Source organism: Bradyrhizobium sp. AUGA SZCCT0177, assembly GCF_018130125.1.
Taxonomy (GTDB): Bacteria; Pseudomonadota; Alphaproteobacteria; order Rhizobiales; family Xanthobacteraceae; genus Bradyrhizobium.
Genome location: NZ_JAFCMA010000017.1, coordinates 109,709 through 167,379, shown reverse-complemented (window position 1 = coordinate 167,379; position 57,671 = coordinate 109,709). Strand labels below are relative to the sequence as shown.

The following is a 57,671-nucleotide window of genomic DNA, read 5'->3' as shown; positions in this document are numbered from 1 at the left end:
ATCGACGCCTTTGCCGTGATCCGCGACGCCATGAAGGACCAGGACCGCGTCGCGCTGGCGCGCATCGTGCTCACCAACCGCGAGCACGTCATCGCGATCGAACCGCTCGGCAAGGGCCTGCTCGGCACCACGCTGCGCTACCCCTACGAACTGCGCGACGAGGACAGCTATTTCGACGACATCAAGAGCCCCAAAATATCGAAAGACATGATCGAACTGGCCAGCCACATCCTGGATACCAAGGCGGCGCATTTCGATCCGTCGAAATTCAAGGACGAATACGAAAACGCGTTGAAGGCGCTGGTCCGCCGCAAGGCCTCCGGCAAGCCCGTGAAGGCCGCCCCGCGTGAGGAGAAGGTGGATAACGTCATCAACCTGATGGACGCGCTGAAGCAGAGCCTGAAAGGCAAGGCAGCCACCAAGCGCCGAGCCGGCGCCCCGGCATCGCGCCGGGCCCCACAACGACGCGCGGCCAAGAAGGCGCACCGCTCGGCGGCGCGAGCCCGCAAGGCGGGGTGATTTCGAGAACGCAGCCCACTCATCCGTCATGCCCGGGCTTGACCCGGGCATCCACGACTTCCTTTGGCTTGCAGCAAAGACGTGGATGGCCGGGTCAAGCCCGGCCATGACGAGAATGGGAACGCGACAATTACTTCTTCGCCTTCCGCTTCTTCGAAGTTTTCCGCTTCTTTGCTGTCTTCCTGGCCTTCTTCGGCACCTTCTTGCCCTTGGCGCGCGCCTCGGAAAGTCCGATCGCGATCGCCTGCTTCTTGCTCTTCACCGTCCTGCCGGAGCGGCCACTCTTCAAGGTGCCAGCCTTGCGTTTCTTCATTGCGCGCTTGACGTCGGCCGAAGCCTTCCTGGAATATTTTCGTGCCATGGATTACCTCCCGGTGTTCGGGAAAATAATCGTCGCATTGCACGAAGGTTCCAGCCCGCAACCCTCAGGCCACCGCGGCATGGAGTTCGGCTGAGGTCTTCGCGGCCCGCAGTCGCGCGAGCGTATCCGGCGATCTCAACGTCCGGGCTACCAGCGCCAAAGCGGTGAGCGCTTCGCTCTCCACTGCCGCAGGCAACAGCAGGACGAACACCACGTCCACCGCCCGTCCGTCGATGGCATCAAATTCGATGCCCTGCTTCAGCTTTGCAAGCAGCCCATAGGGCCGCTTCAAGCCCGTCAGCCGGGCATGAGGAATGGCGATGCCATTGCCGGTCCCCGTCGATCCCAGTTCTTCCCGCTTCAGGAGATGCGACGTGACCTGATCAACTGCCAAGCCGAGATTGGCGGCGGCCATGGCCGCCAATTCCTGCAACAGCGGCCCCTTCTGCGAGGCCCGAACGTCGATCATGACGTCGGTTGGCGATAGCAGATCGGAAATCTTCATCGTAACTCCGGGCGGATCGCCGCGTTAGAGCGGGATGACTTCTCTTCGTTTCGTCATCCCTCTCTAACTCTTTGTTTGAGCATGATCTCATCGGAAAACCGGTACCCACTTTTCCGGATCATGCTCTAATCCGGCGCGCGCAGCCGATAGCCTATTCCGGTTTCAGTCAGAACGAATTGCGGGCGCTCCGGATCCGTCTCGATCTTCTGTCGGAGCTGCCGCACATAGACGCGGAGATATTGCGCGTCGGTCAACTCATCCCACAGCTCCTTCAGCAGGAACCGGTGGGTCAGCACCTTGCCGGCATGCTGCACCAGCACGCGCAGCAATTCATACTCCTTGGGCGACAATTTGACATCCTTGTCACCCACCTTGACGATCCGGCGCACAAGATCGACCGAAAGATCGCCCGATCGGAATACCGGTCGTTCGCCATGGACCTGCAACTGGTGCCGAAGTGCTGCGCGCATGCGGGCGAGCAGTTCGTCCATCCCGAACGGTTTGGTGAGATAATCGTCGGCCCCGAGATCGAGCGCCTGGACCTTTCCGGCCTCGTCGCCGCGGCTCGACAGCACAACGACCGGAACGCTGTCGTTACGCCCGCGGATCATGCGCAGCAATTCATGGCCCTGGATATCCGGCAATCCGAGATCGAGAATGATCAATGCGGGATCCTGCGCAAGCAATTCGAGCCCGATCTTGCCGTTGGAGGCTTCCAGGATCTCGTAGCCCTGCGTGCTCAGTCCCATCCGCAGCAGCTTGCGGATCGGCGGCTCATCGTCGATCACCAGGACCTTGATCGGCGCGGCACTCATGCGGCGGTGTCCAGTGCATCTGATACTGCCGGGACCGGCAAGCGGATAGTCAGCACGGCGCCGCTCCGGTCAAGCCGGTTGGCGGCCGAGATCGTGCCATGCATCGCCTCGACAAAGCCGCGCGAAATCGCCAGGCCAAGGCCGGTGCCCGGGCGGACGTGATCGCCCTTTTGCGCGCGATGGAACTTGTCGAATATCATATCCAGCTCCTCGGGCGGTATACCATCGCCTTCGTCAATGATTTGCAGGGATACCCAATCCCTTTCCCGCGAACTCCTGATCGAAATCGTGGTGTTGGCCGGCGAATATTTCGCCGCGTTGTCCAGCAGATTAAAGAGCACCTGTTCGAACAGTACCGCGTCAAGCTGCAGCATCGGCAAGTCCGCGGCAAGCTCAAGCGAAACCTTGTGGCCTCCAAGAATCTTGCTGGCGCGCCGCAGCACGCTGCCGACGATCTCGCCGATATCATGCAGCGCCGTGTTCGGCACCACGGCGCCGGATTCCAGCTTTGTCATGTCGAGAAGATTGGCGATGAAGCGGTTGAGCCGTTCGGACTCGTCGATCACGGTTGCCAGCAGGTCGCGTTTTTCGGTGTCGCTCAGGCCGCTGTCAAGGTCCCGTATCGCGCTTGCGGCGCCGAGCACCGAGGCCAGCGGCGTCTTGAGATCGTGCGAGATCGAGGTCAACAGCGCCGAGCGTAGACGATCCGACTCCACCGTGCGTTTGACGCGGTCCATATCCTCCACCAGCAACACGCGCTCGATCGCCAGCGCGCCCTGATCCATCAAGGCATCCAGCAAGCGGCGCTGATCCGGGGTGAGCAGCGGCCCGGTCTTGTCATCATCGATGCCGATGACGCCGATCGGTCCGCGTCCGGTTCGCATCGGCAGGAACAGGCGCTTGGCGCCCGGCAGGGTATCGGCGCCTCGCCCCGCGGCGCGGTCGTTGCCCCATGCCCAGTTCGCAGCGGCGAGATCAGCCTTGTCCAGTTGATCTTCGGGCGGATAGCCGGCCTTGACGGTAATGATGCCGTCCTCCGGCAACAGCAGCACCACCCGCACCTTCAACATCAACGCCGCCTGGTAGGCGGTCGCCCACAACACGTCGTCGAGTGTCGCGGTGCCCGCGAGCTTGCGGCTGAAAGCGTAGAGCGATTCCGTGGTGCGGACCCGGCCCATCGCGGTCACGGCCTGCGTTCGTACCCGCGCAGCGACATTGGAAACCAGGATCGCAATCAGCATAAAGAAGAAGAAGGCGGCGACATTGGTCGGCTCGGTGATCGTGAAGTTATAGAGCGGCGGCAGGAAGAAGAAATTGTAGCAAAGCGAGCCCACCACGCTTGCAAATATCGAAGGCAACAGCCCGTAACGGACGGCGGCCCCGACCACGGCCGTCAGGAACACGAGGTCGACGTTTTCGATGCCCAGCCGTGGATGAACCAGCAGGCCGGCACCGAGCGCAATGGCGACGAACAGCAGGGATACCGCATAGGGCAGCGGATCGAACGGCTCCTGCCGTTCGGCCGTGTGCACCGTCTTCTTCGGAACGGGCTCGGCCGCGAGTTCCTCGCCGGCGATGACGTTGACGGTGATATTGCCGGCGCGGCGCACCAGATCGTGCACGACCGAGCCGCGCGTGAGTTCAAACCACAGGGAACGCGTCGACTTGCCGATGATGATCTGGGTCACATTGTTGGCTTGCGCGAATTGGACCACGTCATCGGCAATGCGCCGCCCGACGCCGGGAATGGTGATAGCCTCGCCACCGAGCGCTTCGGCGAGCCGCATCGTATCGGCGAGCCGGTCGCGCTGCTCGTCGGTCAGTTGCAGGCTGCGCCGCGTCTCGATGCTGATCGCCGTCCATTGCGCGTGCAGCCGGTCGGCCAGCCGCTTGGTGTAGCGCACCAGCCCCGCCGATCGCGGATCCTCACTGATGCAAACCAGAACACGCTCGCCTGCGGCCCAGGGCCCGGCGATCGCGTTGGCCTGCATGTGGGTCAGGAGTTGCTCATCGACACGTTCGGCGGTGCGTCGCAGGGCCAGTTCGCGCAGCGCAGTCAAATTGCCCGGTGAGAAATAGTGTTCGAGCGCGCGTTCGGCCTGCTTGGGGACGTAGACTTTTCCCTCCTTCAGCCGCTGGATCAGGTCGTCAGGCGTGAGGTCGATCAGTTCGATGGCGTCGGCGCGGTCGAACACCTTGTCCGGCACGGTCTCGCGCACCCGCACATGCGTGATCTGCGCGACCACGTCGTTGAGGCTTTCGATGTGCTGGATATTGACGGCTGTATAGACATCGATGCCGTGAGACACCAGTTCCTCGACGTCGAGGTAGCGCTTGGGATGGCGGCTGCCCGGCGCGTTGGTATGAGCGAGTTCGTCGACCAGGGCGATCTGAGGGCGCCGCGCAATCAGGGCGTCGAGGTCCATCTCCTCGAGGATCTGGTCCTTATACTCCAGCTTCTTGCGCGGAATGACTTCAAGGCCGTGCAGCAGCGCTTCGGTCTCTGCCCGCCCATGGGTCTCGACCACGCCGACCACAACATCGACGCCGGCCTTGCTCCTGGCGTGCGCGCTCTGCAGCATTTCGTAGGTCTTGCCGACACCGGGGGCGGCGCCGACGAATATCTTGAGCTTTCCGGCCTGATCGCTCTCGCGCCGGGCGGCCTCCAGCAGCGCGTCCGGCGACCGTCTTTTTTCATGATCTTGGCGCTGATTAGCCATGCGGCAATATAGTCATCTCATCCGGCGCGGCCTAGCTCCCGTCATTTGGTTGCGGCGGCATCCAGCGCCAGATTCAGCGCCAGAACGTTAACTCTGATCTCGCCGAGCAATCCAGCCATGCGGCCCTGGCTGTGCTCCGTGACCAGCTGGCGAACACGCTCTTCCGGCATCTTCCGCGCCTTGGCCACCCGCGGCACCTGAAACAGCGCCGCGTCCGGCGAAATATCGGGATCGAGGCCGCTGGCAGAGGTCGTGACGAGATCGACGGGGACGGGAGCGTTGGGGTTTTCGGCCTTCAGCTTGTCGACATCCTCCTTGATCCGATCGTTCAGCGCCTTGCTGGTCGGGCCGAGGTTGGAGCCACCGGAATTGGCGGCGTTGTAGGGGGCCGATACCGTCTTGCTGGAATCGGCCGGGTCCGGCGCCGACGTCGCCGAGGGCCGGCCGTGGAAATATTTGTCTTCCCTGAACTCCTGCCCGATCAGGGCCGAGCCGATCACCTTGCCGTCCTTCTCGATCAGGCTGCCTTGCGCCTGCTTCGGAAAGATCACGCCGGCAATCGCGGTCATCGCGAGCGGATAGGCGAGGCCTGTGATGGCGGTCAGCAAGAGCAGCAGGATGATGGCGGGGCGAATTTCGCGAAGCATGATGTGTCTCCTATTTTTCCGTCATTGCGAGCGAAGCGAAGCAATCCATAGTGAGGGACGGGAGAGATGGATTGCTTCGTCGCTTCGCTCCTCGCAATGACGGTTGGGGGTTAAGCCAGGTTCAAGGCCGCGACCACGAGGTCGATGGCCTTGATGCCGATAAAGGGAATGATGATGCCGCCGAGGCCATAGATCAGCAGGTTACGGCGCAGCAGTGCCCCTGCCCCGACGGCGCGATAGGCCACGCCTTTCAGCGCCAGGGGAATCAGCGCGATGATAACAAGCGCATTGAAGATGATCGCCGACAGGATCGCGCTTTGCGGGCTCGCCAGGTGCATGACGTTGAGCACCTCGAGCTGCGGATAGAACGCGAGGAACATTGCCGGGATGATGGCGAAATACTTCGCGACGTCATTCGCAATCGAGAACGTCGTCAGCGCGCCGCGCGTCATCAGCAGCTGCTTGCCGATCTCGACCACCTCGATCAGTTTTGTCGGGTTGGAATCGAGGTCGACCATGTTGCCGGCCTCGCGCGCGGCCTGGGTGCCGGTGTTCATGGCGACGCCGACGTCGGCTTGCGCCAGTGCGGGCGCGTCGTTGGTGCCGTCGCCGCACATCGCCACCAGCTTGCCCTTGGCCTGCTCGTCGCGGATCAGCTTCAGCTTGTCCTCAGGCGTTGCCTGCGCCAGGAAATCATCGACGCCGGCTTCGGCCGCGATTGCCGCTGCGGTCATCGGGTTGTCGCCGGTGATCATCACGGTGCGGATGCCCATGCGGCGGAGTTCAGCAAAGCGCTCGCGGATGCCGCCCTTGACGATGTCCTTGAGGTGGATGACGCCGAGCAGGCGGCCGTTCCTGGCGACGGCGAGCGGCGTGCCGCCGGCCTTGGCGATTTCGTCTGCGATGACCTGGAGTTCGCGGGCCGCTTCGGTACCGACCGAAGGCTGAATCGCACGAACCGCGTTGCCGCTGGCCATGGTCTGCACCGTGCCGCCGCCGATGTAATTGAGGATCGCATCCACTGCACCTTTGCGGACCGATGACGACCCTGCATCGATGCCGCTCATCCGGGTTTGCGCGGTAAAGGGCACGAATGTCGCGGCGAGCTCCTTCATGTCGCGGCTTCGAATGCTGTATTTTTCCTTGGCCAGCACCACGATCGAGCGGCCCTCCGGCGTTTCGTCGGCCAGCGAAGCCAGTTGCGCCGCATCCGCCAGCTCCTGCTCGGTCACGCCGCGGACCGGGCGAAAAGCCGTTGCCTGGCGGTTGCCGAGGGTAATGGTGCCGGTCTTGTCGAGCAGCAGCGTGTCGACGTCGCCGGCGGCCTCGACCGCGCGGCCGGACATCGCCAGCACATTGAAGCGCACCAGCCGGTCCATGCCGGCGATACCGATCGCCGACAGCAACGCGCCGATCGTGGTCGGGATCAGCGTCACGAACAGCGCCACCAGCACCACCACCGAAATCGAGCCGCCGGCATAGGCGGCATAGCTCGGGATCGTCACGGTAGCAAATACGAAGATGATGGTGAGGCCCGCAAGCAGGATGTTGAGCGCGATCTCGTTCGGCGTCTTCTGCCGCTCGGCGCCTTCCACCAGCCTGATCATGCGGTCGATGAAGGTCGAGCCTTGCGCCGCGGTGATACGGACCCGGATCCAGTCGGACAGCACCTGGGTGCCGCCGGTCACCGCCGAACGGTCGCCGCCGGATTCGCGGATCACGGGCGCGGATTCGCCTGTTATCGCGGCCTCGTTGACCGAAGCGACGCCCTCGATCACTTCGCCATCGGACGGGATGTTGTCGCCGGCTTCGACCAGAACGATATCGCCGACTTTCAGCGCAGTGCCGGGCACCAGGCGAAAAGTCTTGTCCGAACCCGTCAGCAGCTTGGCCTGGCTTTCGGTGCGGGTCTTCTTCAGCGATTCGGCCTGCGCCTTGCCGCGGCCTTCCGCGACCGCTTCCGCAAAATTGGCGAACAGCACCGTGAACCACAGCCAGAGAATGATCTGGAACGTGAAGCCGAGGTTTGCACTGCCGGTGACGAGGTCACGCACAAATATGATTGACGTCAACGCCGCGACAATCTCGACCACGAACATCACCGGGCTCTTGATCATCAGCCGCGGGTCGAGCTTGACGAACGACGACCTGATCGCCGGGAGCAGGATCTTCGGGTCTGATATCGCCGAGGCCGTCGCTTTTTTCTGCAGTCTTGTGGTTTCCATGGACGTAACTCCGACGAGAGATTGATCAGAACAGATTGTTGGCATTCATGGCGAGGTGCTCGACGATCGGCCCGAGCGCCAGCGCCGGGAAGAAGGTGAGACCGCCGATGATCAGGATCACGCCGACGACGAGGCCGACGAACAGGCCACCGGTGGTCGGCAGCGTGCCGGCCGATGGCGGGATCGACTTCTTGGCCGCCAGCGAGCCCGCAATCGCCATCGCCGGCACGATCATGAAGAAGCGGCCGACGAACATCGAACTTGCCAGCGTCAGATTGTAGAAGAAGGTGTTGCCGGTCAGGCCGCCGAACGCCGAACCGTTGTTGCCGGTCGCCGAGGTGAAGGCATAGAGCACCTCCGTAAAGCCATGCGGCCCGGCATTGGCCATTGACGCCGCCGCCGGCGGAAACACCACGGCGACCGCAGTCCAGCCGAGATACATCAACGGCAGCACCAGGATCGCAAGCATCGCCATCTTGACCTCGCGCGCCTCGATCTTCTTGCCGACATATTCCGGCGTGCGGCCGACCATCAGGCCGGCGACAAAGATCGCCAGCACGACGAACAGCAGCATGCCATAGAGGCCGGCACCGACGCCGCCGACGATGATCTCGCCGAGCTGCATGTTGATCAGCGGGATCATGCCGCCGAGCGCGGTGAACGAGTCATGCATGGCGTTGACCGCGCCGCAGGAGGCCGCCGTGGTGATCACCGCGAACAGGCTGGAGGCCACGATGCCGAAACGGACTTCCTTGCCTTCCATGTTGCCGCCGGACAGCCCGAGCGCACTGAGCGTCGACGTGCCGTTGGCCTCGGCCCAATAGGTGATGGCGACGCCCGCGAGGAACAGCACGCCCATGACGCCGAGGATCGCCCAGCCCTGGCGCTGGTCGCCGACCATGCGGCCGAACACGTTGGTAAGCGCCGCGCCGAGCGCGAAGATGGAAATCATCTGCACGAAGTTCGACAGCGCGGTGGGGTTCTCGAACGGATGCGCGGCGTTGGCATTGAAGAAGCCGCCGCCATTGGTGCCCAGCATCTTGATCGCGACCTGCGAGGCGACCGGGCCGACCGCAATGGTCTGCCTGGCGCCTTCCAGCGTGGTGGCGTCGATATAGGCCCCTAACGTCTGCGGCATGCCCTGCCAGACCAGGAACAGCGTGTAGACCACGCAGATCGGCAGCAGCACATAAAGGGTACAGCGCGTGACGTCGACCCAGAAATTGCCGATGGTGCGCATCGAGGAACGCGAGAAGCCGCGGATCAGCGCCACCGCGAGCGCGATACCGGTCGCAGACGACAGGAAATTCTGGTGCGTCAGTCCCAGCATCTGGACCAGATAGGACAGCGTGCTTTCGCCGCCGTAGTTCTGCCAGTTGGTGTTGGTGATGAAGGAGATCGCGGTGTTGAACGACAGATCCGGGGCGACCGCGGATTGATCCTGCGGATTGAACGGCAACAGCGCCTGCAGCCGCATCAGCCCATAAATGATAAGGAAGCCGCCGACGTGGAACAGCAGCATCGCGACCGTATAGGTCAGCCAATGCTGCTCGCGCTTCTCGTCGACGCCGCCGATCCAGTAAAGCCCGCGCTCGACCGGCCGCAGCACGGGCGACAGAAAGGTGGACTCGCCGTTGAAGACGCGGGTCATGTACCAGCCGAGCAGTTTGACCAGCGCGACCACGATGGCGCAGTACAGGAAAATTTGAATCCAGCCGATGACGGTCATGGTCGGGAATCCTTCAGAATCTCTTTGCAGGCAGCAGCAGGTGAATGAGCGCAATCAGCAGCGCCGAGGTAACGACAAACGCCAGAACGACTTGGACCAGCGTGATCATGGCGTCCTCAGAAGCGTTCGGGCCGCAGCAGCGCGTAGGTCAGGTAGAACAGCAGAGCCAGCGACACGAGCCCGGCGAGCGAGTAATCGAAAATCATGGCCTTACCCTCACAACCGTTCGCAGGCATAGGCGTAGCCGATGCCCGCCAGGAAGAAGCCTGCGCCTAGCGCCAGCATGACAATGTCCAGCATGGGATGTTCCTGAGCGAAATGAGCCGCGGGCCGAATGGACGGCCTCGCTTTGGATGGCTGAAGTGCCACCTTGCGCATAGGTTTTCGAGATGGGGGCAATGGCGACGTTATAGGAATCTCATAAGTGCCGGTCGTCTCGGCCACTTTACTCTGGCGTCGTCCCGGCGAACGCCGGGACCCATACCGCGTTGTCCCATCGAAAGGGCAGAACGGCAGAGACCTGTCGCAAAATTCTGACGGTGGCTATGGGTCCCGGCCTTCGCCGGGACGACGTGGGGAGGGAGCGCGCCAACATCCCACCTACCACTTATGAAATCTCTATTTCTCTGCTCCTCACCTCATCTCGTTTTCAAATGGCGTTTTGACCACCTTGGGGGGCACGGCTGCCGTATCAGCCGCCCCACAAGTGAGATCACGCCATGTCACTACTTGTAGAATCCCAGAACCCCACAGAACCCGGCGACCGGCTGCGCAATGCCTATGCCGTGACCGCTGAATTCATCTCCGACATCGTCGACCAGACCTGCCGGCGCTTTCCGTCCGTGAGCCAGAGCGGCAAGACCGCCCGCATTGAGCGGTTGATTCAATCCGGCGCCTGGACCGATGCCGCCCTGGCGCTGATCGATCTGGAATTGCCGCAATGGCAGCTGCGCCGTATCGCCTATGACGAAGGCGAGTGGCATTGCGCATTGTCGCGCGAACGCGAATTGCCGGACTGGCTCGATCAATCGGCCGAGGGCCGGCACGCCGATCTGGCGCTGGCGATCCTGAGCGCGTTCGTCGAGGCGCAGCGCCTCAGCGTGCCGTTGCGCCGGCCCAGCGTCCCTGCCGTGCGCAGCGATGCCGGCGCGCTCTATGAGCCGGTCCTGAGCGACAATTTCGGCTGAACGAGCCGGGAATACACAGCTCGCCAAAATGAAAGAATACCAACGTGAAATTCGTCGAACCTCCATCGTGCCGCGCGCCCTCCGCAATCGTCTTCATCGGCAGAAACCGCCGCGGCCATTGGGTTGCCCAGGAACAAAACGGCCTCTATGGCGGCCTGTTCGTCAATCGCGCACAGGCCATCAAATACGCGTTGTTCGAGAACGGCCACCATCCCGAAACGATCGTCGAACTGGCCTGCGAAATCGAGCTCGACATGGGTAGCCGCCCAGGCGCACGGTGCATGTCGCCGCGACAGATTCGCCCGCACATCCGATCTTCAGAAGGAGTGATGACATGACCATGCTGACGCATCCCGGCAACCGGTTCAAACCGGCTTCCCATCGGTCGGGACGCCGTGCCCCAACCACCACCGCGAACCTTGCGATGCTCAAGCTGATCTGCCTTCGCGCGATTGGTCCCCTGCTGATAGCTGTCGCGATCGCCGGCGTCATCGTCCTCAAGGCTGCGGTCTTCCTTTCGCGCGTCAGCCATTGAGAACGGCCGAACGACCCGTGCGCAAGAATCTGCTACCGGCATCTGCGTTTGGTCTGACCGGCATCAACGATAACGACATGTGAGGCCGAACATACATTTGACGACAAATTCCCCGGTAGCTAGCCTTGCCGAGAACACGGCGTCGGCGCAGGTTTCAGCTGCGATCATTGAGGGATGGAAACCATGAACATAGCGCCGCAAGCGGACATGCCGAGCGATCCCGTTGCTTCCGAAGGTGTGGTCGCGGCCGGGGCCTATGTCGACGGCCGGCGGGTCGCCAATATCGCCATCGAGGAATCCTCGAGCTGGCGCAGCAAGCCGGGCCATGTGGTCTGGATCGGGCTGCACGAACCAGACATGACGATCCTGACCAGCGTGCAGCAGCAGTTCCAGTTGCATGATCTTGCCATTGAAGACGCGAACAACGCCCATCAGCGCCCCAAGATCGAACAATATGGCGACGGCCTTTTCATCGTGGCGCGCACCGCGCAACTCGTGGGCGACAGCATCGCGTTCGGCGAAACCCATCTGTTCGTCGGTGAAGGATATCTCGTCTCCGTTCGCCACGGCGCCTCGACGTCCTATGCGCCGGTGCGTGCGCGCTGCGAAAGCTGCCCGCGGGCGCTGGCCCGCGGCGAGGATTATATCCTCTACGCCATCCTCGATTTTATCGTCGACAATTACTCGCCGGTGCTCGAGACCATCCAGGAAGAAGTCGAAGCGATGGAGGAGCAGGTGCTCGCCAGCGCGATGACGCGGGCGCAGATCGAGCGGCTGTATCTGTTGCGGCGCGATCTGTTGCGCCTGCGGAACGCGGTGGGGCCCCTGGTGGAGGTCTGCCGCCGGCTCGAACATGACAATCTGCCGATGATCCGGCCCACCATGCAGCCGCTGTTCCGGGACGTCACCGACCACGTCCGCACCGTTCAGGAACAGATCGACTCGCTCCGCGAAGTCCTCGCTTTTGCCTTCGAGGCGAGCCTTTTGGTCGGCCAGGCCCAGGAGACCGCGGTCTCCAAGAAACTCGCCTCGTGGCTTGCCATCATCGCGGTCCCGACCGCGATCGCCGGCATCTACGGCATGAACTTCAAGCACATGCCGGAACTCGAGTGGGAGTATGGCTACTTCGCCATTATTGGCACGATCCTGACCGTTTGCGCGGGCCTGTTCTGGCGCTTCCGGCGTGCCGGGTGGCTTTAAGCTGGCCGGCCTACCCCTTTTTCTCAACGCAAACGAGTACCAACTTTGCCCGAGACGCTATAGAATGCCGTCGAGCCAGTGATTTGGCTGATGGATGAGCATCATGATTGCGACATCGATGAGTCGAATAGTCGTACCGTCCATGGTTGCGGCATGTAGCGTGGCGGCTATCTTCGCCGTCTATTACGTCCGCCAAGAACCGCGGGCCGATACCAAGGCCGTAACCGCCGCGCCGGCGGTCTCAAAGCCGGCATTGGGTGCCCCAAAGCAGGGTGCGCTCGCAGCGGCGCAAGCAGAAGCAAACGCCGTGACGGCCACGCTGGGCGGACCACCCCCACCGCCGGACAGCGTGCCGTCGTTCGACATTGCCCGCATCGAGCCGACGGGCGAAGCTGTCATCGCGGGCCGGGCCACGCCGGGCGCAGCGGTGGAACTGCTGCGCAACGGCGAGATACACGATCGCGTGGTGGCGGATCAATCCGGACAATTCGTCATGGTTCCGCCCCGGCTTCCCTCAGGGACGTATGACCTGACGCTGCGGGCCAAGGAGCCGGACGGCAAGCAGACCTCATCCAAGCAGAGCGTGACGGTGGCGCTTGAGCCGAAATCAACCGATCGGCCGGTCGTAGCGTTGATGGCGCCGGACAAACCCACCGTCGTGCTGTCGCAGCCGGCTGTGCCAAAGCCGATGGCCGGCGCAGTGGTTGCGGAGACGGTTGAGATCGAACCCGGCGGCAAGCTCCATGTCAGCGGCCGCGCTCGCCCCGGCGCCGCGGTGAAGCTTTATCTCAACGACAGCTTTATTGCGTCGGCAACGGCTGGCGCGGACGGACGTTTTGCGGTCACGATCAATGAGGGGGTCGCCTCGGGCAGCTACCGCGTGAGGCTGGACGAGGTGGAGCAGAATTCCGGCGCGGTGCGCGCACGCGCCGAGGTGCCTTTCAACGTTCCCGACACGATGGTCACGGCCTCCGTGCCGGCACAGGCCACCGCGGCCAAGCGGCTGGACGTTACCGCTGCACAGCCGCCGGAGCTGGCGGCCGCCATGGCCGCCGTTCTGCCAGACAACAAAGGCTCGCCCTCCACCGTGGTCGTGCCGAAGATCACCACCACCACCGTCTCGCGCGGCGACAGCCTCTGGCGCATCAGCCAACTCTCCTACGGAGCGGGCACGCGCTACGCCGTTATCTACAAGGCGAACCGGGAACAGATCCGCAATCCCAACCTGATTTATCCCGGCCAGGTTTTTGTCGTTCCGGTGCAGGAAGCGCGGCCATAGCGTCTGAGCGAGAGATTGCGCGGCTTTTTAGCTCGCGCTCGATTATGTGCGGCGGTTCTGCTGGACGCGCACGACGACCGTCACGTCGCGGTTGAACGATTATCTCGCTTCACTCCGCCGCGGTCCCAGCTCGGCCTTTTCGGCCCGCACGGCGCGTCGCAGACCTTTCGTGCTTTTAATCATTTGTGACAAGGCGCCTGCGCCTTGGCACGCTTCCCTGCGGGGCTTTGAGGCGGTACAACCCGCCTGTATTCTTGTGTGTAGCGGCTAGAACGAAGTGTAGCGGTGCAGACCAGTGACAATATTTGATCGAATTCTCGACGCGGCCGCGGATAATCTCAGGATAGCGAAAATCCTGGTCCAGCTGGGCCTCGACCCCAACAACATCACCTACGACGCGCTGTTCAATCGCCTGCTGGAGATTTTTCTCCACAATATCACGCTGGCCAACATGTTTGCCCTGGTCGGCGCCATCTTCTTCGTCGCCACCTTGCTGACGCAGACCATGGTGCCGCTGCGCGTCGCCAACATGATCGGTTGCGCATTCTTCGCCCTGTTTGGCGCGCTCACGGCATCCGTCACGACCTTCCTGTTGTATCTCCTGATGGTCCCCATCAATGCGTATCGCCTCCGACAGATGCTCGTTCTGGTGAAGAAGGCCCGCAGCGCAACGAAAGGCGATACGTCGCTGGAATGGCTCAAGCCGTTCATGACCGAACGCAAATATCGCAAGGGCGATATTCTGTTCAAGAAAGACGATGCCGCCCATGAGATGCTGCTGACCGTCACCGGAAAATTCCTGGTGAAGGAAATCAGCGTCGAGCTTCCGCCGGGACGTTTAATGGGCGAATTTGGTTTCCTCACGCCGGATAACCGGCGCACGGCGACGATCGAATGCATCGAGGATGGTCATGTGCTGACCATCACTTATGACAAGCTGCTCGAGATCTACTTTCAGAACCCGCAGTTCGGCTATTACTTCCTGGTCCTGACCAGCCAGCGCCTGTTGGAAAACATTGCGCGACTCGAAGGGATTGTCGCGCAACACAAGTCCTTGCAGCAGGCCGCGGCTGCGAACGGCCCCAACTGAGCAGCGGGACACGCGCGCCGGGGGGGCTTTCTAGAGCGGCATGGCTTTTGGTTGAATCCATCGAGCCACGAGTCCCCTCAACCTCTCCCGCTTGCGGGAGAGGGAGTACACCGTCTTCGTGGCAACCAACCCAGCCTAACCTCATCAGGCTTTAGGTCTATTCCGCCGCGGTTCGCAGCTCGGCCCTTTCGGCGCGCACCGCGCAGAACTTGAACTCGGGGATCTTGCCGAACGGATCGAGCGCCGGGTTGGTCAAGAGGTTCGCCGCCGCCTCGGCGTAGCAGAACGGCATGAACACCATGTTCTCCGGCACGTCGCGGTCCGAGCGAACCTTGACCTCGACCGCGCCGCGGCGGGTTTCCAGCTTGATGAAATCGCCGGGCCATACGCTCAGGCGCCGCATGTCCTTGGGCGACATGAACGCCACCGCCTCCGGCTCGATCTGGTCGAGCACGCTGGAGCGGCGGGTCATCGAACCGGTGTGCCAGTGTTCGAGCACGCGGCCGGTCGACAGCACCATCGGATACTCACCGTCGGGCACCTCGTCGGGCGCGATCACGTGCGCCGGCACGATCTTGCCGCGGCCGCTTGCGGTCGGGAAACCCGTGGTGAAGATGATCTCGTTGCCGGGCTTGTTCGGATCGTCCGCCGGATAGGTGACGGCGCCTTCACGGACCAGCCGCTCCCAGCTGATGTTCTTGAGCGACGGCATCAGCTGCGCCATCTCGGTGTAGACGTCGCCGGGGCCCGAATAATTCCACGGGAGCCCCATACGCTTGCCGATCTCCTGGATGATCCAGAGATCCTGTCGCGCCTCGCCCGGCGGCTTGATCACCTGGCGCGCAAGCTGCACGCGGCGGTCGGTGTTGGTGAAGGAGCCGTCCTTTTCCGCAAAGGCCGAGGCCGGCAGGATGACGTCGGCGTGGAATGCGGTCTCGGTGACGAAAAGGTCCTGCACCACGAGATGATCGAGCATGGCGAGCGCTCCGCGCGCATGCTGAAGATCGGGATCGGACATCGCGGGGTTTTCACCCTCGATATACATGCCCTTGATCTCACCGGCGTGGATCGCGTTCATGATCTCCACCACGGTCAGGCCGCGTACCGGATCGAGCTCCTGATTCCACAGCTTCTCGAAATTGCCGCGCATGTCGTCGCGGCTAACCGGCTGGTAGTCCGGCAGGAACATCGGGATCAGGCCGGCGTCGGACGCGCCCTGCACGTTGTTCTGGCCGCGCAGCGGATGCAGGCCGGTGCCGGGACGGCCGACCTGTCCGGTGATCAGCGCCAACGCGATCAGGCAGCGTGCATTGTCGGTGCCGTGGACATGCTGGCTGATGCCCATGCCCCAGAAGATGATCGACGATTTGGCGCGCGCGTAGGTCCGCGCCACCTCGCGCAAGGTTTCTGCCGGGATGCCGCAGATCGGCTCCATCTTCTCCGGCGTGAACTCCTTGATCTTCTCCTCCAGATCCTGAAAGCCCTCGGTGTAGCCCGCGATGTACTGATCGTCGGTCAGGCCTTCGGTGATGATCGTGTTGATCATCGCATTCAGCATGGCGACGTCGGAGCCGGGCTTGAACTGCAGATGCATGGTCGCGTGGCGCGACAGCGTCTGCCGACGCGGATCCAGGACGAAGAGCTTTGCGCCCTTCTTCGCCGCGTTCTTGATATAGGTTGCAGCGACCGGGTGATTGACGGTCGGATTTGCGCCGATCACGATGATGACTTCGGCGTCCATCGCCGCCGCGAACGGGGCCGACACCGCGCCAGAGCTCAGGCCTTCAAACAGCGCCGCCACCGACGAGGCGTGACACAGCCGCGTGCAGTGATCGACATTGTTGGAGCCGAAGCCGGTGCGCACCAGCTTCTGGAACAGATAGGCCTCTTCGTTCGAGCCTTTGGCGGAGCCGAAACCGGCCAGCGCCTTGACGCCCTTCTCGTCGCGGATCTTCACGAGGCCGTTGGCCGCGATATCCAGCGCCTCTTCCCAGGAGGCTTCGCGGAAATGGGTGAACGGATTGGCCGGGTCGACCTGGTCGTTGGCATCTTTCTTCGCGTTCGGCAGCCGCACCAGCGGCTTGGTCAGACGATGCGGATGATGGATGTAGTCAAATCCAAAACGGCCCTTGACGCAGAGCCGGTTGTGGTTGGCCGGGCCGTCACGGCCCTCGGCGTAGATGATCTTCTCGTCCTTGACCTGATAGGTGACCTGGCAGCCGACGCCGCAGAACGGGCACAGCGAGTCGACTTCCTTGTCCGGATAGGTCACGCGGGTCTGATTCTCGTCCAGCATCACCGACGGCATCAATGCGCCGGTCGGGCACGCCTGCACGCATTCGCCGCAGGCCACGCAGGTCGATTCACCCATGGGATCATCGAAGTCGAACACGATTTTCGACCCGTGACTGCGATAGGCCATGCCGATGACATCGTTGACCTGAACTTCGCGGCAGGCGCGCACGCAGAGGCCGCACTGGATGCAGGCGTCGAGATTGACGCTCATCGCGGGATGGCTGACGTCGCTTTCCCAGCGCTCGGCCGCGGGAAAACGGCTTTCGGTGACCTCGACCTTCTCGGCCCAATGCCAGAATTTTGAGTCAGGATCGTGCGAAGTCTCGCGCGCCGGCTGGTCGGCGACCAGCAGCTCCATCACCATCTTCTGGGCTGCGACCGCGCGCGCGCTTTCGGATTTCACCTTCATGCCGACGGTGGGCGTGCGCTTGCAGGACGCCGCCAGTACGCGCTCGCCCTCGATCTCCACCATGCAGGCGCGGCAATTGCCATCGGGCCGATAGTCCGGCGCGGGCGAATAGCACAGATGCGGGATTTCCTGGCCCTGGCGCTTTGCCACCTGCCAGATGGTTTCGCCTGCGTTGGCCTCAACCTGCTTGCCGTCGAGTTCGAACTTGATCCTGGTCATTCCGCGGCTTCTTTCGGCACGAATTCTTCCGGAAAATACTTAATCACTGACGTCAGCGGATTCGAGGCCGCCTGCCCGAGCCCACAGATCGAGGCATCGCGCATCGCCTGGCTCAACTGGTCGAGCAGTTCGCGGTTCCAGACCGGACGCTCCATCAGGATCGCCGCCTTCTGGGTGCCGACCCGGCACGGCGTGCACTGGCCGCAGCTCTCATCCTCGAAGAAGCGCATCAGGTTCAGCGCCGCGCCCCGCACGCTGTCGTGTTCGGACAGGATCACGACCGCCGCCGAGCCGATGAAGCAGCCGTATTTTTCCAGCGTGCCGAAATCGAGCGGGATGTTGTCCATCGACGCCGGCAGGATACCGCCGGACGCACCGCCCGGCAGATAGGCGTGGAACGTATGTCCGTCGGCCATGCCGCCGCAGAACTCGTCGATCAGTTCGCGCACGGTGACGCCTGATGGCGCCAACTTCATGCCGGGGTTCTTGACGCGGCCCGACACCGAATAGCTGCGCAGGCCGTGACGGTCGTTGCGGCCGTTGCCCTTCCACCAGTCGGCGCCCTTCTCGACGATGTCGCGCACCCACCACAGCGTCTCGATGTTGTTGATCAGCGTCGGCAGGCCGAACAGGCCGACCTGGAACGGATATGGCGGCTTGTGGCGGGGCAGACCGCGCTTGCCTTCAATGCTTTCGAGCAGCGAGGATTCCTCGCCGCAGATATAGGCGCCCGCGCCTCGGCGCATATGCAGCACGGGACCACCCGGCGGCAGTTTTGCGATCTCGCGTTCGAGAATTTCGCGCGAGGCCGGATATTCGTCGCGCAGGTAGATGTAGACGTCGGTCGCCTCGACCACATGCGCGCCGATCAGCATGCCCTCGAGGAAGCGATGCGGGTCGGTCTCGAGATAAAAGCGATCCTTGAACGTGCCGGGCTCGCCCTCGTCGCCGTTGATCGCCATCAGCCGCGGCCCGGGCTCGCCGAGCACCGCACGCCATTTGCGTCCCGTCGGGAAGCCGGCGCCGCCGAGGCCCCGCAGCGAGGCGTCGTCGAGCGCCTTCAGCAAATCTTCCTTTGAAAGCGCACCGGAGCGCAAACGATTGAGCAGCGCGTAACCGCCGCCGGCGACATAGGCGTCGTAACCAACATAGTCAGGCAGATGCGCATGGGTCTCGCCGGCTTTCGCGGCGGCCAGCACGCTTGCGGTAGTGGCGTGGTCGACAAAGTGATGGCCGACTTCAGCAGCGGGCGCGGTATCGCAGCGACCGACGCAGGGCGCACGCACCACGCGAATGCCGGGGCCGGCGCCGTCCTGCAATTCATGCAGCAGTTTTTCCGCGCCCAGCATCGCGCAGGTCAGCGAATCGCAGACGCGAATTGTCAGCGGCGCAATAACCGGCTCGCCTTCCTTCACGATATCGAAATGCGCGTAGAAGGTTGCGGTCTCGAACACTTCGGCAAACGACAGCTTCATCTCGTCCGCGAGGGCGGCGAGATGGGCTGCGGAAATCTGGTGATACGTGTCCTGGATCAGATGCAAATGTTCGATCAAGAGATCGCGCTGCCGCGACCGGTCGCCGAGCAGCTGTTCAATCTCGTGCGCGGCGGTCGGATCAACCTGGCGGCCCTTCGGCGTCGCCTTGGCCCGCTTCCGCCCGGCGCCGGGGTGATCGAACGAGCGGACTTTCTGCACGTCTTGAACCATGGAAAACGTCTCGTTCCTGCCTGCATGTTTCCGCGATCATAAATCGTGGCATGCCAGATGCCAAGAGAATTGTCGCGTTTTGATAAGCATTTAAGGCGACACGTCCGGCGCGGTCATGCCGCTCGCCGCCCGGACGAGGCTTCGCGTCGAAGCCATCGTTTCGATCTGCGAATGAGAACTGGAATCGATCTAAAGATCAATAAAGCTGTCTCATGATGCGATAGGGAATGCGCATCGATTTGGTTTTGCAATCAGTCGATACAGATTCGAAATGAACTGTCTCAACTGACGCCACCGTCCGCCTTCTCGATCAGGAATACGATTCGGGCCTCCGCCCGTTCCGTGATCTCGACCTTGTCACCGGTTTCGCGGATCAGATTCGGGATATCGATCACCGACAGCGGATCGGTGCAGTGGACTTCAAGCCGCTCGCCAGGTTTGACCGACTTCAGCGCCTTGCGCGTCTTCAGCGCCGGCAATGGGCATTTGAGGCCGGTGAGATCGAGCTTTGTCGTGGTCATCGGCGGAACATGGCGAAGCGGATGCGCATCGTCAATGAGCCTTCAGATCAAGCTTGCATAGGACAGGAAGCCGACGGTCTGGCCAGGCTCGACAAGCGTGATCTCTTCGCCGAGTTCGACAAGGCCGTCGGTGTCGACCAGCGAGGACAACAACCCCGCACCCTCGCGCGGAAACTTCACCGCTTCGAGCGCACCATCCCCGGCCTTGCGCAGGGTGACGCGGACATATTCGCGGCGGGCGATTTTCTTCTTGTAGGCGAAGGCGGCGCGAACCGGCATCGGCACCAGCTTCTGCTGCCGCGCGCCCGACAGGGCAAGAATCGTCGGCCGCACCACGTGAGCGAAGGTAACAAAACTCGCCACTGGATTGCCCGGCAGGCCGATGAACGGTGTGCCGCCGATGATCCCCATCGCCACGGGACGTCCCGGCTTGATCGCCATCCGCCACAGCACGAGCGAGCCCACGCTTTCGACGCTGGCCTTGACGTGATCTTCTTCGCCGGTCGATACGCCGCCGGTGGTGAGGATCAGATCATGGGCGCTGGCGACTTTCCTTAGTGCGGCAGCGAGCGCGGTGGGCTCGTCCCTGATAATGCCGAGGTCGCTGACCTCGCAGCCGAGCCGCGCCAGCATCGCCATGAGCATGAAACGGTTTGAATCGAACAGCTGCGCCGCCGCGCGTGGCTCGCCCGGCGAAACCAGCTCATTGCCGGTGGAGAACACCGCGACGCGGATGCGCCTGTTGACGCCAAGTTCCGTCAGACCGAATGCGGCTGCCAGCGCCACATCCTGCGGCCGCAGTCTTTGTCCGGCCTTCAATGCCGCGTGACCCAACGGGATATCCTCGCCCGCGGGACGCACATTGGCGCCGGGTTTCAGCCCCGCTGGAAGCACCACCTTGCCGTCGTCGAGACGAACATCTTCCTGCATGAACACGGTGTCGGCGCCGTCGGGCATCGGCGCACCCGTGAAGATGCGGACCGCCTCGCCCGGCGTGATCGGCGCGCCTGCGGAAGCGCCGGCCTGAACGCGGCCGGACACCGCAAACGCCTGCTCCTTGTCATCAGGCAGATCGCGGCTCGACACCGCGTAGCCGTCGACGGCGGAATTGGTGAAGGGCGGCAGCGGCAACGGCGCCGAAACATCCTGCGCGAGCACGCGTCCGTCGGCATTGGCGAGCGGGACGGTCTCCACCTCCTGCACAGCCGTGACCCGCGCTGCAATGATGCCGACGGCCTCATCGACCGACATCATCGGACCGCCGAAGGCAAAGCAATCGTCGGACAATTGCGCCATCGCCAGTTAGCTCTCCGCTTCGCTCTTTGCCAGCACCTCTTCGACCGAAATCGCCGAGCGCAGCATCATCGCGGCAATCGCCTCGATATCATCGAGATGGGCGGTGGGAAGCCTGGTTTCAACCGCGGTGTCGGTGGCAATACCGACCACGCCGGGATCCTCGGGGAACAGAAACGGCTTGCCGTTGGCGGCGCGGAAAACCTCGATCTTGCGGTGCGGCTCGCGCTTGAAACCCTCGATGACGACCAGATCGACCCGCGACATTTTGGTCAATAGCTCCGGCAGACGCGGCTCTTCGGCGCCGCGCAATTCATGCATCAGCGCCCACCGCCGCGCGGATGACACCAGCACCTCGGTGGCGCCGGCCTCGCGATGCCGCCAGGAATCCTTGCCGGGAATATCGACGTCGAAGGCGTGATGGGCGTGCTTGATCACGGAAACCCGCAGGCCGTCTTTCAGCAAATGCGGGATCACCCGCGCCAGCAAGGTGGTCTTGCCGGCGCCGCTCCATCCCGCGAGGCCAATCACTTTCATTGCAATCTCCGCACCCCAGCCGGAACCAGGCTGGGCTTTCTCCTGAGGTGCTTTATATCGGCTGCGAGCCAATGTCATGCTAACCTGCGGAAATGATGAAGATCGACAAAGCCCCCGTCCCCCTGATCGTGCCCAATCCTGATGATCCCAGGTTGACCGAGCGCGTCACCGGGACCGACCAGACCGGCGCCACGGTCGAAATCAGGGTGCCGGTGGAGCGGCCGCTGACGCTGTATTTGAACGCGCAGGAGATCGTCACCATGATGACGATCGGCGACTATCCGGAATATCTCGCGCTCGGCTATCTGTTGAACCAGAACATGCTGAAATATGACGACGTCGTCACCGAGGTCGAATATGACGACGATCTGCAGGTGGTGGTGGTGCGCACCGAGCACCACACCAATTTCGAGGCCAAGCTGAAGAAGCGCACGCAGACCTCGGGCTGCGCGCAGGGCACCGCGTTCGGCGACCTGCTGGAGGCCGTGGAAAGCGTCGCACTGCCGAAGGCGGAACTGCGCACCTCCTGGCTCTACGAGATGACGCATGCGATCAACACCATGCCTTCACTGTATCTCGAGGCCGGCGCGATCCATGGCTGCGTGCTGTGCAAGCAAGGCACCCCGGTCTGCTACACCGAGGATGTCGGCCGTCACAACGCCGTCGACAAGATCGCTGGCTGGATCTATCGCCACGGCGTCGATCCCGGCGACAAGATTCTCTACACCACGGGCCGGCTGACCTCCGAAATGGTGATCAAGACGGTGCGGATGGGAATTCCCATCCTGGTGTCGCGCTCGGGTTTTACGGCATGGGGCGTCGAGCTGGCGCGGCAGGTCGGGCTAACGCTGGTCGGACGCACGCGGGGAAAGCGGTTCATCGCGCTGTCAGGCCAGGAGCGCATCGTGTTCGACCAGAATCTCGCCTTTGTCGAAGAGGAATCGGCGCGGCACAAACGCAAGGGCGAAGACCGTGACTGATAACGCGACGGCAAGAGCCGCGCAGGCGACGCCAGGAGGCGCGCTGGAGATTCCCGGCGTGCTGCTCGCCGGCGGCCTGGCGCGGAGGATGGGCGGCGGCGACAAGCCGATGCGCACAATCGGCGGCCGCACCATCCTCGACCGCGTCATCGCGCGGCTGCAGCCGCAATGCAACGGGCTCATTCTCAACGCCAATGGCGATCCCGCGCGCTTTGCAGCGTTCGGGCTGCCGGTCATCCCCGACGGGGTCGCCGATTTTCCCGGACCGCTGGCCGGCATCCTGGCGGCGCTGGATTGGGCCGCGGCCAACCGGCCGGAGGTCAAGTGGGTGTTGAGTGCCGCGGCAGACTGCCCGTTCCTGCCGCGCGATCTCGTGGCGCGTCTCGGTGCGGCGCTACGCAATGAGAACGCGGAGCTCGCGGTCGCCGCTTCCGACGGCCAGTCGCATCCGGTGATCGGGCTGTGGAGCGTGGCTTTGCGCGAACAACTCCGCCACGCGCTGGTTGTCGAGGACGTCAGGAAGATCGACCGCTGGACCGCGCGCTACCGCCTCGCCACGGTGACCTGGCCGGTCGAACCGATCGACCCGTTTTTCAATGCCAACACCATGGATGACATCGCCGAGGCGGACCGGCTGGCCGCGCTGGATGGCGGTTAGACTGCAGCTCTCTCCACGTCGTCCCTACGCCGCCAGCGGCACGGTCCAGGCATCGTAGCCATAGACCCAATCGGTATCGGTCTTTCCGCTGAGCCATGTATTGGTGCGCGAGGTTTGCTGGATCCGCGCGGTTCGCTCCTTGCGGGTTGCCTCAAATCTTCGAAACGCATTTGGCACGCCATCCCGCTCGACGCCGTCGAGGCAGCGCGACAGCACGGCGGCGTCCTCGATCGCCATCGCCGCGCCCTGCGCCATATAGGGCGTCATCGGATGGCAGGCGTCGCCGAGCAGCGTCACGTTGCCCTCGCCCCAGCGTTCCAGCGCATTGCGATCGACGATCGCCCATTTGTGCACGTCCGGGCAGGCGCCCAACACCTGCTCGACCTGGCGATCGAAGCCCGCAAAAGCCTTGCGCAATTCCCTGACGTCGCCCTTGGCCGACCACGACTCGATCCGGAACTCCGGTTCCGGCTGGCTGGTGACGAGATAGATTTCGCTGCGGTCCGGCTTGACGTAGTAGATGACGATGTGCCGGTCCTCGCCCCACCATTTGGTGCAGTCGTCGATTTTTTCGCCGCCGAGCAACGCAGCCGGATAAGTGGTTCGGTAAGCGATGCGCCCGGTAAAGTGCACCGGCGAAGTGTCGAACAGGATGTCTCGGACGACGGAGTGGATGCCATCGGCGCCGATGACGGCGTCGGCGATCGCGGTTTCACCATTCGCGAAAGAGAGTCGGACGCCGTCGCTGGTCTCGTCCAGCCCAACCAGCTTGTGGGTCAGCTTGATGTGTTCGCCCGGAACGGCGCTCGCCAGCGCCGCATGCAAATCGCCGCGATGCGCCAGCAGATAGGGCGCGCCGAATTTCTGTTCGGCGCTCTCGCCAAAAATCATGTCGAACTTGACTTCGCCGGTGCGCCAGTCGCGGTTGTTCCAGGAGCGCGGGTAAAACGACTGACTGCGCAATCTTTCCTCGAGCCCCAGCCCGCGCAGCACCTTCATGGCGTTGCAGCCGATCTGGATGCCGGCGCCCAATCGCGCGAATTGCGAGGCCTGCTCATAGACGGAGACGTCGATGCCGACCCGGCGCAGCGCCGCTGATGACGCGAGGCCGCCCATGCCAGCGCCTATGATTGCAATCGAAAGACGCCGCGTCATCGCCTCCCCGCCATTCAGGCCGGTCGAAACCCGGCTCTTTCCAGCGCCGCGCGGCCTTCTTCCGACGCCAGCGCGTCGAGGAAAGCCTGTACCGCCGCCCGCTGCTTGCGCGCCGTCACCAGCGCGAAATCATAATGCTCTTCGGCAAAGGGAATGAAACCCAGGTCGGACGCATGGGCCACCGGCGCGATGGTCATGCCCCAGTCGGCGCGATGCTGCGCCACGGCGGCGGCGACCGCGTTGTGCGAGCGCGGCTGATTCCAGTAACCGTCGGGCCTGGCACCCGCCAGCAGCCGGTCGATCAGGATGCGCGTGCCGGCGCCCTGGTTGCGGTTGACCATGATGCAGGCGGGATCGGCGAGCGCCGCACGCACCGCGGCCTCGGCGCCCAGGCCCTCGAAGCGCGCATCGCCCTTGCGGAACACGATGCCCTGCATCCGCCGCCAGCCCGGCACCAGTTCAAGTCCGTCGGTGAGATAAGGCGTGTTGTAGGTTTCGGTCTTGTCATCGAACAGATGGATCGGCGCAAAATCGCATTCGCCGCGCTTGGCCGCCGCCAGTCCGCCGAGGCTGCCGACCGCGATCGATCGCACCGAAAGCCCGGTGCGCGCCAGCGGCGCGGTGACGAGATCGAGCCCGGTGCAGTGGCTGCCGACGATCACGAGATCCGGCACCCGCACATGCGGCGTGAACAGCGTCACTTCGGCATCAGTGCCTGCCGGCATCTGGTCGGCCAGCGCCTCGATGCGCAGAAAACCATCGGCCTGCGCGAATGAGGTGATCGCGCCCGAGCCCTTGCCGGTGGGATAGGCGATCAGACCGTCCGTTCCCTCGACCAGCGAGACCATGACGAATTCGGTGCGCCCCAGTTCGGAGGCGATCCGCACCGGAATTCTGGCGCTGACCTTGGCGTCCAAACGCGGCGGCAGGCCCGCCATGCGCCGCAGCACCGGCACGATCATGTCGTGGAAGGTGAACATCGCCGAGGTCGGAAATCCCGGCAGGATCACCACCGGCTTGCCGTCGCAAACCGCGAGGCAGAGCGGCTTGCCCGGCTTCAGCGCGACGCCATGCGCAATAATGCCGGGCTTGCCGAGCCGCGCGATGATGCGGTGGGTCACATCTCCCGCACCTTTCGAGGTGCCGCCCGAGAGCACCAGCATGTCGCTGATTTGCAGCGCACTGCGCATCGCAGATTCAAGCTGCGCCTCGTCGTCGGGAATGGCGCCGAGAAATATCGCCTCGCCGCCATTCTCCGACATCGCCGCGGTGACGATCGCGCCATTGGTGTCGTAGATCGCGGCCGGGCGCAGCGGCGAACCCGGCTGCACCAATTCGTCGCCGGTCGAGATAATGGCGACACGCAGCCGGCGCGCGACGGCAACTTGCGCGATACCGCAGGCTGCCAGCATCCCGATCTCGCGCGAGCCAATCATAGTGCCGGCGCGCAGCAGCGCCTCGCCGCGCGCGATGTCGGAACCGGCATAGGACACGAACTGACCGGGCGAAGCGGCGCGGCGAATTTCGATCACGCGGGTTCCCGCCGGCTGCGTGTGCTCGACCATTACGATGGCGTCGGCGCCGCGTGGCACCGGACCGCCGGTCGCAATCGACGTGGCGGTGCCCGACAGCACCGGCCGCGTCGGCGCGGTGCCGCAGGCGATCACCTCGTCGTTCAGCATCATCCGCACCGGCGTTGCTTCACCGGCGGAAGCGAGATCGGCGGAACGCACCGCAAAACCATCGACGTTGGAACGATCGAACGGCGGCACATCGATCGGTGCCACGATATCTTCCGCCAACGCGCAGCCGAGTGCATCCGCGAGCGCCCACCGCTCGATGGGCACCGCGCGCGGAAACAACGCGGCTTCAAACCGCGCCAACGCTTCCTCGCGCGACAGGATGATCAAGAACTGGTCCTGATCGACGGGTTCACGGTCTTTCGGCGAGGGTGTACGGGTCATGCCGGCATCCATATCATTCCCGCAGCATATAGCCATCGACGCCGCTCCCTGCAGCAAATCCTTCCGCGCCGCCCGGTACGGTTAACCAGGCCTCGGCGCGGGCGATCGCATCGAGCGACAGTTCGCCGACCGCCAGCGTCACCCAGGCGTCCGCTTTTCGCTCCAGCAGCACGACTTCCGCAATGCCAACCCCGGAGGCGATTTTGCGCGCCAGCGGCAGGTTGAGCGTCTTGCGCGGCCGCCGCCCCGACAGCCGGTCGAGTGCGGGCAACGCCAGCGTCCACCACGCCCCGAACGCCTGATCAGGCGCGCCCGGCAGCACGACCACGGGCGTGTTGCCGATGCGGCCCACCGCCGAGGTGCGGCCGGGCTGCACGGCGATGCCATGGGCGAGAACCTCGCCACACCCGGCCAATGCCGACACCGTCGCGTCGGTGCGGCCGACGCCGCTGCCGCCGACAATCAACAGCAGGTCGCATGCGCCGACGTCGATCGCCGCGACAATCGATGCGGCATCGCGGCCAACAGCGGTAACGGACACCACATCGGCGCCGGCGGTGCGCGCGCTCTCCGCGATCAGGTCCGACGTCACCGAGCCGCCGAGAATATTAACGAGGCGCAGGCGAGGCTGGCGCACCTTCAGCCGCTCTATTCCCGCCGCCCGCGCGATCATGAGGTCACGTGCCAGCACGCGCCGCCCAGCCTCGACCACACTGCTGCCAGCGGCAATGTCACCACCGGCCCGGCGCACGCCCTGCCCAGGGATCGCTTCCGCCAGCACCTGCGGCATCGGGCCTGATAGCTCGACGGAATCGGCATCGAGCACGCAGTCGCAGCCGTCGGGCATCGCATCACCCACTTCGACCCAGACCGGCAACGCCGCCAATGGCAATGGCGAATAGGACGACGCGCCGACGAGATCGCCGGCGCGCAACGCAAAGCCGTCGCTGGCGGCGATGTCGTGCGGCGGCAACGCGTCCGATGGCGGCATGTCGGCGGCAATACAACGCAGCGCCTCCGCTAGCGGCAGTTCCGCAGGCGTTACCGGCTCGACCCCGTGCAACAGGGCAGCGAGCGCCACATCGAGCGGCGTAAGCGAAGTCGGCAGGCGCTGGTTCGGGGTCATGGCCCGCTATGCCCTGAATCGGCCCGAAAATAAACAGAACCCGATACCGCTGGCGGTCGGCCCCTCCTTTCGACCAAGTTGACGCCTGCTCAAATTAGTTGCAATCGGGACCAATTGGCTTTAGTTGCAGATGGGACTAATTGGCGGAAAGCAACCGCCTGAAGACACACACGGCCAACGTGCCGATGCACAGGGAGAAGAGGGGATGTTCGTCAAAAACCTATCCATGCTGGGCGCGCTTGCCGCTTCGATGCTGGTATCTTCAGCGGCGCTCGCACAAGTGTCCGATGAGATCGTCAAGATCGGCGTTCTCACCGATATGAACGGCCCGGCGGCGACGCCGACCGGTCAGGGCTCGGTCACGGCCGCGCAGATGGCGATCGACGATTTCGGCGGCAAGGTGCTGGGCAAGCCGATCAGCCTGATCGTCGGCGACCATCAACTGAAGCCGGATATCGGCGGCGGCATCGCACGGCGATGGTACGATGTCGACCAGGTCGACCTGATCGTCGACGTGCCGGTCTCGGCGGTCGGGCTGGCGGTGCAGAACGTCGCCAACGAGAAGAAGAAGCTGTTCATCACGCATTCGACCCTGGCCGCGGATTTCCACGGCAAATTCTGCTCACCTTACGCGATGCAGTGGGTGATCGACACCCGCTCGCTCGCGGCCGGCACCGCGCAGGCGGTGGTGAAGCGCGGCGGCGATAGCTGGTTCTTCATCACCGACGATTATGCATTCGGCCACGCGCTCGAACGCGATGCCGCTGCGGTGGTCACCGCCAATGGCGGCAAGGTGCTGGGTTCGGTGAGGCCGCCGCTCGCTACTTCAGACCTGTCGTCCTTCGTGCTGCAGGCGCAGGCGTCCAAGGCCAAGATCATCGGCATCGCCGCCGGCCCGCCGAACAACATGAACGAGATCAAGACCGCCTCGGAGTTTGGTGTCTTGAAGGGTGGCCAGCAGATGGCAGCGTTGCTGGCGCTGATCACCGACATTCATTCGCTCGGATTGCCGGCGGCGCAGGGCCTGCTGCTGACGACCTCATTCTACTGGGACATGGACGACAAGACCCGCGAATGGTCGAAGCGCTATTTCGCCAAGATGAACCGGATGCCGACGATGTGGCAGGCCGGCGTCTATTCCTCGGTGATGTATTATCTCAACGCCATCAAGGAGTCGGGTACCGACGAGCCGTTGAAAGTGGCGGCAAAGATGCGCGAAAAGCCGATCGAGGACTTTTTCTCGCGCAACGGCAAGCTGCGCGAGGACAATCTGATGGTGCATGACCTCTGGCTGGTCGAGGTCAAGAAGCCGGAAGAATCAAAATATCCGTGGGACTATTACAAGATCCTGGCCAAGATCCCCGGCGACCAGGCGTTCGGGCCCATTGATCCGGCATGCTCGATGGCGAAGAAGTGACTGCGCAGCAGTCATTCCGGGATGGTCCGAAGGACCAGACCCGGAATCTCGAGATTCCCCGGTGCGCAATTGCGCACCTGAGGTTCACGCTTCGCGTGCCCCGGAATGACTCGTCGCCCTTAGGCGACGGTCACTTCACCACCCCAACTTCGCGGAAATATTTCAGCACGCCCGGATGGATCAGCTGCACATTAGGCGCGGCCGCGGCCGTGTTCACGGCCGTCGTCTCGCAGGCCTGCGGCAGCTTCTTGCACAACGACCCCTCGGCCCCGTGCAGCGTCTTCGCCAGCCGATAGGCAACGTCATCCGGCAGGCTTTCGCGCGCGAGGACAAAACTCCATGAGCCGATCGAATCGATCGCCGCCGGCTGGTTCGGGTAGCTGTTGGCGGGCACCGTCAACGGCTTGAGGAAAGTGTGCTTGGCGCGAACCTTGGCGATCTCGCCGGCGTCGGGCGCGATGAAGCGGGCGCCGCCGGGGCTTTCCGCCATGCTCTTGAAGCCAGGCCAGCCGATGCCCGCGCCCCATAGCGCCGCGGCACGGCCGTCCTGCACCATGGCCGGACCGTCGCCGGCGCGGTCGAGATAGATCGACTTGAAATCCTCGTCCTGCTTCAGCCCGATGCCGTCGAGCATGTAGCGCGACAGGATCGGCAGACCCGAGCCTTTGGCGCCGAACGCCACCGGCTGGCCGACGAGATCGCGAATGGTCTTGTAGGGGCTGTCGGCGCGCACCACGAACATGCCCGGGCTGGAATACATCGCGGTCAGGATCTTCAGCCTGGTCGGCGCCCGCCCGATGCCCATGAAGGCCTCGTAGGAAGGCTCCCCGGCTACCAGCGCGATATCGAGCCCATCGGTCTCGAGCAGCGGAATGTTCTCGCTGCTGCCCTTGGTGTTGCGTGGCTCGATCGACAGCGTCGGATCGGCGGCGTTCATGACTTCCGCAAACGCATTGCCATACACCGGGAAGCCGCCGCCCGGTGTCGCGGTTCCAAGACTAATCGGGGTACCGATTGTTGTTCTTGTAATGGCCTTGCCTCCGTCTTGCGCCGCAGCGCCGCCCGCCAGCAGAACAACGCCGGCGCAGACAATATGAGCGAGTTTCATGTTTGGCCTCAAGCGTGTTTTCAAGAGCAAGTCTGCTCCCGGGAGGAATGACCAATCAACGCGCATTGGAGGTTGTAGGCAAGCTCGGGCTTTTATGAAAGCATGGCCGCAACGGTAACAAGAAAATGACGGGAAGCATAATGATCCGATTTTCGCGAAAAGCATTGTTTGGTCTGGTTTGCCTTTTCAGCTTTGTGGCCAACACCTCCCCTTCCGCCGCCGCCGATTACCCCACCCGTCCGGTGAAATGGGTGATCGGCTTTGCCGCCGGAGGCCCGGTCGATATCGTCGCGCGTATCATGAGCCAGTGGTTGTCGGACCATTTCAACCAGCAATTCGTGGTCGAAAACCGCACCGGCTCCGGTGGCAATATCGCCGCGGCTGCGGCGATCAGCTCGCCGCCGGACGGCTACACACTGCTGTTCGTCGCGCCCAACAACGCGATCTCGACCTCGCTCTACAAGAAACTGCCGTTTGACTTCCTGCGCGATACCGCGCCGGTCGCCAGCATCATGCAACTCACCAATATGTTCGTGGTGTCGAACGCGACGCCGGCGAAAACCGTTCAGGAGTTCATCGACTACTGCAAGGCGAACCCCGGCAAGATCTCCTATGCGTCATCGGGCAATGGCACGTCGGTGCACATGTCGGCAGAACTGTTCAAGGCGATGACCAAATGCGACATGCTGCACGTGCCCTATCGCGGCTCGGCGCTGGCATTTCCGGACATCATTTCCGACAAGGTGCAGTTGATCTTCGACAATCTGCCGTCGGCGCTCGAACAGGTTCGGGGCGGCACCGTTCGCGCGCTCGGGGTCACCTCCCCGCAGCGCTGGCCGACGGTGCCGGACGTGCCCGCGATCGCCGAAACCGTGCCGGGCTTCGAGTCCGTCGGCTTTTACGGCATCTCGGTGCCGAAGGGCACGCCGCAGGAGGTCATCGATATCCTCAACAAGGCGGTCGGCGAAGCGCTGAAAGACCCCAAGCTGGTGGCGCGGCTCGCCGAGGTCGGCGGCATTCCGAAGCCGATGACACCAGCCGAATTCGGCAAGCTCGTCGCCGGCGAGACCGAGAAATGGCGCAAAGTTGTGGAATTTGCCGGCGTTTCGGTGGATTAACCCCGGCATTGCGGGATCGAGATCATCCCTGTAAACGATGCCCGCACCGTTGCCGGCCGCCTCAAAACGGCCGTCGCGGCGGGGCCTGTAGCTCAATGGTTAGAGCCGGCCGCTCATAACGGTCTGGTTGCAGGTTCGAGTCCTGCCGGGCCCACCATAAAATCAGGGACTTATCGATTTTGCTTTTTTCTACGCCGCCAGAAATTCCGACAGAATTTCGGAGACGCGCGTGATCTCATCGATAATATCCAAGTCCTTTCAACGGCGGGTTTGTGAGCCGACCGTGCAGACGGCCTTGCTTGCATGTAATTGTGACAACAGAACAACAGGGCGGCGCAGGATCGGGCATCGTTAGCGATGTCCGCAGTTCCGAACTGCGCCAACAAACGGAAGTCGCCTACCACTGATAGCGAACGACGCCCTTGCCGGCGTAGGATCGGCTCACGTCGGAGAACTCACCCTCGAACGTCGCGGCGGCGGACCAGCCGTTGATCCATTTCACTTCGGCGGACGCTGTGGTGAGCGCCTTGTTGTGCGACTGCGCCGCGCCGTTGACGACAAAGGATGCGCCGGGCAGCGTCTGGAAGGTCGCGCCGATCGAGGGGTTGGTGTTGTAGTCATAGGCCCACGCCAGCCGGCCGCGCAGCGTGAGGATCGCGTTCTGCATCGCCCAGGACTTGTCGGTGCGCACACCAATCTCGCTGCGCGGGGCCGTGACGCTCTTCGCGCCGTACGCGAGTGCAAACGTATTGGCGCCGGACAGAACCTGTTCGGCATAGGCGGGCAGCTCGAAGGTGGTGAATTGTCCGGCGGCATAGGGCGTGATGCCGATGCCGCCGATCCATGGGCCGACAAAACGATAGCCGCCCTCGGCGCGGCCAGAGAAGGCATTGGCCTTGAACTCGGCGCGCAACCGGTCGATGCCGGCGATGGTCACGGTACGGTCGGTCGTGACGACCTGCCAGCCATAGGCCAGCGCTGCCGTCAGATACGCCGGGCCAACATTGTGCCGCACGAACGCTCCGGCCTGGAACAGATCAGAGCGGCCGCTTCCCATTCCGTTGACGGCAAAACTGGTGCCGCCGCCGGCCAGCGCAAAGCCGGCGATCGTGAACGGCGAGAAGCGATAGTCGGCGCCCACCGCCGTGCCGGCAAGGCGCGAAGTCGCGGTGTTGGAGCCGGGCGCAGCATTGCCGTCTGATGTCTGCGAGCCGCCATAGCCCGCCGCCCACACGCTCCAGCGCTGCTCGAACGACACGGCGGGCGCCGCCTTGGTGAACATCGCATAGGCGTCGCGGGCAGCAGGCTTTTGCGTCGAAGCGTAACCGTTGGCGGTACTGGTGCCGCCCGCGCCTGGACCATCGCCGCGGCCATCGATAAAGGGATCGGTCAGCAGACCCATGAACTGGTTCATGGCATTAAACGTGGTCGCCTGCGAACCGGTCGCGGACTCGCCCGACGCCTGGGACAGGCTCCCCGCCGACAGCGTCGCAAATACCAGCGGAATGCCGCCTGTCGTGTTGAAGTAAGTAATCAGCGCGTTGGCGACGTTGTTCTGATTGCCGTTGATGGTGCCGGCGGCCGGCGTCGTGAAGGTCAGATCGAGGTTCAGGTAAGCGTGGGTGGTGTCGTAGCTCAGCGAGTCATGGAAGTTCGACGGCAGATTGGTGTTGGCGAGCGTGCCAAAGGTGCCGCTGATGCTGCCGGCCGTCAGGATCGTGTATTGCTTCGAGATGTAGCTGCCCGGCGCAAAGCTGGCGTTGACCGTTGCGCCGCCGAGGGTGACTACGCCCGAAACATTGGCGAACGACGCCGTCGTTGGGTTGACGTTGACCAGATAGGTCGAAGCTGCGTTCAGCCCGAGCGTGCCGCCCACCGTCATCGATGAGCCGGGCGTGCCGGAGCCCGGCGCGAAGGTGCCGCCGGAAATTGAAGTGTTGCCAATCGTGCCGGTACCGCCGAGCGTGCCGCCGCTCACGGTGAAAGCGCTGCTCAGGCTGCCGTTGACAAGAAGCGTGCCGCCGCCGACCGAGAACGCGGTGATGGCGGTGTTGGCGCCGGTGAGCGTCCAGGTGCCGCTGCCGGTCTTTTCGCCGGCCTCGAACGAGGAGAGCTGGCCGACATTGAAGCTGCCCGAACCGGTGCCGCTCAGCCCCAGCGTGTCGGTGCCGGTGCCGCCGAGCACGTTGCCGTTGATGACGGCGCCGGTCACCAATTCGAGGCGGTTGGCGAAGGCGCTCGCCTGGTCGAACCGGATGGCGCCGCCGGCGCCACCGTTCACCGTGCCGGCCACCGTGACGGTCGCAGGGCGGCCAAGAGCCTGGATGCCATAGCCACTGGTGCCGCTCACGGTACCGGTGGCGGTGACGGTGAGCGCGCCGCTGCCGCTGTTGCGCGCAAAAATGCCATCGCTGCTGCCGCTGACCGTGCTGCCGGCGGCGGTGGTCACGGCGAGATCGGTGCCGAAGTTCTGCGCGTAGATGCCGCGACCATTGGTGCCGGTGACATTGCCGTTGGCGGTGATGCTGACCGCGCCCGTGCCGGAGTTTCGCGCGCGAATGCCGTTGGTGCCGCTGACCGTCGTGCCCGCGCCGGTGGTCACGCTCAGATTGGTGCTCGCGGCGTAATTGCGTGCGTAAATGCCGGAGTTGCCAGGGCCGGTGACATTGCCGTTGGCAGTGATGGTGAGCGCGCCCGTGCCGAGGTTTTTCGCACTAATGCCGTAGCTGGCGCCGCTGACCGTGGTGCCGGCGCCGGTGGTTACGCTGACCGTGGTACCCGCGGCCGAATTCTGTGCGTAAATGCCGCGACCACCGCCGCCGGTGGCGGTGACATCGCCGTTGGCGGTGACGGTCAGCGCGCCGGTGCCGAGGTTGCGCGCGTTAATGCCCCTGTTAGAGCCGCTGACCGTGGTGCCGGCTGCGGTGGTTACGCTGACACCGGTGCCGGGGGCGAAACTGAGTGCGTAAATGCCGCGACCACCGGTGCCGGTAACATCGCCGTTGGCGGTGACGGTCAGCGCGCCCGTGCCGTAGTTGTACGCGGAAACGCCGTTGCTGCCGCCGCTCACCGTCGTGCCGGCGCCGGTGGTCACGGTGAGATCGGTGCCGTTGACGCTGTTCCGCGCGAACATGCCGGGACCATTGGTACCGGTGACATTGCCGTTGGCGGTGATGGTGAGCGCGCCGATGCCCTCGTTGCGCGTATAAATGCCGATGCGGCCGCTGACCGTGGTGCTGGCGGCGGTGGTCACGGTGAGATCGGTGCCGAAATCCTTCCGCGCGAAGATGCCGTAACCGGTGGTGCTGGTGACATTGCCGTTGGCGGTGACGGTCAGCGCGCCCGTGCCGAAGTTGCGCGCGTAAATGCCGCCGCGGTCGCCGCTGACCGTCGTGCCGGCGCCGGTGGTCACGCTGAGAGCGGTGCCGCTGTTGAGGTTTCGCGCGAAGATGCCGTAATCAAAGGTGCCGGTGACACTGCCGTTGGCGGTGATGGTCACCGCGCCCGCGCCGTAGTTGCGCGCATCAATGCCGCGGTAGCCGCTGAGCGCGCCATTGGTGGCGATGGTGACGCTGCCGGGCGTGGCGCCATAATCGGTGATGGAACGGACATGAAGAGCGGTGCCCGCCGCAGCGGTGAGCGGCGAGGCGTCGGTGTCGGTATAGGACAGGGCGCCGTCGCCGGTAATCGTGATCGCATTGCCGGCGGCGGTATTGACGCTGAACCCGGCGACGGTGGAGACGCTGGCGTTGTTGGCGTTGATCGACTGCCCGGTGACATTGGCGCCCGAACACTGGTAGTTCGGTGCAACGGTAGGCACACACTGGCCATAGGCGCGGCGGCCATAGCCGACGGTCGCCGCCGCCAGCATGGTGCCCGACAGCAGAACCCGCCGACGCAACGCGCCTGCATGACCAGAACTCAAGACCCCCACTCCCGCCGCCTGGGCCGTACTCTTATGCTTTGCAGCACAAGCGGCCGTACGCCCCACCCGGCGGCGGTTCCTCGCCAGACTACCGGACCGGCATCGCCCCATCAATGCGAACCCGGACTTTAACGGCGATTACGTTCTGAAATTTTTCTGATATTTGGGTTTCCGCGCCGATTCACCACGCGTATCTAACGCTGCCCTTGGCGGCGTAGCCGGCGGTGGTGTGGGAGAACTCGCCGTCGAAACGGCCTGCGACCGTCCAGCCATTGTGCCATTTCATTTCGGCGCCGAGCGACGCCAGCGCGGCGTCGGCCGAAGGCAGCGCGCCGTTTACACTGAAGGTGGCGCCCGGCAGCGTCTGGAAGGTCGCCGTCGCGGAGCGGTCGGTATTCCAGTCATGCGCCCAGGCCGCCCTGGCCTTGAGGGTGAAGACGCCGCCCTGCACCGGCGTCGCCTTGTCGAATTTCGCGCCGAGCTCGCTGCGCGTCGCGGTGACGGACTTCGAGGCGTAGTTCAGCGCGAAGGTGTTGCTGCCGGAGGTCGCGGTCTCGCCGTAAGACGGCAGATAGAACGTCGTGGTCTGCAACGCCGCATAGGGCGTGATGCCGGCCATCGGCGTGGCATAACGCCAGCCGCCTTCGAGACGCGTGGCCAGCGCCTGCGCCTGGAACGAGGCGTGCAGTCTATCGATGCCCGCGATCGTCACGGTGCGATCTGTGGTCGTGTCCTGCCAGGAATAGCCGAGCAAGCCCGCCACGTAAGCCGCACCCCAAATATGCTTGGCATAGGCCGCCGCGTTGAAGGCGTCGGCGCGGCCGCCGCCAAATCCGTTGGCGATATCGAAGCTCGAGCCGGCGCCGCCGAGCGAAAACCCTGCCTGGGTGTCCGGCGTGAAATGATAGCTCGCCCCGGCAACGGCACCGAAGACCCGGTTGGTCGTGCTGTTGGTGCCCGCGGCCGTGTCGCCGTTGACGCGGCTGTTGCCGCCATAGGCCGAGGCCCACACGGCCCAGCGCTGCTCGAACGATGGCGCACGCCGGTCGCGCGGCGTCACGGCGGCGTAGGCCTCTTTCGCCTCGCGCGAGAGCTTGCGCCTGGCCGAATAGGCGTTCGCGTTATCCTCTTCCTGTGCGAAACCTGTCGCACCGCCCTGACCGGGACCGTCACCGAAGGCGCCGTCGAACACGCCATTGATGAACTGCCCTACCCCGGTAATGCCCGCCTGCGACGTTGACGCACCCGGCTGGCCGGAAGCTTGCGACAAAGCGGGCGCCGACAGCGTCGCGAACGTCAACGGAATGCCGCCGTTGCTGTTGAAGGAATTGATCAGCGCGTTGGCGACGTTGTTCTGGTTGCCGTTGAGGGTGCCGGACGCGGGCGTCGTGAAACTCAGGATCAGGTTGAGGTAAGCGTGGGTGGCATCGTAGCTCAGCGTATCGTGAAAGTTCGCCGGCAGATTGGTGTTGGCGACGGTCGGATTAAACGTTCCGCTCACGCTGCCGGCGGTCAGGATGGTGTACTGCTTGGCGATATAGCTGCCGGTCGCAAAGTTGGCATTCACGGTCGCGCCGCCGAGCGTGGCCACGCCCGAGACGTTGGCGAACGACGATGTCGTTGGATTGATGTTGATGGCATAGGCCGCCGCCGCATTGAAGCCGAGCGTGCCGCTGACCGTCATCGATGACCCGGGCGTGCCCGAACCCGGCGCGAAGGTGCCGCCGGAAACCAACGTGTTGCCAACCGTGCCGGTGCCGCTGAGCGTGCCGCCGCTCACGGTGAAAGCCGCGTTGCTCAGGCTGCCATTCACCGCCAGCGTGCCGCCGCTGACGGCGAATGTGCCGATGCCTGCGTTTGCGCCGGTGAGCGTCCAGCTGCCGCTGCCGGTCTTTTCGCCGGCCTCGAACGAGGAGAGCTGGGCGACATTGAAGCTGCCCGAACCCGTGCCGCTCAGCCCCAGCGTGTCGGTGCCGATGCCGCCGAGCACATTGCCGTTGATGACGGCGCCCGTCACCAATTCGAGGCGGTTGGCGAAGGCGCCCGCCTGGTCGAACTGGATGGCGGTGCCACCGCCGCCGGTTACAGTCCCGGCCACCGTCACGGTCGCAGGGCGGCTGCGAGCCTGGATGCCAAAGCCACTGGTGCCGCTCACGGTGCTGGTGGCGGCGACGGTGACGGCGAGCGCGCCCGTGCCGTAGTTCTGCGCAAAAATGCCGTTGGTGCTGCCGCTCACCGTTGCGCCGGCTGCGGTGGTCACGCTGAGATTGGTGCCCGCGCCGGAATTGTATGCGAAGATGCCGTTATCATTGGTGCCGGTGACATTGCCGTTGGCGGTGATGGTCAGCGCGCCCGTGCCTTGGTTGTCCGCAAAAATGCCGATGTTGCCGCCGCTCACCGCGGTGCCGGCGCCGGTGGTCACGGTGAGATTGGTGCCCGCGCCGGAACTGTATGCGTTGATGCCGCGATTAGAGGTGCCGGTGACATTGCCGTTGGCGGTGATGGTCAGCGCGCCCGTGCCGTAGTTCTGCGCAAAAATGCCGTTGGCGCCGCTGACCGTCGTGCCGGCGCCGGTGGTCACGGTGAGAGTGGTGCCGGCGCCGGTGTTCCGCGCGTCGATGCCGACACCACTGGTGCCGGTGACATCGCCGTTGGCGGCGATGGTCAGCGCGCCCGTGCCGTAGTGGCGCGCAAAAATGCCGTTGGTGCCGCTGACCGTTGTGCCGGCGCCGGTGGTCACGGTGAGAGTGGTGCCGGCGCCGATGTTCCGCGCGTCGATGCCGTTACCAGCGGTGCCGGTGACATCGCCGTTGGCGGCGATGGTCAGCGCGCCCGTGCCGTAGTGGCGCGCATTAATGCCGTTGGTGCCGCCGCTGACCGTCGTGCCGGCGCCGGTGGTCATGGTGAGATCGGTGCCGGTGTTCCGCGCGTAGATGCCGTTAACACTGGTGCCGGTGACATTGCCGCTTGCGGTGATGGTCAGCGCGCCCGTGCCGAAGTTGCGCGCAAGAATGCCGAAGTTGCCGCTGACCGTCGTGCCGGCGCCGGTGGTTACGCTGAGAGCGGTGCCGGAGTTGTTCTGCGCGTAGATGCCGTTAACACTGGTGCCGGTGACATCGCCGTTGGCGGTGACGGTCAGCGCGCCCGTGCCGAAGTTGCGCGCCCGGATGCCGAAGCCGCCGCTGACCGTGGTGCCGGCGCCGGTGGTCACGGTGAGAGCGGTGCCGGAGTTGTTCTGCGCGAAGATGCCGTTACCACCGGCGCCGGTGACATTGCCGTTGGCGGTGATGGTCAGCGCCCCCGTGCCGTTGTTTTGCCCAACAATGCCGGCGGCGCCGCTGAGCGCGCCATTGGTGGCGATGGTGACGCTGCCGGGCGTGCCGGCAAAGTCGCCGTTGGAGCGAACATTAAGAGCGTAGCCCGCCGCAGCGGTAAGCGACGAGGCGTTGGTGTCGGTATAGGACAGGGCGCCGTCACCGGTAATCGTGATCGCATGGCCGGCGGCGGTGTTGACGCTGAACCCGGCGACGGTGGAGACGCTGGCGTTGTTGGCGTTGATCGTCTGCGTGGTGACTTCGGCGCCCGAGCACTGGTAGGTCGAGCCGCCGCTGGGATCGCAAGCGCCATAGGCGCGACGCCCATAACCGGTGACCGCGGCCACCAGCATGGTGCCCGACAGCAGAACCCGCCGGCGCAACGCGCTCGCATTTCCAGAACTCAAGACCCTACCCCTGCCGCCTAGCCATTCATTTTAGTTTTTAGTCCCAGGCCTTTGCGGCACAGGCAGCGAGCGACCCACGCGAGGTAAGTTCTTGAGGGTCAGATTACCGGAGCGGGCGCAGCCTAACAATGGCGGCCGGGTTCTCCTGGCGCGCTATTTTCTGACATTATTCTGATATTTGGGCTTCAGGCCGGGCGCGCGCGCGCATTTTGCCGGAAATGATGGCGAATCGACCCCTTCAACATCGCCAGCGCCTGGGTGTGTGCGCGGTGCAGCGGCAAGAAAGACTGATAGGGTGCGTCAGGACCAACGGGGAGAAGATGCATGAGCGAGCGTGGCCGAGAGTCGTCATCCGTCCTGGACGACGAGGAAAGGCCGGCGCCAGCCGCCCCTCCGGCGAGCACGGAGATCGCGCCCGCCGGGCAAGAGAGCAAGGCTGCCGAGCCGCAGTCGACGCCGGCGGCAGAGCGCGTCACCTATTCCATGTCGCCGGGCCTGCCCGGCTTCCTCGGCGCGCAGCGGATCGCGCTCGCGGTGTCGTCCTATCAGTCGGGCAAGTTCTACCTGCTCGGGCAGAACGTCGACGGCGGGCTCATGGTCGACGAGCGCTTCTTCCGCAAGGCGATGGGGATTTGCGTTCCCGACAAGGACACCCTGCTGCTGGCGACGCTGTTCCAGATCGTGCGGTTCAAGAACGTGCTGAACCCAGGCGAGCAGATCAACAATGTGTTCGATGCCTGCTTTGTGCCGCGCGAAACCTACGTCACCGGCGAGATCGACGCGCACGACGTCGGCGTTCTCAAGGACGGGCGCGTGGTGTTCGTCAACACGCTTTACAACTGCCTCGCCACGCCGTCGCAGCGCCACAGCTTCACGCCGCTGTGGAAGCCGCCGTTCATCTCGGCGATCGTCAAGGAGGACCGCTGCCATTTGAACGGCCTCGCCATGGCGGACGGCGTGCCGCGCTACGTCACCGCTGTGAGCAGGTCCGACACCATCGACGGCTGGCGTGACCGGCGCGCCAGCGGCGGTGTCGTCGTCGACGTGCAGACCGGCGAGATCGTCATCGGCGGCCTGTCGATGCCGCATTCGCCGCGGATCTATCGCGACCGCCTCTGGCTGCTGAACTCGGGCACCGGCGAGCTCGGCTGGGTCGAGCCGGGCCCCGGCGGTAGCGCGGCCAAATTCCACGTGCTGGCGTTCTGCCCCGGCTTCTTGCGCGGGCTTGCCTTCCACGGCAACCATGCCTTCGTCGGGCTGTCGAAGCCGCGCTATCAGCGCTTCGAGGGACTGGCGCTCGATCAGAAGCTCGCGGACGCCGATTCCGATCCGTGGTGCGGCGTGCAGGTGATCGATCTCGACAGCGGGGCCTGCGTGCACTGGTTCCGCCTCGACGGCGCGGTGGCGGAGCTCTACGACCTTGCGGTCGTGCCCGGCGCGATGCGTCCGATGTCGCTCGGCTTCGCCAGCGACGAAATCCTCGGGCTGATCACGCACGATCCGCTCGCAGACGGCGCGCTGCCGCGTTGAGCCGTGCAAGACGGACGGAACGCAGACCCGTTCGGGCGAGGCCCTTTTGGCAGTTGGCGGTCTTCCATGCCACCAACCCCGTGAACAAACGCGCACAAACGTGAATGATCTTGATCGAGAAACACTGATTATGTTCGAATTGCCCGAAAGGGTACTGCGCTCATAACGGTCTGGTTGCAGGTTCGAGTCCTGCCGGGCCCACCACAATGCCGCGCCCGGATTGATATCATTGATTTTTCGAGCCTGAAATTACCACCGCCCCAAAGGTGGTAACGACCCGTTGTTCTAGGCCCGTTCTTTTCGAGGTGCAGATGTACGAGTTCGCTTTGTCCCACCACATCGTCGGATCAAGGCCGCGTCCATTGCGCCAGCGCGCGCGCAGCGAGCCCCTTGCGATCGGCTTTCTTGGTGTAGCTGCGCCATCTGATAGCCTGCGAAAACTTTGACCGCGCTTCGGCACCGCGTCTGCCGCGGCGCGTGCAGACGAAGCGCGGCTCGATGTCGGACAGCCGGACATCATCGGCCCAGCCGTCCGCGTTGGTCTCGACATGATGGCTGCAGCGGTGATCGCGGCAAACCATCGGAGCTTGGTCAGGAACGCCCACCTCTTGCGAGGTGGGCGCTTCGCGTTAATGATCAGTCTTTCTTAGGTGGAATCGGAGCTGCTGTTAGCATTCGGATCTTCCATTTGCCATCTGCTTTGACATAGACGGCGGTCCAAGTACCCGATGCATCCAGCGCATCGCCCTTGTCGTTCTTGCCGGTGATGTGGAATTTGCCCACCGCAGCCGGGGTATCATTATCGACCTGCCACACCTCTTCGACCGTGGAATCGAGCTTGTTAAAACCAGCCTTGAAACTACCGGCATAAGCGGTCGCAACGTCATGCTTCCCGGCCGGGTTGATAAAAACGCCGTCCTTAGTGTAGAGCCCCGCGACGCACGCCGGGTCCCGCTTGGTGTAACAATCCATGTAGGAGATGGCGATCTTGCTGACTTCCTGCTTCATATCGTCAGCAGATGCCCGAGCCGTAAACATTAAGGGGATGCACAACGCCAATAATACTGGACGTTTCATTTCCATTCCCTCCTTAGTGGCGCGTAATTGCACCGTGACGCCCACCGCAATGGGCGCTGCGTTGCAATCCTGTACTTCTTCTAGCCGACTTCATGGGTACGCCGGTCGGCCGATATCGAGAAAGGTCCCGACCGACCGTCACTATGATTTTCGCCGTGCGTGTTGTTTGAGATAGGTCAAGACAACAGGAAGTTGGTGGTAATGGCGCGTAGAAAAGCTCAATGGCTTCAATGGGGCTCTTTGATTACCACCAAGCTTCTAAATACAAGACATTGCAGCGCAGTTTGATATCTGCCGGGCCCACCAGCCTTCGCTCGCGAAGCGAGTGAAGGCTGCCGCGCCGAAGCCCATTTGGGCGAAGGCGGGCGCGGCCGCGAGCTACGGCTCGGCAAGCCATCCAACAAAATATCGCACACCACTGCCAGTCATCGATCCCGGCCCAGGGCCGGGACCGCGTCGTGCGGCGCGCTGTTTCCTTTGTCTAGTAATTGCTCGCGGACTTCTCGTTCGGGATGCCGTCGATTGGGCATTCGTCGGTTCCCGGGGTGGAGCGGGTCATCGCCTCGACCATTTCGCGCGTGCCTTCGGGATCGGCGATCCACTTCGAATAGAAGTCGTAAGGACAGGTAGCAAGGCCCTTCGCGCCTTCGCCGGAATTGATCATGCCGGTGTAGCCGCGATGGACCAGCTTGTAGAGATGGTTCTGCGACTGGTTGTTGCGGCGGGCATCGCGGATCAGGTTCTTCGACAGCGCTGCATACTGGATGCCGTATTCCTCTTCACCGGTCTCACCCAACGTGCGGCCGTCGAAGCCGATGATCGCGGAGTGACCGAAATAGGAATACACGCCGTCGAAGCCCGCGGCATTGGCGACCGCGACATAGACATTGTTGGCCCAGGCCATCGCCTTGGAGATCAGCACCTGCTGCTCCTTGGCCGGGTACATATAGCCCTGGCAGCGCACGATCAGCTCGGCGCCCTTCATGGCGCAGTCGCGCCAGATTTCGGGAAAATTGCCGTCGTCGCAGATGATCAGGCTGACCTTCAGCCCTTTCGGACCGTCGGACACATAGGTGCAATTGCCGGGATACCAGCCTTCGATCGGCACCCAGGGCATGATCTTGCGGTATTTCTGGACGATCTCGCCCTTGTCGTTCATCAGGATCAGGGTGTTGTACGGCGCCTTGTGCGGATGCTCCTCGTGACGCTCGCCAGTGAGCGAGAACACGCCCCACACTTTCGCCTTGCGGCAGGCTTCGGCAAAGATCGCGGTTTCCTCGCCCGGCACGACAGAGGCGGTCTCGTACATCTCCTTGGAGTCGTACATGATGCCGTGGGTGGAATATTCCGGGAAGATCACGAGATCCATGCCCGGCAGGCCAAGCTTCATGCCCACCACCATGTCGGCGATCTTGCGGGCGTTTTCGAGCACCTCCGCTTTGGTGTGCAGGCGCGGCATCTTGTAATTGACGACGGCGACGCCGACCGTGTCGTTGCTTGAGGAAATGTCACCGTGAAGCATGGGGTTCGCCTGTCCTGTTCTTGTTCAACTCTGCCGTCGCGGCCTCTGAGCCTTTTCCGTTCCGATGGAATCGGAACGGGGCTCTATCTTCTGTTTTGACGCGTTTTCTTCACGCGAACCGGTATCCACTTCGCTTGAAAACGCTCTAGTGGCTGATCATCCACGGCCGCGCGGTCGGGAAACTCTTGGCGCCGCTTCTGGTCTGCTTCATCAGCCGCGCCGGCTTCTTGCTTGAACAGCAGCCGCAGCCCGGGGCATGCGAGGCCTTGTACTGGTCGAGGGTCTTTGGCGCGTTGGCGCTGCGTTCGTTGGTGGCGTGGGCCTTGCGCTTGTCTGACGGCATGCAGAAGAACGCCGGCGCCGTGAGGATCACGCGCGGCGACTCGGTTTCGCATTGCGGGCAGTCCTGCGGCGCGTCGCATTCGGCCATCGGCCGCATGTCGGTGAACGGGCCGCAATCATTGCAGAGATATTCGTAGACCGGCATTGCACTATCCTTGCGCTGACTCGTCGAGGGTGCACGGCGGATGCGGGGCGGCAGATACACACCGTCCCGCATCCTTCTCGCGCAGGGATTACTTGTCCTGTGACAGCGGCATCTGGATGTCGCCCTTGATGTGTTTGATCGGGCCCGCCGACGACGGCATGATGTCGAAGTCGAAAATCTCGGTCGGCAGCCACAGCGTGGCGCAGGCGTTCGGCACGTCGACGACGCCGGAGATGTGGCCCTGGCATGGTGCGGTGCCCAGGATCGAGTAGGCCTGCGCGCCGGAGTAGCCGAACTTCTTCAGGTATTCGATCGCGTTCAGGCAGGCCTGCCGGTAGGCGATGTGCACGTCGAGATAGTGCTGCTTGCCGGCTTCGTCGACCGAGATGCCTTCGAAGATCAGGTAATCCTTGTAGTTCGGCGTGATCGGCGACGGCTTGAACACGGGGTTCTTGATGCCGTATTTGGCGACGCCGTCCTTGATCACATCGACCTTGATGTGCAGCCAGCCGGCCATCTCGATGGCTCCGCAGAAGGTGATCTCGCCGTCGCCCTGACTGAAATGCAGATCGCCCATCGAAAGGCCGCCGCCGGGCACATAGACCGGGAAATAGATCTTCGAGCCGCGCGACAGGTCCTTGATGTCGCAATTGCCGCCATGTTCGCGCGGCGGCACGGTGCGGGCACCCTCGGCGGCGATCTTGGCCTTGGCATCGCCCTTGGCCTGACCGGCATGCGTGGTAGGCGCGAATGGCGGGTTGGCCAATCCCGGTACGCGGGTCGGATTGGTCGCGATCAGCTCGGCTTCACGCGCATTCCAGGTCGCCAACATTTTCGGATCGGGCAGGCAGCCGATCAGGCCGGGATGAATGAGCCCGGCAAAGTTGACGCCGGGGATGTGGCGCGACGACGTATAGAGGCCCTTGATGTCCCAGATCGATTTCTGCGCCAGCGGGAAATGATCGGTCAGGAAGCCGCCGCCGTTCTTCTTGGAGAAGAAGCCGTTGAAACCCCACAGGCTCTCCTTGAGCGGGCCGACGTCGAGCAGATCGACCACCAGCAAATCGCCGGGCTCGGCGCCCTTGACGCCGATCGGGCCGGACAGGAAGTGCACGATCGACAGATCGATGTCGCGCACGTCGTCGGCCGAATCGTTGTTCTTGATGAAGCCGCCGGTCCAGTCGACGGTCTCGATGATGAAGTCGTCGCCCGGGCTGACCCATTCCACGATCGGGATCTCGGGGTGCCAGCGGTTGTGGATCTTGTCGTTTTCGTAGGCTGACTTGGTGAGATCAACCTTGATCAGTGTATCTGGCATCGATAGCTCCCCTTTTCTACAATTGTTACGATTCACACGGACAGATATTTCGAGATCTGCGCGGCATCGACGCCGTCGCGCGGATCGTCACGCACGATCTCGCCATTCTCGATGACCAGCACGCGGTCGGCGACATCGAGCGCGAAGCTCAAGACCTGTTCGGAGACGACGATCGACAGGCCGCGTTCGTCGCGAATGCGCTTCAAGGTGCGCGCCATGTCCTTGATGATCGACGGCTGGATGCCTTCGGTCGGCTCGTCCAGCAGCAGCACTTTCGGCTTGGTGGCGAGCGCGCGCGCAATCGCGAGCTGCTGCTGCTGTCCGCCGGAGAGATTGCCGCCGCGGCGGTTCTTCATTTCCAGCAGCACGGGAAACAGCTCATAGATGCTGCCCGGAACATCCTTCTCGCCGGACACGACGAGACCGGTCTCGATATTCTCCTTCACCGTCATGGTGGAGAAGATCATGCGGCCCTGCGGCACGTAGGCGAGGCCCCTGGCTACGCGTTCGTAGCTCGGCAGTTGGCTCAATTCCGTGCCTGCCATTGTCACCGAGCCGCTCTTGGCGGGCAGGATGCCCATCAGCGATTTCATCAGCGTGGTCTTGCCCATGCCGTTGCGGCCCATGATCGCAACGATTTCATTGGGCGCGACCGATACGTTGAGCCCGTGCAGCACCTCGCTCTGGCCGTAGGCGACATGCAGATCCGAAATAGCCAGCATCGACTCGCGCTCCTTATTCCTTGCGCATGATCTTGTCCGGAAACCGGACGACACTTGCCGGGATCATGCGCTAATGGCCCAGATAGACTTCGATGACCTTCGGATCGTTCTTGACGTGCTCCATCGTGCCTTCCGACAGGATCTGGCCCTGGTGCAGCACCGTGACCTTGTGGGCGATATCCTCGACGAACTTCATGTCGTGCTCGATCACCAGCACCGAGCGGCCCTTGATGATGCGGTTGAGCAGTTCGGCGGTCTTGGCCCGCTCGCTGACGCTCATGCCGGCTACCGGCTCGTCGAGCATCAGCAGGTCCGGATCCTGGATCAGCAGCATGCCAATCTCGAGCCATTGTTTTTGGCCGTGGCTGAGTTCATCGGCATAGGTGTCGAGGCGATCCTTCAGGAAGATCATCTCGGCGACTTCCTCGACGCGGTCGCGCACCGCGGCGTCGCGCTGGAAAGCGAGCGAGCCGAACACGGTGCGGCCACGCGGGTAGGAAATCTCCAGGTTCTCGAACACCGTGAGATCGACGAATACCGACGGCGTCTGGAACTTGCGGCCGACGCCGGTCTGCACGATCTGGTTCTCTTTCATCCGGGTCAGTTCCTGACCGCGAAACTGGATCGAACCCGACGTCGCCTTGGTCTTGCCGCAGATCAGATCGAGCACCGTGGTCTTGCCGGCGCCGTTGGGGCCGATGATGACCCGGATCTCGTTCTCCTCCACATAGAAGGAGAGATCGTTGACCGCCTTGAAGCCGTCAAAGGACACCGTGAGCGCCTCGACCGCGAGCAGGAACTCTTTGGGCTGGTGACCGATGAGCATGATCTATCTCCTCATTCCGCCAGTGTGGCATCGGCAACCGGGGTGACCGATGAGCATGATCTATCTCCTCATTCTGCCGGGGCGCCGTCGGCGACCGAACTGTCGGTCCACGCCTTGGCGGGTTTTGGTTTGCGCCACGTCATCAGCCGATCGATGCGAGGCTGGACGTGGTCCGCCCAGATCCCGGACAGGCCGTTCGGGAACGCCAGCACCACCGCGATGAACAGTCCGCCGAGGCCGAACAGCCAGAGCTGCGGGAAGGATTCCGACAGGCCGGTCTTGGCGAAGTTCACCAGCAGCGAACCCCACACCGCGCCGAAGATCGACATCCGTCCGCCGACCGCCGTGTAGATCACCATCTCGATCGACGGCACGATCCCGACAAAGGACGGCGACATGAAACCGACATTGAGCGCGAACATGGCGCCGCCGATCGCGGCGAAGATCGCGGCCATGCAGAAGGCGAATATCTTGAAGTTGGCGACGCTGTAGCCGGAGAAGCGGACGCGGTCTTCCTGTTCGCGCATCGCCACCAGGATGCGGCCGAGCTTGGTCAGGCGGATGAACTGCGCCAGCAGGATGCAGCCGAACAGCAGGAACACTTCAAAGAAGTAGAGCATGACCTTGGCATGATCCGGCCGGATGTCCCATCCCTTCAGGGTGCGCAGATCGGTCATGCCGTTGATGCCGCCGGTATAGCCCTGCTGCCCGACGATCAGAATGGTCAGGATTGCCGCAACGGCTTGCGTGATGATCGCGAAATAGGTGCCGCCGACACGGCGCTTGAACATCGCGGTCCCGATGATCAGGGCGAACAGGCCGGGCACCAGAATGATGGCGAGAATGGTAAGGGTGAGACTGTGAAACGGCTGCCAGAACAGCGGCAGCGAGGTGATCTGATTCCAGTCCATGAAATCGGGGATGCCGGGGGTGGACTGAATCTTGGTGTTTTCCGGGCTCGATGCCTCGAGCTTGAGGAACATCGCCATGCAGTAGCCGCCGAGGCCGAAGAACACCCCCTGTCCCAGGCTCAGGATGCCGCCATAGCCCCAGCACAACACCAGCCCGATCCCGACAAAGGCGTAGGTCAGGTATTTGGCGACCAGGTTGAGGCGGAACACATCCAGCGACAGCGGCAGGATCACGAACAGCAGGGCGGCCAGCGCAACGAAACCGATGAGCTCGGATCGATTGAAAAAGCGTGAGTTGATGATCATGACCGTGCCTGCTTCTTGTTATTTGCGGACCTTGAGGGCGAACAGCCCCTGCGGCCGCAGCATCAGAATTCCGACGATGGCGAGCAGCGTCAGCACCTTCGCCATCGACCCCGACATGAAGAATTCGAGCGTCGACTGCGTCTGCGAGATGCTGAAAGCCGATGCGATGGTGCCGATCAGGCTGGCGGCGCCGCCGAACACGACCACGAGGAAGGTGTCCACGATGTAGAGCTGGCCCGAGGTCGGCCCGGTCGAGCCGATCATGGTGAAGGCGCTGCCGGCGACGCCGGCGATGCCGCAACCGAGGCCGAAGGTGTAGCGGTCGACTTTCTCGGTGTTGATGCCGACCGCGCCGGCCATGATACGGTTCTGCACGACGGCGCGGACCTGGCGGCCCCAGCGCGACTTGTACATGACGTAGGCGACCACGATCGTGATCAGCACGGTCAGACACATCACGAAGATGCCATTGATCGGGACTTCGATGGTGTCGGTGATCTGCTTGGAGCCGAGCATCCATTGCGGCAGCTCGACGCCGACCTCGCGCGCTCCGAATACCGAGCGATAGGTCTGCTGCAGGATGAGACTGAGGCCCCAGGTCGCCAGCAGCGTATCCAGCGGGCGCTTGTAAAGGTGGCGTATCAGCCCCCATTCGACCAGCATGCCGAGCGCGCCGGAGGCCATGAAAGCGAGCACCATGGCGAGAAAGAAGTAACCGGGAAACAGCGCCGGTAGATAGTGCTGAAAGGCGCTGGAGGTGAGCCAGGTAACGTAGGCGCCGAGGATCATGAACTCGCCATGGGCCATGTTGATGACGCCCATCTGGCCGAAGATGATGGCAAGCCCGAGCGCCATCAGCACGTAGACGGAAAACAGGATCAGGCCGGCAAAACCCTGCATGACGAAGATGGAGCCGAGATCGCCAATCGAATAGTCGCCGAACATCGATGTTTCTCCGTGGGGGAAGTCCCGCGCCGCGAGCAAGCTCGCGACGCGGGGGTGTTGGACGCGGATTGACGGTCCACGCCAGGGAGACTCTTGAGAGAGACTCTTGGGGAATCGCGGGAGTTGTCCGCGAGCCTTTATTGATAGCCCTTGGGGAACGGGTCCGGCTGGATCAGGTCGGCGGTCTCGAACACCATGTCGAACTGTCCGTCCAGCTTGGCCTTGCCGACGCGGGTCTTCGACCACAGATGATGGTTTTCGTGGATCCGGACATAGCCTTCCGGCGCACCCTTGAACTCGATGCCGGGCGAAGCAGCCGCGACCTTGTCGACGTCGAAGGAACCGGCCTTCTCGACGGTCGCTTTCCACAGCCACGGGCCGAGATAAGCAGCCTGCGTCACGTCGCCGATCACAGTCTTGTCGCCCCACATCTTCTTGAACGCGGCAACGAACTTTTCGTTGTTCTCGTTCTTCAGCGACTGGAAGTACTTCATGCAGGCGTAGGCGCCGGCAATGTTCTCGCCGCCGATGCCGTCGATCTCGTCCTCGGTCACCGAGATGGTTAGAAGGGTCTGCTTCGCCAGGTCGATGCCGGCAGCCTTGAGCTGCTTGTAGAACGCGACGTTCGAACCGCCGACGACGTCGGTAAAGATCACGTCGGGCTTGGTCAGCTTCAGCTTGTTGATGACCGAGTTGAACTGGGTATGGCCAAGCGGGAAGTATTCCTCGCCGACGACCTTCAGCTTCAGGAAATTCTCGATGTGCTTGCGCGCGATCTTGTTCGAGGTGCGCGGCCAGATGTAGTCGGAGCCGATGAAGTAGAACGATTTGGCGTTCTTCTCCTTGGTGATCCAATCGATGCCAGCGAGAATTTGCTGGGTCGCTTCCTGCCCGGTGTAGATCACGTTCTTGGACTGCTCGAGCCCTTCATAGAAGGTCGGGTAATAGAGCATGCCGTTGTACTGCTCCATGACCGGCAGCACCGCCTTGCGCGACGCCGAGGTCCAGCAGCCCATGATCGAGGCCACCTTGTCGTTGACCAGCAACTTCTTGGCCTTCTCCGCGAAAGTCGGCCAGTCGCTGGCGCCGTCTTCCTGGATGACCTTGATCTTGCGGCCAAGCACACCGCCCATGGCGTTGATCTGCTCGATGGCAAGCTTCTCGGCCTGAATCGAACCGGTTTCGGAGATCGCCATCGTGCCGGTGGCGGAATGCAGGATGCCGACCGTTACTTCGGTGTCGGTCACGGCCAATCCCGTGGTGTTGACGGCCGCAGTCGGCGGCCCGGCGCCGAATGCCAGGCGCGGCAGCAGCGCCATCGCCGGCAAGGCTGCCGCTCCCATCAGCAGTTTACGTCGCAGCGGAGACTGCAGGCCCCGTTTGATTTCGTCTGACATGAGCACCCCATTTGGTTCGAGAACGCGCTTATTGGTGAGGCAAGGATGCTCAGTTTTGTGCACTGCACAGATACGCAAGATTGCGTATACTGCACCGCAAAATAGCGACGTAGGTTTTGGTACGGATTTTGCGGTACGCAACTTGCAAACGATTGATAGGCCCGAAGGGCTCGGTCGTTGGGGGTCAGGAGCAACAAAGTGGCAGGGCGGCAGCGGATAGACCGCGTCAGGCGCCAATACAATCAATGGGTTGCCAACCAGACGCTGGAAGACTACGCGCTGCGCTTCACCGCCAAAAGCGCGCGGCGATGGTCCGCCGCCCGCGTTGCCAACACCGCGCTCGGCGCCATCTCCTTCCTGGCGCTGGAAGCAATCGGCGGCACCATTACGCTCAACTACGGTGCCACCAATGCGGTCGTCGCCATTCTGGTCGTCAGCGTCATCATCTTCCTCTGCGGACTGCCGATTGCCTATCACGCCGCCAAATGCGGCATCGACATCGACCTGCTCACCCGCGGGGCCGGTTTCGGGTATATCGGCTCGACCATCACGTCGCTGATCTATGCCTCCTTCACCTTCATCTTTTTCGCGCTCGAGGCGGTCATTCTCGCCAGCGCGCTGGAGATGTGCTTCGGCATCCCGAGACCGATCGGCTATCTCATCAGCGCGGTCGTCATCATTCCGCTGGTCACGTACGGCATCACGTTGATCAGCCGCTTCCAGCTGTGGACGCAGCCGATCTGGATCATCCTGCACATCCTCCCTTTTGTCGCGATCGCCTACGCCAACCCGCAGTCGTTTACGGAGTGGCGGAAGTTCTCCGGCGAGCACGGCGACGCCGGCGGGAATCTCGATCTGCTGTTGTTCGGCACCGCCGCCTCGGTGGTGTTTTCGCTTGTGGCGCAGATCGGCGAACAGGTCGACTTCCTGCGGTTTCTGCCGCGCGACCGTCGGACCTCGCGGACGTCGTGGTGGATCGCGATGCTCAGCGCCGGCCCCGGCTGGATCATCTTTGGCGCGCTCAAACTGCTGCTGGGCTCGTTCCTCGCCTACTTTGCGCTCAGCCACGGCGTTTCCACCGAGCATGCGGCCGAGCCCGCGCACATGTATCTCGAAGCGTTCCGTTATGTGCTGTCGCAGCCCGATCTGGTGCTGGCGCTGACCGGCACCTTCGTCATTCTCTCGCAGATCAAGATCAACGTGACCAACGCCTATGCCGGCTCGATCGCCTGGTCGAATTTCTTCTCGCGGCTGACCCACAGCCATCCCGGCCGCGTGGTCTGGCTCGTCTTCAACGTGCTGGTGGCGCTGCTGCTGATGGAAATCGGCGTCTACAAGGCGCTGGAGCAGACGCTGGCGCTTTATTCCAACGTCGCCATCGCCTGGGTTGGCGCGCTGGTCGCCGATCTCGTCGTCAACAAGCCGCTCGGCTTGCGTCCGCAGCACATCGAGTTCAAGCGCGCGCATCTCTACGACATCAACCCCGTCGGCGTCGGCGCGATGACGATCGCGACCATCGTTTCCATCAGTGCGTTCTACGGCCTGTTCGGACCGACGCCGAAGGCGCTGTCGGCTTTCGTCGCGCTCGCAGTCGCCTTTGTCACCGCGCCGCTGATCGCCTGGGCGACCGACGGCAAGTATTACATCGCGCGCAAGCCGAAGCGGAGCTGGCAGAACCTCGAAGCAATCCAGTGCTGTATCTGCGAGCATTCATTCGAGCCCGAGGACATGGCCTCCTGCCCGGCCTATGCCGGCCCGATCTGCTCGCTGTGCTGTTCGCTGGACGCGCGCTGCCACGATCTCTGCAAGCCGCATGCGCGGATTCAGGCGCAGATATCGGACACGCTGGGCAAGATGCTGCCTGAACCGATCTACGCGCGGATCAACTCGCAGGTTGGGCACTATCTCGGCGTGTTCGCGGTTTCCGCAGGGCTGGTCGGGTTGACGCTCGCGCTGATTTACCTGCAGACGTCAGCGACGATTCCGCTCGACGATCTCCAGCTATCCGACGTGCTGTGGAAGGTGTTCTTCGCGCTCACGATCATCATCGGCGTGGTGGCCTGGCTGTTCGTGCTGGCGCAGCAAAGCCGCCGCGCGGCGGAAGCGGAAACCAGGCGGCAGACCACGCTGCTGATCCAGGAAATCGACGCGCATAAGCGCACCGACGCTGAGCTGCAGCGCGCCAAGGAAGTCGCCGAGTCCGCCAATCTGGCGAAGAGCCGCTACGTGGTCGGGTTGAGCCACGAGTTGCGCTCGCCGCTCAACGCCATCAGCGGCTACGCGCAGCTGCTGGAGCAGGATTCCAGCCTGCAGACAAAACCGCGCGATCAGGTGCGCGTGGTCCGCCGCAGCGCCGATCATCTATCCGGCCTGATCGACGGCATTCTGGACATCTCCAAGATCGAAGCCGGACGGCTCTATCTGTCGCGCGACGAAGTCCGTCTCAGCGATTTCCTCGATCAGCTGGTCGGCATGTTCCGGCTGCAGGCGGCCGCCAAGGGCATCGACTTCGTGTTCAAGCGCCCGGCGGTGCTGCCCGTCGTGGTCTTTGCCGACGAGAAACGGTTGCGCCAGATCCTGATCAATCTGCTGTCGAACGCCATCAAGTTCACGCAGGCCGGCAGCGTGCACTTCGTGGTGCATTACCGCAGCCCGGTGGCGGAATTCGAAGTGATCGACACCGGCCCCGGCATTCAAGCCGGCGATCTCGAGCGTATTTTCGCACCGTTCGAACGCGGCGCGCTCGGGGTTTCGCAGCCGCAGACCGGTACCGGTCTCGGCCTGACCATCACCCGGTTGCTTGCCGGCGTCATGGGCGGCGACATCAAGGTGACCAGCACGGTCGGTACCGGCAGCAACTTCCGCATGAAAATCCTGCTGTCTGAGGTCACCAACCCGACGCAGATCGCACCCGTCGGAGCGCCGATCTTCGGTTATCACGGCCCGCGCAGGACGATCCTGATCACCGACGACGATCCGACCCATCGCGATCTCTTGCGCGAGGTGCTGACGCCGCTCGGCTTCATCCTGCTCAGCGCACCGGACGGGCCCGCCTGCCTGGCGTTGGCCCAGCATTGCCGGCCCGATCTGTTTCTGCTGGATATCTCGATGGCCGGCATGGACGGCTGGACGGTGGCGGAGACGCTGCGCGCGACCGGACACCATCAAGCCCGCATCCTGATGGTATCGGCGAGTGCGCTGGAAGCACACGGCGCGCCGCTGGCGCAGCCGTTTCACGACGGCTATCTGATGAAACCGATCGACATTCCCAAGTTGCTGGAAACCATTCGCCAATTGCTCAAGCTCGAGTGGGACTACGAAGCCTATCAAATTATCGTTCCCCACTGGAAGCCCGAGACCGGTTCGCGGCCGTCGGTACAGCATATCGAGGAACTGATCGGCCTCGGGCAACTGGGTTATATCCGCGCCATCCAGCTCAAGCTCGATGAAATCGGCAACGATTTCCCTGAACATGCCGACTTCGTCACGCAAATGCGCGCCTTGATCGACCGCTTCGATCTCGATCAATACATGGCGACCCTGAAGACGTTGCACAGCTATGATCATTGATCCCAAAAAGCGCGACGTCGCCCTCGTCGTCGACGATTCCCCGGAGACGCTGCGTCTGCTCACCGACGCGCTCGATGGTGCCGGCATGACCGTCATGGTCGCACTCGACGGCGCCTCGGCGATGCGGATCGTCGACCAGATCACGCCGGATATCGTACTGCTCGATGCCGTGATGCCCGGGATGGACGGCTTTGAAACCTGCAGACGGCTCAAGCGCGATGCGGGCCTCGTCAACGTTCCCATCATCTTCATGACGGGCCTCGCGGAAACCGAACACATCGTTCGCGGGCTCGAGGCCGGCGGCGTCGACTATGTGACAAAACCGATTGCGATCGAGGAGATGCTGGCGCGGATTCGGGTGCACCTGGCCAACGCCCGGCTGACGCAGAGCGCCCGCACCGCGCTCGACGTTTCCGGCCGCTATCTGCTGGCGGTCAGCGGGCAAGGCAAGATCCTGTGGGCGACGCCGCAGGCACAGAAGCTGTTGTCGGCAACGCTCACCGCCAATGCCGACGACGAACTCGTGCTGCCGGAGCCGGTGCCGCGATGGCTCGAGCAGGCGCAGGAAGGCAAGGCCGCCTCGAAGGCCGCGACGGCGTCGTTTCCCGGCAATGAGCAGCTCCGGCTGCACTATATGGGCAAGACCGGTCCCAGCGAATTCCTGCTGCGGCTCGCCAAGGACGCCAGCGCCGGTACGGCCGCCGAATTCTCCAGCGAGCTTGGGCTGACCACGCGCGAGGGCGAAGTGCTGTCATGGCTCTCCAAGGGCAAGACCAACCGCGACATCGCACAGATCCTGGGCCTTTCGCCCCGCACGGTGGATAAGCACCTCGAACAGATCTATTCGAAGCTCGGGGTGGAAAACCGCACCGCGGCGGCGGCGATCGCAGTCAAGGCGAGGGACCTGAAGTAGCGAACTGGAGTTCCCACGGGCTTACCCGTTCACGAGCATCCCGTGGTGGGTGTTCAACAGCGACCTGCCGTTCAGCAACGCGGTTGAAGTGCAATCGTCTTTTCGTTGACGATCGATGGCCAGCGTTCGCCCGCTCGAAGTTGGTACTTGGTCCGTGTTTGCACAAGCTAAAACCTGGTCCGAAGAGATAAGGCAGGCCATCTGCTGCTCGCGACCGCTGCTTGCCTTGCCAAAGCGCGGGAAAAACGCAAAATTCGCGCGGTTCGGAGTTCATTCGGAGAATAATTGCGATGTCTATTTTTTCTATCAGGACTGCTCTCCTTGCCATCGCAGTGTCTGCTTCGTCTCCTTCCAGTGCAGCTACTTTGTCCGCGCAGTCAGAATTGTTGTGTAGCCCGGAAGGCTTAATGCGTTTAATCCCTCAGTTTAATGCAAATGGGAAATTCACAATTCCTGATCCCAATACCGACTTGCAGACATTCCTTTCAGCGCAACAAGGTCTTTCAAATGCGATTGACATGATCCTGGCTCAACAAAACATAAGCCAAGATCCGTCTGACGTCGGAAGCCTTCCATCCCGGCCGTTAGTATTCGCAAGCAACTGGCTAGCTAGTGAAGTAGGAATACAGACAGATGGAACAAATTTGAATTCTCCTGAGAAAGGAGGAAAATTTGGTGGTAATCGCGTTCAGTCGTTTTTGACCGGACTTACTCCTGTGCCTTTGTCGCAAGGAAGTATGTATGTCATCAAGCAATCAAAGCCGGCCTATCCGGCACTTGTTTACCCGATGCCGACGAGCCACCCTTGCGTGAACAGGCTTGTTTTAGGCGCTTACAATACTGCCGGCTCCTGGCCGACCCCGACATATGCTCTTGGCAAGTATCAGCTGGATAACAATGGTCTCCCAATGCGCGACAAACCATTGGTTACCTACTTGATCGTCAATATTTGTCTCGATCTTGGCAAGTCAGCGTTCATTAAAAAACAATCAGTGTTACGCCCAAATGCAATGATCATTCTGGCGCTTCATTGGCCATGCGAGGGCTCAGAATGCGCTAATAATGGAATTGGCCATCAACATTGACTGCTGAATGTCCGCTGTAGGTCATCCGCGGAAGTCAAAGCACGCATCGGCGAGGTCCGCTCTCCCCGCGTCATCGCCAGCCCGGCTGTTCAAGTCCGAAAGCGCCAAATCCGGAAGTAATCACCTCGCTCGCAGTTCCGCCTCAGACCGCTTCCGTCCATCGTCGGCAACGTCACCTTGTGGCCTCAAGCCACAGCGCCCTCGATCGGTGAAAACGGCATGCCGAGGCTTCTGGCCACCGGCTCGCAGGTCAGCCGGCCCCGGTAGACGTTCAGACCAGCGCGCAAATGCGGATTCTCCAGCACGGCCGCAAATCCCTTGTTGGCGAGCGCCAGGCCAAAAGGCAGCGTCGCGTTGTTCAGCGCCTGGCTGGAGGTCAGCGGAACAGCGCCTGGCATGTTGGCGACGCAGTAGTGGATGACGCCCTCCACCTCGAAGGTTGGATCAGCGTGGGTGGTCGGGTGCGATGTCTCAAAGCAGCCGCCCTGGTCGATCGCGACATCCACGATCACAGCCCCCTTGCGCATCGAACCCAACATATCCCGCGTCACCAGTTTCGGCGCGCTCGCGCCCGGGACGAGCACCGCACCGATCACGACGTCGGCGGCGAACACCTCTTCCTCAATGCTGTCGATGGTCGAGAATTTTGTCCGAACACGCCCCTCGAACAGTTCGTCCAGCTCGCGGAGCCGGCCTATCGAACGGTCGAGAATGGTGACCTCGGCGCCGAGGCCGACCGCCATGCGTGCCGCGTGCGTCCCGACGACTCCGCCTCCGATCACCACGATACGGGCCGGCTGGACGCCCGGCACGCCCCCGATCAGCAGGCCCCGGCCTCCCGCATGCCGCCGCAAGGCCGCGCCGGCCGCTTCGATCGCAAGCCTGCCCGCCACTTCGCTCATCGGCGCCAGCAGCGGCAGGCCGCCATGGGCATCCGTCACGGTCTCATAGGCGATCGCGGTGCATCCGGACTCGATGAGGCCCTTGGCCTGGTCCGGATCGGGCGCCAGGTGCAGGTATGTGAAGAGAATCTGGTCTTGCCGCAATTGCGACCATTCCGAAGCTTGAGGCTCCTTGACCTTGACGATCATCTGGCTGGACGCAAACACCTCGCGGGCGGAGTCCAGCACTGTAGCGCCAGCCTTGCGATAAGCGTCATCCGTCGCGCCGATGCCGCCGCCGGCATTGGTCTCGACCACGACGCCGTGCCCCGCGGCCACATATTCGCGAACGGCCCCCGGCGTCAGACCGACACGGTATTCGTGCGTCTTGATCTCCCTGGGCACCCCGACCTTCATGGCAACCTCCGCTGTATGGCACGCCTCTTTTCTAGGAGGGAACCGCGGTTGTTTCTCGGCAAACTTGCGCACATACCGGAAAATAGTGCAGAAATTCAACGAAATTTGGCACTATGGCGCAGGATTTTAAACATATGGACCACGACAAGATCGACATGACCATTCTCGCCGAACTCAGCGCCAACGCGCGGGTCAGTCACACCGAGCTGGCCGACCGGGTCGGACTTTCGAGCACCGCGATCGCGCGGCGGCAACGCGCGCTGGAAGACGAAGGATATATCAGAGGCTATCAGGCCATCCTTGATCCGGGCCGGTTTGGCCTCAACACGACCGTGCTGGTCAGAATCGCGCTCAACAGCCAAAGCGACGAGGCGCTGAAATCGTTCGAAGCCGCCGTCGTCAACTGTCCGTCAGTGATCCGCACTTTTCTGATGTCGGGAAACGACGACTATCTCCTGATCGTGCTGGCGCGCGATATCGAAGACTTCGAGAGAATTCACCGGACCGAACTGTCGCGCCTGCCGCTTGTCTCACGCATCCAGTCGAATTTCGCCCTTCGCGAGATCATCGATCGCGCGGTCCCCCCGGCGATCTTCGGAAAACCGGGGCGTCCAGCACGGAAGCAAACCAGAAAATAGGCCGGCGATTGACGAGCGGAAAGGAAAATTGAGGCCGCCCCTGCCGGCAAAGATCGACCGCAAATCTCATGGACGGCCTTCGGATCAATCAGCCATCAATCAGCCTTCAATCAGCCTTTTCAATCAGCCTTGGAGGGATTGAGCTTCGGCAGCGTTTCCACG

The 57,671-nt window shown here is 63.0% G+C and carries 48 protein-coding genes and 1 tRNA gene (2 of these 49 running past the window's edge); 17 read left to right on the top strand and 32 right to left on the bottom strand.

Annotation, left to right across the window (positions count from 1 at the left end; all coding sequences use genetic code 11):
* Positions 1-519, top strand: partial view of a non-homologous end joining protein Ku gene (ku, locus tag JQ597_RS21020; protein WP_212266101.1) — the 3' portion only. 366 nt of this gene lie to the left of the window's left edge; the window shows 519 of its 885 coding nt (coding positions 367-885); its start codon lies off the left edge, out of view; it ends in the stop codon at positions 517-519.
* Positions 520-649: 130 nt separating this feature from the next.
* Here ku and JQ597_RS21015 read toward each other — a convergent pair whose 3' ends face one another.
* The 9 genes from JQ597_RS21015 to JQ597_RS20975 all read right to left on the bottom strand — a co-directional run bounded on the left by JQ597_RS21015 (position 650) and on the right by JQ597_RS20975 (position 9,899).
* Positions 650-880 (bottom strand): DUF6496 domain-containing protein, encoded by a 231-nt coding sequence (locus JQ597_RS21015; RefSeq protein ID WP_212266100.1) that lies wholly within the window; start codon positions 878-880, stop codon positions 650-652.
* Positions 881-944: 64 nt separating this feature from the next.
* Entirely contained in the window at positions 945-1,385 is a 441-nt protein-coding gene (locus JQ597_RS21010; protein WP_212266099.1) for a PTS sugar transporter subunit IIA, read from the bottom strand.
* Between the two features lie 125 nt (positions 1,386-1,510).
* Positions 1,511-2,200: a response regulator gene (locus JQ597_RS21005; RefSeq protein ID WP_212266098.1), complete on the bottom strand. Its 690-nt coding sequence runs from the start codon at positions 2,198-2,200 to the stop codon at positions 1,511-1,513.
* Positions 2,197-4,920, bottom strand: a complete 2,724-nt coding sequence (locus JQ597_RS21000; protein ID WP_212266097.1) for a DUF4118 domain-containing protein — start codon at positions 4,918-4,920, stop codon at positions 2,197-2,199. Before JQ597_RS21000 ends, JQ597_RS21005 begins: the two co-directional genes overlap by 4 nt.
* A gap of 41 nt (positions 4,921-4,961) precedes the next feature.
* Positions 4,962-5,567: a K(+)-transporting ATPase subunit C gene (locus JQ597_RS20995; protein WP_212266096.1), complete on the bottom strand. Its 606-nt coding sequence runs from the start codon at positions 5,565-5,567 to the stop codon at positions 4,962-4,964.
* A gap of 110 nt (positions 5,568-5,677) precedes the next feature.
* Positions 5,678-7,792 carry a potassium-transporting ATPase subunit KdpB gene (kdpB, locus tag JQ597_RS20990; RefSeq protein ID WP_212266095.1) on the bottom strand — a complete coding sequence of 705 codons (2,115 nt, stop codon included), beginning with the start codon at positions 7,790-7,792 and terminating at the stop codon, positions 5,678-5,680.
* Between the two features lie 25 nt (positions 7,793-7,817).
* On the bottom strand, positions 7,818-9,521 hold the full coding sequence (gene kdpA / locus JQ597_RS20985) for a potassium-transporting ATPase subunit KdpA (protein WP_212266094.1): 1,704 nt from the start codon (positions 9,519-9,521) through the stop codon (positions 7,818-7,820).
* A gap of 116 nt (positions 9,522-9,637) precedes the next feature.
* Positions 9,638-9,727, bottom strand: a complete 90-nt coding sequence (locus JQ597_RS20980) for a K(+)-transporting ATPase subunit F (RefSeq protein ID WP_212266093.1) — start codon at positions 9,725-9,727, stop codon at positions 9,638-9,640.
* A 10-nt stretch (positions 9,728-9,737) separates the two neighbouring features.
* Positions 9,738-9,899: a hypothetical protein gene (locus JQ597_RS20975; protein WP_212266092.1), complete on the bottom strand. Its 162-nt coding sequence runs from the start codon at positions 9,897-9,899 to the stop codon at positions 9,738-9,740.
* A 341-nt stretch (positions 9,900-10,240) separates the two neighbouring features.
* Between JQ597_RS20975 and JQ597_RS20970 the strand changes: the two genes are divergently transcribed.
* The 6 genes from JQ597_RS20970 (at position 10,241) to JQ597_RS20945 (ending at position 14,812) form a co-directional block, all read left to right on the top strand.
* Positions 10,241-10,708 carry a hypothetical protein gene (locus JQ597_RS20970; protein WP_212266091.1) on the top strand — a complete coding sequence of 156 codons (468 nt, stop codon included), beginning with the start codon at positions 10,241-10,243 and terminating at the stop codon, positions 10,706-10,708.
* A gap of 44 nt (positions 10,709-10,752) precedes the next feature.
* Positions 10,753-11,046, top strand: a complete 294-nt coding sequence (locus JQ597_RS20965) for a hypothetical protein (protein WP_349628863.1) — start codon at positions 10,753-10,755, stop codon at positions 11,044-11,046.
* Positions 11,043-11,243 (top strand): hypothetical protein, encoded by a 201-nt coding sequence (locus JQ597_RS20960; protein ID WP_212266090.1) that lies wholly within the window; start codon positions 11,043-11,045, stop codon positions 11,241-11,243. The genes JQ597_RS20965 and JQ597_RS20960 overlap by 4 nt, the downstream gene beginning before the upstream one ends.
* A 183-nt stretch (positions 11,244-11,426) precedes the next feature.
* Positions 11,427-12,443 (top strand): magnesium and cobalt transport protein CorA, encoded by a 1,017-nt coding sequence (locus tag JQ597_RS20955; protein WP_212266089.1) that lies wholly within the window; start codon positions 11,427-11,429, stop codon positions 12,441-12,443.
* Between the two features lie 94 nt (positions 12,444-12,537).
* Entirely contained in the window at positions 12,538-13,722 is a 1,185-nt protein-coding gene (locus tag JQ597_RS20950) for a LysM peptidoglycan-binding domain-containing protein (protein ID WP_212266088.1), read from the top strand.
* 295 nt (positions 13,723-14,017) lie between these two features.
* Positions 14,018-14,812: a Crp/Fnr family transcriptional regulator gene (locus JQ597_RS20945; protein ID WP_212266087.1), complete on the top strand. Its 795-nt coding sequence runs from the start codon at positions 14,018-14,020 to the stop codon at positions 14,810-14,812.
* Positions 14,813-14,969: 157 nt separating this feature from the next.
* On the opposite strand, the gene fdhF is transcribed toward JQ597_RS20945, so the two are convergent.
* The 5 genes from fdhF to mobB form a co-directional block, all read right to left on the bottom strand.
* The gene (gene fdhF, locus JQ597_RS20940) at positions 14,970-17,735 is read right to left on the bottom strand and encodes a formate dehydrogenase subunit alpha (RefSeq protein ID WP_212266086.1); all 2,766 of its coding nucleotides are present in this window, start codon (positions 17,733-17,735) and stop codon (positions 14,970-14,972) included.
* A complete protein-coding gene (locus JQ597_RS20935) occupies positions 17,732-19,441 on the bottom strand; it encodes an NADH-ubiquinone oxidoreductase-F iron-sulfur binding region domain-containing protein (protein ID WP_212266085.1) in 1,710 nt (569 codons plus the stop codon). Before JQ597_RS20935 ends, fdhF begins: the two co-directional genes overlap by 4 nt.
* A 281-nt stretch (positions 19,442-19,722) precedes the next feature.
* Positions 19,723-19,962, bottom strand: coding sequence for a sulfurtransferase TusA family protein (locus JQ597_RS20930; RefSeq protein ID WP_192740147.1), 240 nt, complete (start codon positions 19,960-19,962; stop codon positions 19,723-19,725).
* Between the two features lie 42 nt (positions 19,963-20,004).
* Positions 20,005-21,258, bottom strand: coding sequence for a molybdopterin molybdotransferase MoeA (locus JQ597_RS20925; protein ID WP_212266084.1), 1,254 nt, complete (start codon positions 21,256-21,258; stop codon positions 20,005-20,007).
* A 6-nt stretch (positions 21,259-21,264) separates the two neighbouring features.
* The gene (gene mobB / locus JQ597_RS20920; protein WP_212266083.1) at positions 21,265-21,792 is read right to left on the bottom strand and encodes a molybdopterin-guanine dinucleotide biosynthesis protein B; all 528 of its coding nucleotides are present in this window, start codon (positions 21,790-21,792) and stop codon (positions 21,265-21,267) included.
* Positions 21,793-21,884: 92 nt separating this feature from the next.
* Between mobB and JQ597_RS20915 the strand changes: the two genes are divergently transcribed.
* Positions 21,885-22,772, top strand: a complete 888-nt coding sequence (locus JQ597_RS20915) for a formate dehydrogenase accessory sulfurtransferase FdhD (protein WP_212266082.1) — start codon at positions 21,885-21,887, stop codon at positions 22,770-22,772.
* Positions 22,773-22,815: 43 nt separating this feature from the next.
* Positions 22,816-23,430 (top strand): molybdenum cofactor guanylyltransferase MobA, encoded by a 615-nt coding sequence (gene mobA / locus JQ597_RS20910; protein WP_212266111.1) that lies wholly within the window; start codon positions 22,816-22,818, stop codon positions 23,428-23,430.
* Between the two features lie 24 nt (positions 23,431-23,454).
* On the opposite strand, the gene JQ597_RS20905 is transcribed toward mobA, so the two are convergent.
* Genes JQ597_RS20905 through JQ597_RS20895 form a run of 3 tightly spaced genes read right to left on the bottom strand, consistent with a single transcriptional unit; the run spans position 23,455 to position 27,675 of the window.
* Entirely contained in the window at positions 23,455-24,585 is a 1,131-nt protein-coding gene (locus JQ597_RS20905; protein ID WP_212266081.1) for an FAD-dependent monooxygenase, read from the bottom strand.
* Positions 24,586-24,599: 14 nt separating this feature from the next.
* Positions 24,600-26,549 carry a molybdopterin biosynthesis protein gene (locus JQ597_RS20900; protein ID WP_212266080.1) on the bottom strand — a complete coding sequence of 650 codons (1,950 nt, stop codon included), beginning with the start codon at positions 26,547-26,549 and terminating at the stop codon, positions 24,600-24,602.
* 13 nt (positions 26,550-26,562) lie between these two features.
* Complete coding sequence (locus JQ597_RS20895) at positions 26,563-27,675, bottom strand: molybdopterin-binding protein (RefSeq protein ID WP_212266079.1); 1,113 nt, start codon at positions 27,673-27,675, stop codon at positions 26,563-26,565.
* A 205-nt stretch (positions 27,676-27,880) separates the two neighbouring features.
* Between JQ597_RS20895 and JQ597_RS20890 the strand changes: the two genes are divergently transcribed.
* Positions 27,881-29,092, top strand: coding sequence for an ABC transporter substrate-binding protein (locus JQ597_RS20890; RefSeq protein ID WP_212266078.1), 1,212 nt, complete (start codon positions 27,881-27,883; stop codon positions 29,090-29,092).
* Positions 29,093-29,222: 130 nt separating this feature from the next.
* Here the strand turns inward: JQ597_RS20890 and JQ597_RS20885 are convergent, their stop codons facing one another.
* Positions 29,223-30,200, bottom strand: coding sequence for a TAXI family TRAP transporter solute-binding subunit (locus JQ597_RS20885; protein WP_212266077.1), 978 nt, complete (start codon positions 30,198-30,200; stop codon positions 29,223-29,225).
* A 140-nt stretch (positions 30,201-30,340) separates the two neighbouring features.
* Between JQ597_RS20885 and JQ597_RS20880 the strand changes: the two genes are divergently transcribed.
* Positions 30,341-31,318 (top strand): Bug family tripartite tricarboxylate transporter substrate binding protein, encoded by a 978-nt coding sequence (locus JQ597_RS20880; RefSeq protein ID WP_249132825.1) that lies wholly within the window; start codon positions 30,341-30,343, stop codon positions 31,316-31,318.
* Between the two features lie 81 nt (positions 31,319-31,399).
* Positions 31,400-31,475, top strand: a tRNA-Ile gene (locus tag JQ597_RS20875).
* Positions 31,476-31,715: 240 nt separating this feature from the next.
* Here JQ597_RS20875 and JQ597_RS20870 read toward each other — a convergent pair.
* Both JQ597_RS20870 and JQ597_RS20865 read right to left on the bottom strand, forming a co-directional pair.
* Positions 31,716-35,243, bottom strand: a complete 3,528-nt coding sequence (locus JQ597_RS20870; protein WP_249148062.1) for an autotransporter domain-containing protein — start codon at positions 35,241-35,243, stop codon at positions 31,716-31,718.
* A 181-nt stretch (positions 35,244-35,424) separates the two neighbouring features.
* Positions 35,425-38,964: an autotransporter outer membrane beta-barrel domain-containing protein gene (locus tag JQ597_RS20865; protein ID WP_212266075.1), complete on the bottom strand. Its 3,540-nt coding sequence runs from the start codon at positions 38,962-38,964 to the stop codon at positions 35,425-35,427.
* Between the two features lie 324 nt (positions 38,965-39,288).
* Here JQ597_RS20865 and JQ597_RS20860 point away from each other — a divergent pair, with 324 nt between their 5' ends.
* Positions 39,289-40,494 carry a TIGR03032 family protein gene (locus JQ597_RS20860; protein WP_212266074.1) on the top strand — a complete coding sequence of 402 codons (1,206 nt, stop codon included), beginning with the start codon at positions 39,289-39,291 and terminating at the stop codon, positions 40,492-40,494.
* A gap of 347 nt (positions 40,495-40,841) precedes the next feature.
* On the opposite strand, the gene JQ597_RS20855 is transcribed toward JQ597_RS20860, so the two are convergent.
* From JQ597_RS20855 to urtA, 10 genes are all read right to left on the bottom strand, one after another.
* A complete protein-coding gene (locus JQ597_RS20855) occupies positions 40,842-41,075 on the bottom strand; it encodes a hypothetical protein (RefSeq protein WP_212266073.1) in 234 nt (77 codons plus the stop codon).
* Between the two features lie 55 nt (positions 41,076-41,130).
* Positions 41,131-41,571, bottom strand: a complete 441-nt coding sequence (locus tag JQ597_RS20850; protein WP_212266072.1) for a YybH family protein — start codon at positions 41,569-41,571, stop codon at positions 41,131-41,133.
* Between the two features lie 481 nt (positions 41,572-42,052).
* Positions 42,053-43,093 carry an aliphatic amidase gene (locus JQ597_RS20845; RefSeq protein ID WP_212266071.1) on the bottom strand — a complete coding sequence of 347 codons (1,041 nt, stop codon included), beginning with the start codon at positions 43,091-43,093 and terminating at the stop codon, positions 42,053-42,055.
* A gap of 145 nt (positions 43,094-43,238) precedes the next feature.
* A complete protein-coding gene (locus JQ597_RS20840) occupies positions 43,239-43,580 on the bottom strand; it encodes an FmdB family zinc ribbon protein (RefSeq protein ID WP_212266070.1) in 342 nt (113 codons plus the stop codon).
* A gap of 88 nt (positions 43,581-43,668) precedes the next feature.
* Positions 43,669-44,898 (bottom strand): formamidase, encoded by a 1,230-nt coding sequence (gene fmdA / locus JQ597_RS20835; protein ID WP_212266069.1) that lies wholly within the window; start codon positions 44,896-44,898, stop codon positions 43,669-43,671.
* Between the two features lie 32 nt (positions 44,899-44,930).
* Complete coding sequence (urtE, locus tag JQ597_RS20830) at positions 44,931-45,620, bottom strand: urea ABC transporter ATP-binding subunit UrtE (protein ID WP_211995915.1); 690 nt, start codon at positions 45,618-45,620, stop codon at positions 44,931-44,933.
* A gap of 70 nt (positions 45,621-45,690) precedes the next feature.
* Positions 45,691-46,446, bottom strand: coding sequence for an urea ABC transporter ATP-binding protein UrtD (urtD, locus tag JQ597_RS20825; RefSeq protein ID WP_192735046.1), 756 nt, complete (start codon positions 46,444-46,446; stop codon positions 45,691-45,693).
* A gap of 68 nt (positions 46,447-46,514) precedes the next feature.
* Positions 46,515-47,663, bottom strand: coding sequence for an urea ABC transporter permease subunit UrtC (gene urtC, locus JQ597_RS20820; RefSeq protein WP_212266068.1), 1,149 nt, complete (start codon positions 47,661-47,663; stop codon positions 46,515-46,517).
* Positions 47,664-47,681: 18 nt separating this feature from the next.
* On the bottom strand, positions 47,682-48,608 hold the full coding sequence (urtB, locus tag JQ597_RS20815) for an urea ABC transporter permease subunit UrtB (protein ID WP_212266067.1): 927 nt from the start codon (positions 48,606-48,608) through the stop codon (positions 47,682-47,684).
* A gap of 137 nt (positions 48,609-48,745) precedes the next feature.
* Positions 48,746-50,005, bottom strand: coding sequence for an urea ABC transporter substrate-binding protein (gene urtA / locus JQ597_RS20810; RefSeq protein WP_212266066.1), 1,260 nt, complete (start codon positions 50,003-50,005; stop codon positions 48,746-48,748).
* 198 nt (positions 50,006-50,203) lie between these two features.
* Between urtA and JQ597_RS20805 the strand changes: the two genes are divergently transcribed.
* The 3 genes from JQ597_RS20805 to JQ597_RS20795 all read left to right on the top strand — a co-directional run bounded on the left by JQ597_RS20805 (position 50,204) and on the right by JQ597_RS20795 (position 55,573).
* A complete protein-coding gene (locus JQ597_RS20805) occupies positions 50,204-53,575 on the top strand; it encodes a hybrid sensor histidine kinase/response regulator (RefSeq protein ID WP_212266065.1) in 3,372 nt (1,123 codons plus the stop codon).
* Complete coding sequence (locus tag JQ597_RS20800) at positions 53,565-54,488, top strand: response regulator transcription factor (protein ID WP_212266064.1); 924 nt, start codon at positions 53,565-53,567, stop codon at positions 54,486-54,488. The genes JQ597_RS20805 and JQ597_RS20800 overlap by 11 nt, the downstream gene beginning before the upstream one ends.
* A 290-nt stretch (positions 54,489-54,778) precedes the next feature.
* On the top strand, positions 54,779-55,573 hold the full coding sequence (locus JQ597_RS20795) for a hypothetical protein (protein ID WP_212266063.1): 795 nt from the start codon (positions 54,779-54,781) through the stop codon (positions 55,571-55,573).
* A 185-nt stretch (positions 55,574-55,758) separates the two neighbouring features.
* Here JQ597_RS20795 and ald read toward each other — a convergent pair whose 3' ends face one another.
* Complete coding sequence (gene ald / locus JQ597_RS20790; RefSeq protein WP_212266062.1) at positions 55,759-56,871, bottom strand: alanine dehydrogenase; 1,113 nt, start codon at positions 56,869-56,871, stop codon at positions 55,759-55,761.
* Positions 56,872-57,005: 134 nt separating this feature from the next.
* On the opposite strand from ald, the gene JQ597_RS20785 reads away from it, so the two are divergent.
* Positions 57,006-57,509: an Lrp/AsnC family transcriptional regulator gene (locus JQ597_RS20785; protein WP_212266061.1), complete on the top strand. Its 504-nt coding sequence runs from the start codon at positions 57,006-57,008 to the stop codon at positions 57,507-57,509.
* A 119-nt stretch (positions 57,510-57,628) separates the two neighbouring features.
* Here JQ597_RS20785 and JQ597_RS20780 read toward each other — a convergent pair whose 3' ends face one another.
* Positions 57,629-57,671, bottom strand: the 3' end of a protein-coding gene (locus tag JQ597_RS20780; protein WP_249148060.1) for an ABC transporter substrate-binding protein. 1,067 nt of this gene lie beyond the right edge of the window; only the last 43 of its 1,110 coding nucleotides appear in the window; the start codon falls outside the window, past its right edge — the gene reads right to left on this strand; it ends in the stop codon at positions 57,629-57,631.

Coding starts and splice junctions, on each gene's coding strand:
- JQ597_RS21015 (WP_212266100.1), bottom strand. CDS start 880: ATGGCACGAAAATATTCCAGGAAGGCTTCGGCCGACGTCAAGCGCGCA.
- JQ597_RS21010 (WP_212266099.1), bottom strand. CDS start 1,385: ATGAAGATTTCCGATCTGCTATCGCCAACCGACGTCATGATCGACGTT.
- JQ597_RS21005 (WP_212266098.1), bottom strand. CDS start 2,200: ATGAGTGCCGCGCCGATCAAGGTCCTGGTGATCGACGATGAGCCGCCG.
- JQ597_RS21000 (WP_212266097.1), bottom strand. CDS start 4,920: ATGGCTAATCAGCGCCAAGATCATGAAAAAAGACGGTCGCCGGACGCG.
- JQ597_RS20995 (WP_212266096.1), bottom strand. CDS start 5,567: ATGCTTCGCGAAATTCGCCCCGCCATCATCCTGCTGCTCTTGCTGACC.
- kdpB (WP_212266095.1), bottom strand. CDS start 7,792: ATGGAAACCACAAGACTGCAGAAAAAAGCGACGGCCTCGGCGATATCA.
- kdpA (WP_212266094.1), bottom strand. CDS start 9,521: ATGACCGTCATCGGCTGGATTCAAATTTTCCTGTACTGCGCCATCGTG.
- JQ597_RS20980 (WP_212266093.1), bottom strand. CDS start 9,727: ATGATTTTCGATTACTCGCTCGCCGGGCTCGTGTCGCTGGCTCTGCTG.
- JQ597_RS20975 (WP_212266092.1), bottom strand. CDS start 9,899: ATGCGCAAGGTGGCACTTCAGCCATCCAAAGCGAGGCCGTCCATTCGG.
- JQ597_RS20970 (WP_212266091.1), top strand. CDS start 10,241: ATGTCACTACTTGTAGAATCCCAGAACCCCACAGAACCCGGCGACCGG.
- JQ597_RS20960 (WP_212266090.1), top strand. CDS start 11,043: ATGACCATGCTGACGCATCCCGGCAACCGGTTCAAACCGGCTTCCCAT.
- JQ597_RS20955 (WP_212266089.1), top strand. CDS start 11,427: ATGAACATAGCGCCGCAAGCGGACATGCCGAGCGATCCCGTTGCTTCC.
- JQ597_RS20950 (WP_212266088.1), top strand. CDS start 12,538: ATGAGCATCATGATTGCGACATCGATGAGTCGAATAGTCGTACCGTCC.
- fdhF (WP_212266086.1), bottom strand. CDS start 17,735: ATGACCAGGATCAAGTTCGAACTCGACGGCAAGCAGGTTGAGGCCAAC.
- JQ597_RS20935 (WP_212266085.1), bottom strand. CDS start 19,441: ATGGTTCAAGACGTGCAGAAAGTCCGCTCGTTCGATCACCCCGGCGCC.
- JQ597_RS20930 (WP_192740147.1), bottom strand. CDS start 19,962: ATGACCACGACAAAGCTCGATCTCACCGGCCTCAAATGCCCATTGCCG.
- JQ597_RS20925 (WP_212266084.1), bottom strand. CDS start 21,258: ATGGCGCAATTGTCCGACGATTGCTTTGCCTTCGGCGGTCCGATGATG.
- mobB (WP_212266083.1), bottom strand. CDS start 21,792: ATGAAAGTGATTGGCCTCGCGGGATGGAGCGGCGCCGGCAAGACCACC.
- JQ597_RS20915 (WP_212266082.1), top strand. CDS start 21,885: ATGATGAAGATCGACAAAGCCCCCGTCCCCCTGATCGTGCCCAATCCT.
- JQ597_RS20905 (WP_212266081.1), bottom strand. CDS start 24,585: ATGACGCGGCGTCTTTCGATTGCAATCATAGGCGCTGGCATGGGCGGC.
- JQ597_RS20900 (WP_212266080.1), bottom strand. CDS start 26,549: ATGACCCGTACACCCTCGCCGAAAGACCGTGAACCCGTCGATCAGGAC.
- JQ597_RS20895 (WP_212266079.1), bottom strand. CDS start 27,675: ATGACCCCGAACCAGCGCCTGCCGACTTCGCTTACGCCGCTCGATGTG.
- JQ597_RS20890 (WP_212266078.1), top strand. CDS start 27,881: ATGTTCGTCAAAAACCTATCCATGCTGGGCGCGCTTGCCGCTTCGATG.
- JQ597_RS20885 (WP_212266077.1), bottom strand. CDS start 30,200: ATGAAACTCGCTCATATTGTCTGCGCCGGCGTTGTTCTGCTGGCGGGC.
- JQ597_RS20880 (WP_249132825.1), top strand. CDS start 30,341: ATGATCCGATTTTCGCGAAAAGCATTGTTTGGTCTGGTTTGCCTTTTC.
- JQ597_RS20860 (WP_212266074.1), top strand. CDS start 39,289: ATGAGCGAGCGTGGCCGAGAGTCGTCATCCGTCCTGGACGACGAGGAA.
- JQ597_RS20855 (WP_212266073.1), bottom strand. CDS start 41,075: ATGGTTTGCCGCGATCACCGCTGCAGCCATCATGTCGAGACCAACGCG.
- JQ597_RS20850 (WP_212266072.1), bottom strand. CDS start 41,571: ATGAAACGTCCAGTATTATTGGCGTTGTGCATCCCCTTAATGTTTACG.
- JQ597_RS20845 (WP_212266071.1), bottom strand. CDS start 43,093: ATGCTTCACGGTGACATTTCCTCAAGCAACGACACGGTCGGCGTCGCC.
- JQ597_RS20840 (WP_212266070.1), bottom strand. CDS start 43,580: ATGCCGGTCTACGAATATCTCTGCAATGATTGCGGCCCGTTCACCGAC.
- fmdA (WP_212266069.1), bottom strand. CDS start 44,898: ATGCCAGATACACTGATCAAGGTTGATCTCACCAAGTCAGCCTACGAA.
- urtE (WP_211995915.1), bottom strand. CDS start 45,620: ATGCTGGCTATTTCGGATCTGCATGTCGCCTACGGCCAGAGCGAGGTG.
- urtD (WP_192735046.1), bottom strand. CDS start 46,446: ATGCTCATCGGTCACCAGCCCAAAGAGTTCCTGCTCGCGGTCGAGGCG.
- urtC (WP_212266068.1), bottom strand. CDS start 47,663: ATGATCATCAACTCACGCTTTTTCAATCGATCCGAGCTCATCGGTTTC.
- urtB (WP_212266067.1), bottom strand. CDS start 48,608: ATGTTCGGCGACTATTCGATTGGCGATCTCGGCTCCATCTTCGTCATG.
- urtA (WP_212266066.1), bottom strand. CDS start 50,005: ATGTCAGACGAAATCAAACGGGGCCTGCAGTCTCCGCTGCGACGTAAA.
- JQ597_RS20800 (WP_212266064.1), top strand. CDS start 53,565: ATGATCATTGATCCCAAAAAGCGCGACGTCGCCCTCGTCGTCGACGAT.
- JQ597_RS20795 (WP_212266063.1), top strand. CDS start 54,779: ATGTCTATTTTTTCTATCAGGACTGCTCTCCTTGCCATCGCAGTGTCT.
- ald (WP_212266062.1), bottom strand. CDS start 56,871: ATGAAGGTCGGGGTGCCCAGGGAGATCAAGACGCACGAATACCGTGTC.
- JQ597_RS20785 (WP_212266061.1), top strand. CDS start 57,006: ATGGACCACGACAAGATCGACATGACCATTCTCGCCGAACTCAGCGCC.